The 42,927-nt window shown below is 70.0% G+C and carries 39 protein-coding genes, 1 tRNA gene and 2 riboswitches; of the genes, 5 read left to right on the top strand and 35 right to left on the bottom strand.

Annotated features, from left to right (window positions below; translation table 11 throughout):
* Window positions 1-205 precede the first annotated feature (205 nt).
* Window positions 206-1,270: an SGNH/GDSL hydrolase family protein gene (locus tag VFX14_02180; protein ID HEU5188476.1), complete on the top strand. Its 1,065-nt coding sequence runs from the start codon at window positions 206-208 to the stop codon at window positions 1,268-1,270.
* Between the two features lie 34 nt (window positions 1,271-1,304).
* Here the strand turns inward: VFX14_02180 and VFX14_02175 are convergent, their stop codons facing one another.
* A complete protein-coding gene (locus VFX14_02175) occupies window positions 1,305-2,090 on the bottom strand; it encodes a PEP-CTERM/exosortase system-associated acyltransferase (GenBank protein ID HEU5188475.1) in 786 nt (261 codons plus the stop codon).
* 125 nt (window positions 2,091-2,215) lie between these two features.
* Here VFX14_02175 and VFX14_02170 point away from each other — a divergent pair, with 125 nt between their 5' ends.
* On the top strand, window positions 2,216-4,807 hold the full coding sequence (locus tag VFX14_02170; protein ID HEU5188474.1) for a hypothetical protein: 2,592 nt from the start codon (window positions 2,216-2,218) through the stop codon (window positions 4,805-4,807).
* Window positions 4,808-4,837: 30 nt separating this feature from the next.
* On the opposite strand, the gene VFX14_02165 is transcribed toward VFX14_02170, so the two are convergent.
* From VFX14_02165 to VFX14_02135, 7 genes are all read right to left on the bottom strand, one after another.
* Window positions 4,838-6,151 (bottom strand): efflux RND transporter periplasmic adaptor subunit, encoded by a 1,314-nt coding sequence (locus VFX14_02165; GenBank protein ID HEU5188473.1) that lies wholly within the window; start codon window positions 6,149-6,151, stop codon window positions 4,838-4,840.
* Complete coding sequence (locus VFX14_02160; protein HEU5188472.1) at window positions 6,148-6,822, bottom strand: ABC transporter ATP-binding protein; 675 nt, start codon at window positions 6,820-6,822, stop codon at window positions 6,148-6,150. Before VFX14_02160 ends, VFX14_02165 begins: the two co-directional genes overlap by 4 nt.
* Window positions 6,819-7,940 (bottom strand): ABC transporter permease, encoded by a 1,122-nt coding sequence (locus VFX14_02155; protein ID HEU5188471.1) that lies wholly within the window; start codon window positions 7,938-7,940, stop codon window positions 6,819-6,821. Before VFX14_02155 ends, VFX14_02160 begins: the two co-directional genes overlap by 4 nt.
* 85 nt (window positions 7,941-8,025) lie before the next feature.
* Window positions 8,026-11,223 (bottom strand): tetratricopeptide repeat protein, encoded by a 3,198-nt coding sequence (locus VFX14_02150; GenBank protein HEU5188470.1) that lies wholly within the window; start codon window positions 11,221-11,223, stop codon window positions 8,026-8,028.
* Window positions 11,224-11,432: 209 nt separating this feature from the next.
* The gene (locus VFX14_02145; protein HEU5188469.1) at window positions 11,433-12,233 is read right to left on the bottom strand and encodes a hypothetical protein; all 801 of its coding nucleotides are present in this window, start codon (window positions 12,231-12,233) and stop codon (window positions 11,433-11,435) included.
* A 123-nt stretch (window positions 12,234-12,356) separates the two neighbouring features.
* Window positions 12,357-12,432 (bottom strand) — tRNA-Val (locus tag VFX14_02140).
* Window positions 12,433-12,496: 64 nt separating this feature from the next.
* Window positions 12,497-13,900 (bottom strand): hypothetical protein, encoded by a 1,404-nt coding sequence (locus tag VFX14_02135; GenBank protein ID HEU5188468.1) that lies wholly within the window; start codon window positions 13,898-13,900, stop codon window positions 12,497-12,499.
* A gap of 77 nt (window positions 13,901-13,977) precedes the next feature.
* On the opposite strand from VFX14_02135, the gene VFX14_02130 reads away from it, so the two are divergent.
* Together VFX14_02130 and VFX14_02125 are read left to right on the top strand one after the other, a co-directional pair.
* The gene (locus VFX14_02130; GenBank protein ID HEU5188467.1) at window positions 13,978-14,976 is read left to right on the top strand and encodes a hypothetical protein; all 999 of its coding nucleotides are present in this window, start codon (window positions 13,978-13,980) and stop codon (window positions 14,974-14,976) included.
* Between the two features lie 315 nt (window positions 14,977-15,291).
* A complete protein-coding gene (locus VFX14_02125; protein ID HEU5188466.1) occupies window positions 15,292-15,534 on the top strand; it encodes a hypothetical protein in 243 nt (80 codons plus the stop codon).
* Here the strand turns inward: VFX14_02125 and VFX14_02120 are convergent.
* From VFX14_02120 to VFX14_01995, 26 genes are all read right to left on the bottom strand, one after another.
* Entirely contained in the window at window positions 15,520-15,966 is a 447-nt protein-coding gene (locus VFX14_02120; protein ID HEU5188465.1) for a VOC family protein, read from the bottom strand. The two genes, VFX14_02125 and VFX14_02120, sit on opposite strands and share 15 nt — an antisense overlap.
* Complete coding sequence (gene radC / locus VFX14_02115) at window positions 15,963-16,655, bottom strand: DNA repair protein RadC (GenBank protein ID HEU5188464.1); 693 nt, start codon at window positions 16,653-16,655, stop codon at window positions 15,963-15,965. Before radC ends, VFX14_02120 begins: the two co-directional genes overlap by 4 nt.
* Window positions 16,656-16,687: 32 nt before the next feature.
* Window positions 16,688-18,013, bottom strand: coding sequence for a VanZ family protein (locus VFX14_02110; protein HEU5188463.1), 1,326 nt, complete (start codon window positions 18,011-18,013; stop codon window positions 16,688-16,690).
* Window positions 18,010-18,444 carry a tRNA (adenosine(37)-N6)-threonylcarbamoyltransferase complex ATPase subunit type 1 TsaE gene (tsaE, locus tag VFX14_02105; protein HEU5188462.1) on the bottom strand — a complete coding sequence of 145 codons (435 nt, stop codon included), beginning with the start codon at window positions 18,442-18,444 and terminating at the stop codon, window positions 18,010-18,012. Before tsaE ends, VFX14_02110 begins: the two co-directional genes overlap by 4 nt.
* Window positions 18,441-20,000: an NAD(P)H-hydrate dehydratase gene (locus VFX14_02100; GenBank protein ID HEU5188461.1), complete on the bottom strand. Its 1,560-nt coding sequence runs from the start codon at window positions 19,998-20,000 to the stop codon at window positions 18,441-18,443. Before VFX14_02100 ends, tsaE begins: the two co-directional genes overlap by 4 nt.
* 2 nt (window positions 20,001-20,002) lie before the next feature.
* Window positions 20,003-20,458 carry a holo-ACP synthase gene (acpS, locus tag VFX14_02095; protein ID HEU5188460.1) on the bottom strand — a complete coding sequence of 152 codons (456 nt, stop codon included), beginning with the start codon at window positions 20,456-20,458 and terminating at the stop codon, window positions 20,003-20,005.
* Window positions 20,455-21,807, bottom strand: a complete 1,353-nt coding sequence (gene glmM, locus VFX14_02090; protein ID HEU5188459.1) for a phosphoglucosamine mutase — start codon at window positions 21,805-21,807, stop codon at window positions 20,455-20,457. Before glmM ends, acpS begins: the two co-directional genes overlap by 4 nt.
* Window positions 21,804-22,193, bottom strand: coding sequence for a CdaR family protein (locus tag VFX14_02085; protein HEU5188458.1), 390 nt, complete (start codon window positions 22,191-22,193; stop codon window positions 21,804-21,806). The genes glmM and VFX14_02085 overlap by 4 nt, the downstream gene beginning before the upstream one ends.
* Window positions 22,190-23,023: a diadenylate cyclase CdaA gene (gene cdaA, locus VFX14_02080; GenBank protein HEU5188457.1), complete on the bottom strand. Its 834-nt coding sequence runs from the start codon at window positions 23,021-23,023 to the stop codon at window positions 22,190-22,192. The genes VFX14_02085 and cdaA overlap by 4 nt, the downstream gene beginning before the upstream one ends.
* Window positions 23,020-23,874 carry a dihydropteroate synthase gene (folP, locus tag VFX14_02075; GenBank protein ID HEU5188456.1) on the bottom strand — a complete coding sequence of 285 codons (855 nt, stop codon included), beginning with the start codon at window positions 23,872-23,874 and terminating at the stop codon, window positions 23,020-23,022. Before folP ends, cdaA begins: the two co-directional genes overlap by 4 nt.
* A 32-nt stretch (window positions 23,875-23,906) precedes the next feature.
* Window positions 23,907-25,721 (bottom strand): ATP-dependent zinc metalloprotease FtsH, encoded by a 1,815-nt coding sequence (gene ftsH / locus VFX14_02070; protein HEU5188455.1) that lies wholly within the window; start codon window positions 25,719-25,721, stop codon window positions 23,907-23,909.
* 102 nt (window positions 25,722-25,823) lie between these two features.
* The gene (gene hpt, locus VFX14_02065) at window positions 25,824-26,351 is read right to left on the bottom strand and encodes a hypoxanthine phosphoribosyltransferase (protein ID HEU5188454.1); all 528 of its coding nucleotides are present in this window, start codon (window positions 26,349-26,351) and stop codon (window positions 25,824-25,826) included.
* Between the two features lie 8 nt (window positions 26,352-26,359).
* On the bottom strand, window positions 26,360-27,022 hold the full coding sequence (locus VFX14_02060; GenBank protein ID HEU5188453.1) for an SPOR domain-containing protein: 663 nt from the start codon (window positions 27,020-27,022) through the stop codon (window positions 26,360-26,362).
* Window positions 27,023-27,031: 9 nt separating this feature from the next.
* Window positions 27,032-28,696, bottom strand: a complete 1,665-nt coding sequence (gene argS, locus VFX14_02055; GenBank protein ID HEU5188452.1) for an arginine--tRNA ligase — start codon at window positions 28,694-28,696, stop codon at window positions 27,032-27,034.
* Between the two features lie 97 nt (window positions 28,697-28,793).
* On the bottom strand, window positions 28,794-30,269 hold the full coding sequence (locus VFX14_02050) for a cobyric acid synthase (protein HEU5188451.1): 1,476 nt from the start codon (window positions 30,267-30,269) through the stop codon (window positions 28,794-28,796).
* Window positions 30,266-31,177, bottom strand: coding sequence for an adenosylcobinamide-phosphate synthase CbiB (gene cbiB, locus VFX14_02045; protein ID HEU5188450.1), 912 nt, complete (start codon window positions 31,175-31,177; stop codon window positions 30,266-30,268). The genes VFX14_02050 and cbiB overlap by 4 nt, the downstream gene beginning before the upstream one ends.
* Window positions 31,178-31,193: 16 nt before the next feature.
* Complete coding sequence (locus tag VFX14_02040) at window positions 31,194-31,487, bottom strand: TonB family protein (GenBank protein ID HEU5188449.1); 294 nt, start codon at window positions 31,485-31,487, stop codon at window positions 31,194-31,196.
* 710 nt (window positions 31,488-32,197) lie between these two features.
* Complete coding sequence (locus VFX14_02035; protein HEU5188448.1) at window positions 32,198-32,851, bottom strand: adenosylcobinamide amidohydrolase; 654 nt, start codon at window positions 32,849-32,851, stop codon at window positions 32,198-32,200.
* Window positions 32,851-34,734, bottom strand: a complete 1,884-nt coding sequence (locus VFX14_02030; protein ID HEU5188447.1) for a TonB-dependent receptor — start codon at window positions 34,732-34,734, stop codon at window positions 32,851-32,853. The genes VFX14_02035 and VFX14_02030 overlap by 1 nt, the downstream gene beginning before the upstream one ends.
* Before the next feature lie 23 nt (window positions 34,735-34,757).
* A riboswitch (cobalamin riboswitch) is annotated at window positions 34,758-34,963 on the bottom strand.
* A gap of 26 nt (window positions 34,964-34,989) precedes the next feature.
* Window positions 34,990-35,826 (bottom strand): ABC transporter ATP-binding protein, encoded by an 837-nt coding sequence (locus tag VFX14_02025; protein ID HEU5188446.1) that lies wholly within the window; start codon window positions 35,824-35,826, stop codon window positions 34,990-34,992.
* Window positions 35,823-36,842, bottom strand: coding sequence for an iron ABC transporter permease (locus VFX14_02020; GenBank protein HEU5188445.1), 1,020 nt, complete (start codon window positions 36,840-36,842; stop codon window positions 35,823-35,825). Before VFX14_02020 ends, VFX14_02025 begins: the two co-directional genes overlap by 4 nt.
* Entirely contained in the window at window positions 36,839-37,744 is a 906-nt protein-coding gene (locus VFX14_02015) for a cobalamin-binding protein (GenBank protein ID HEU5188444.1), read from the bottom strand. The genes VFX14_02020 and VFX14_02015 overlap by 4 nt, the downstream gene beginning before the upstream one ends.
* The gene (gene cobT, locus VFX14_02010) at window positions 37,741-38,778 is read right to left on the bottom strand and encodes a nicotinate-nucleotide--dimethylbenzimidazole phosphoribosyltransferase (protein ID HEU5188443.1); all 1,038 of its coding nucleotides are present in this window, start codon (window positions 38,776-38,778) and stop codon (window positions 37,741-37,743) included. Before cobT ends, VFX14_02015 begins: the two co-directional genes overlap by 4 nt.
* 4 nt (window positions 38,779-38,782) lie before the next feature.
* Window positions 38,783-39,358 carry a bifunctional adenosylcobinamide kinase/adenosylcobinamide-phosphate guanylyltransferase gene (cobU, locus tag VFX14_02005; GenBank protein HEU5188442.1) on the bottom strand — a complete coding sequence of 192 codons (576 nt, stop codon included), beginning with the start codon at window positions 39,356-39,358 and terminating at the stop codon, window positions 38,783-38,785.
* A gap of 61 nt (window positions 39,359-39,419) precedes the next feature.
* A riboswitch (cobalamin riboswitch) is annotated at window positions 39,420-39,614 on the bottom strand.
* A gap of 42 nt (window positions 39,615-39,656) precedes the next feature.
* Window positions 39,657-41,648, bottom strand: coding sequence for a tetratricopeptide repeat protein (locus VFX14_02000; protein HEU5188441.1), 1,992 nt, complete (start codon window positions 41,646-41,648; stop codon window positions 39,657-39,659).
* Window positions 41,645-42,010, bottom strand: coding sequence for an RNA-binding S4 domain-containing protein (locus VFX14_01995; GenBank protein ID HEU5188440.1), 366 nt, complete (start codon window positions 42,008-42,010; stop codon window positions 41,645-41,647). The genes VFX14_02000 and VFX14_01995 overlap by 4 nt, the downstream gene beginning before the upstream one ends.
* 101 nt (window positions 42,011-42,111) lie before the next feature.
* Here VFX14_01995 and VFX14_01990 point away from each other — a divergent pair, with 101 nt between their 5' ends.
* On the top strand, window positions 42,112-42,783 hold the full coding sequence (locus VFX14_01990) for a DUF3047 domain-containing protein (protein ID HEU5188439.1): 672 nt from the start codon (window positions 42,112-42,114) through the stop codon (window positions 42,781-42,783).
* Window positions 42,784-42,786: 3 nt separating this feature from the next.
* Here the strand turns inward: VFX14_01990 and VFX14_01985 are convergent.
* Window positions 42,787-42,927 (bottom strand): IS481 family transposase (locus tag VFX14_01985; protein HEU5188438.1); only part of this gene is annotated, 141 nt, incomplete at its 5' end.

Genomic DNA, 42,927 nt, shown 5'->3' with positions numbered 1-42,927 from the left:
GTCCCCTGGCCCGCGCACTATAGGAACTCTAGACGTGCCTGCTTCCAATTTTCTCCCGGGAGGCAATGATGCGTCCACCCAAAAAATAGGCTTGGGGCCCCGGTTGGCCCCAGGGGTACTCCGAGCGCAGAGCATGGGGCGTGCCATCCTGTGACGATGTAGTTTTGACGCGCTCGCCTTGCATCCTTCCCGACGACGAGCCACAATGGAGCGCCTTTCACCAAGAAACAGGGAGGACTGCGTGGCTAGACTTGCGCTTCTGGCTCTTTTGATAGGCCTGACCCTCGCTCCTACACCGGCGGGGGCAGGGCCGTTCACGTCGCTCGTCGTAATCGGCGACAGCCTCGCGGACTCGGGACGTGCGTTCGCGTTGAGCGGGGGCGTCTATCCTCCCTCGCCTCCGTACGCTCAGCGATTCTCCAACGGTCTGGTGGCGCCGGAATACCTCGCGGCGGCTCTCGGCCTGCCCCTGCTGCCTGCCAGCACGCCGGGTGGCACGAACTACGCGGTCGGGGGCGCCACAACCGGGGACAAGAACGTGAGCTGGGAGACCGACACGCCGGTGGGCCTTGGCATCCATTCCATCGCCGCGCTTCAGCACACCGGCTTGACGGCACAAATGAATGAATTCCTGACAAGCGGCCCGCCGGTCAACCTTTCCAGTACGCTATTCCTCGTGTGGGGTGGCCCCAATGATCTCGTGCTCGCGCAGCTCACCGGCGGCGACGTCGCCCAGGCGGCGGCCACCGCAGTCGGCAACCTTACGGCCATCGTGGAGACGCTCGCACTGGCCGGCGGCGAGCACTTTCTGATTCCGAACATGGTCGATATCGGAGCGACGCCGGAGTTCCGCGGTACGGGCCTGGAAGACGACCTCCGCGTGCTTGCGGAGGGCTTCAGGGCGGGGCTCTTTCAGGCGATGGGCGCGCTTGAAACGGGGCTCCAGCAGGCGGGCTTGTCGGTGGACATCGATGTCTTCGACACCTTCAGCGCCTTCAACGCGGTGCTGGCGAATCCGAGCGCCTTTGGCTTCACCAACACGACGGATCAGTGTGTCGAGAACCTGGACGCCTTGCTCGCCGGTTGCCCGGGGTATGTCTTCTTCGACTTCACGCACCCCACCACGGAGGCGCATCGCCTCCTGGGGCTGGGCCTCACCGAGACCGTCGTGCCGGGGCCTCCGACCGCCGCCCTCTTGCTGGCCGGCGTGATGCTGCTGGTCGGCCGGTGGCGTCGAGGGCGCGCCGCGCGGCGAGTCGAACGCCGGTAGGCAGTCAGACCGCCGCGACGACCCGGTCGGGCCGTCAGCTGCGGGCGTTCGTGAAGAACTGGAAGACGTCGGGGCGGCTCTGCATTACGAACTGCTCGAGCTGCCGAATGCTCGCGTAGTACGGGATCACTTCACCGTAGTAGCTCATCGGCTCGCCGACCTGGTGAAGCCCCAGCCCGAACTTCGACAGCAAGCGCTGGAGGCCTGACTCCATGGCGGCAACCCAATACTCGAGTCCCATCTGCACGCTTTCGACGTACATCTCTCTGAAAAGCCCGAACAGGATGAGGGGATACTGGCTACGTCGGTAGGTCGCCTCGGCGCGTGCTGCGGCGTCGGTCTCACCAAGCTCCTGGCCATAGAGACCGTCGTTGGCGCGGCGCCGGTAGCTCCTGGCTAGGATCAAGCGGGAGATCTCGGCTGTGGCCTTCCGAGGAAGTTTGTGATAGTCGGCCGAGAGGCTGCCCGCGTGGTGCTCGAGCGGAAACCCCAGATGAGAGTCACGCACGAGACGCAACGTCGCCACCATTTCCTGGCGCTCGTTCGTGGCGGCGAAGTGGACCGAGTGCGGATCGTACTCGTCCGTTTCTCGCCCGTCGGGGTAGCGTGAGGCATCGAGGTACTTGCATTCCACACAGTAGACTGCGTAGCGCAGCTGCTGCACGTCATCCCATAGACCGTTGCTCGGCTCGAGACGCTCAAGACGCTTGAAGTCGAAGTAGCGCGTGGGATGAACCGGCTCGGAAGACGTATCGGCACCCCCGCAAATCCGCCGAACAGGGTGAAAGACTCCGGCTTCGCGGAGAATCTTGGTCCGCAAGGGCTCGACCTGAGTCGATGGTAAGCCCCTAAGTCCTGTTCTCGCAAGGCCGTTTTCTCAGACACCGATTGACAACTACGATCCTGATTTCATTGGCGGATTTGATTTTGAATAGGGACGTGTTGATGGCAGAGTGGGCGCGCTGGCCGATCGTAAGGCCGCGCATTTATCATGCAAGCGCGCTTGCACGGAGGCTCCAAGCCATCATGATTTCATTCATTCGAGTCTTTACTCTGGGGATCGCCGCGGTCGCAACACTCGCTGCCGTCCCCGCATCGGCGCAATGGACGGAGATACCCGGCACCAGCCTCGATCAGGCGAAAGCCTCCGATGGCACCAAGCTCGTCCCCGACCTGCCGCATGGAGGGATGAGCATGGGGACGGCCGCGATGATAGGGGCCTGGAACAGCGCCGCACTCGACACGGATGCCGGGCGGCTGCTGTTCGTTCGGCACGGCGGCCACGCCGACAGCGCTCACAACGGCGTGGTGGCGTTCGACCTCTCGACGAATCGGTGGAGCCTGCTCCGAGCACCCTCGACGGCCTATGTTCCCATCCCCGGCCCGGCGGGCGCCATCTATGGCCCGACATATCTCGACGGGTCACCCGCATCCGTCCATACCTATGACTGCGAGGCCTACATCCCGGGGATCAAGCGTGTCTACTCGGGCGGAGGAATCTTCTGGTCTCCAGCGGGGCTTTCCGTGCCCCAGGTCGTGTGGTCGTGGAACACGGGCACCAAGGAGTATGAGCGGCGCAATGTCCGGCCCGGTGGCTACGGCTGTGCTTCGGTGTGGGATCCGGTGGCCAATCGGCTGATCCTGAGGTTCTCCGGCAACTGGGTGCTTTATAACCCGTCGACCGACACCTACACGACGCTCGTCTCGACCCCGGCGCGGAACGCGTTCCAATCGACGCTGTTCCTGGACTCCGCGGGGCGCAAGGTGTATCGCATCGACCGCAGCAGCACGATGGCGCCCGGCATCCAGATGCTCGACCTGACCAACCCGGGGGCGAAGGAGCGCACGTTGCTCACCGAGGGCAACACCGAGGTCGAAACGACGCCTGGAGTCGGGGGCACCTTCACATCTGGTCGACTCGTGGCGTTCGGGCCCTCGGCCGACAATCAGCGGGGAGCCATGTACTCGCTGATCCCGCACGACTGCGGGCTCACGACCCAGCCGAAATGCCGCTGGACGCGGCACGATCCCACGACGGGCTCGACGCCGCCGAAGCCGAACGCTAACGGGACCTGGAAGCGCGCGTTCGTCCACAACGAGCGCTTCTACGTGGTGACATCGGCCAAGGAGAACGTCTGGTCCTTCCCGCTTCCGTGGGGACCCATCGCGTTGCCATCCTCCAATCCGCCGACCACGGTGCCAACGCCGGTGCCGAACCCCCTGCCCAGCCCGATCCCGACTCCGACAACCTCGGGACCGATTCCCACCCCCACTCCCATCCCGACCCCCACACCGACTCCGACCCCGACTCCAACGCCGACTCCCATCCCACCGACGTCGTTCCCGTCTCCGACCGGCACGCCCTTCACGGCGAGCGTGCATGTACCCGACACCGACCTCACAGCGCGATGGGATGCCTTCCCGCTCTGGGCGAGGGGACAGGGACCGATGGCGACAGGCGGCAAGCACGCTCGAATGGTGTATGACACGAAGCGTAAGCGCCTGGTCGTCACGGGGGGCGATCGGGAGGAGTCCGACAACGGGAATCCCAGCGTCTGGGCCTTCACGGCGGGCGGTGGCGCTACGCGGCTGTCGCCAATGTGCCGTCCGTATCCCGACTGGCTCCCGTCGTTTCCCGATAACGTCACCTGGGTGTACGACACTCACCGCGACCGCATGCTCATCATGCCGGGATTCTTCATGGACTTCTTCCGCGTGAAGGCGATGTGCGGGCGGGACGACAACCGGATTCTCAAGCACCTCAAGGCAGACGGGACCTTCGCGAAGGAGGGCGGCGTCTTCAATCTCGCCACGAATTCATGGAACCCCCCCACCTGGCCCTTCCCTCCCGACGGCTACGGGGGCGATCAGGTGACGAATTTTGGACTCTATGACCCGCTGCGCGACACGGTGGTCCGGTTCTTCTGGAGTGGCGCGACCGGAAACAACCTTCAGAAGTTGAATCTCGCCACGAACACCTGGAGCCTCCGGAGGCTTGGGGATGCCTCCAGCACCGATAGCCGTCGCATCGCCAACACCTTCGCCACGCTCAGCCAGCCTGCCCTGGATGTTCAGGGGCGCTCGGTCTACGTGGTCGCGGGCTCGACAATCGGCATTCGGCAGCCCGACGGTACGATCAAGAATGTATTCGAGGCGCGTCTGCTGCGTGTGAACGTCGACACGGGGGCCGCCGAGCGGCTTCCCCTCCCGGCCGGGTATGTCTGGCCCAGCGTGGGTGATGGCGGAGTCGACAAGCTGCTCGTCTTCGACCCCATTCGCCGCATCCTGATTCATCCACGTATCCCCAACCTCGGCGGCGACATCTCGGCCGTGTACCTTTGCCACGTAGACTTGGGCCACCGGTGGACCGTGGTGCCCCGTCCAACGAATGCTCCGCCGCTCAAGGGCAACGTGGCCGGCTTCGACAGCGATCGTGGGGCTTTGGTGCTTCTCGGTGGGCACAGGGCGACGCTCTTGGATGGCACCCAGACGCCCCCGCCCACGCACTACTGGACGCTGAGGCTCATCCGCGGCTGACAGAGATTGCGGAGCGGTGACGCCCCGAGGCTAACGGCCTCGAGTCGTCACTACGATACGCTCACCTGCGCGGAGCCCGTCGAGGATCTCGACGTTTTCGTCGTCACGCGAGGCCAACCGGACCACACGCGGCTCGTCGCCGTTCCGGCCTTGGACCCGAACGGTGGCCTCACGTGCCCCGGGCGGGACCAAGCGCCTGGGGATCACCAGCACCTGATCCCTATTCGCGACGAGGATGCGAACCTCCACCGTCATGCCGAGTTTGAGATCCTCGGCGCCGTCGACGACTTCGATCTTGGTCTCCAGCACCTTCATATCCTGGATCTTGGCGGGATCTTCCGGCCGCACCTTGCGCTTCCCCACCGCCTGCCCGATCTCATAGACCAGTCCGGAAAAGACCCGCCCCGGGTATGCGTCGGCGGAGATCTCAGCCTTCTGGCCGAGGGAGAGCTTGCCCACGTCGGTCTCGTCGACCTCCGCTTTGACGATGACCTTCTGCAGGTCCCCCAGGACCATGAGCGGCATGCTGACGTCCACCGCTTCCCCGGGCTCCACGAGCTTGCGGGTGACCTTGCCATCCACCGTCGACTCCACGACGGTGGAGCCCAGCGTGGCCCGGGCCACTCCCAGCTCCGCCTGCGCCTGCTGGACCTGGCTTTCCGCGCGCCGCAGCTCGGCTTCGGCCTCCTGCACCTGGGCCCATGCTGCCGCCACCTTCTCCGCCTTGGGGCCGGCGAGGAGGAGATTCAGGTTCTCTTGAGCCACCCGCACGCGTGCGCGCCACACCTCGGCATTGGTCGCCTCGGCATCGTACTGAGCCCGCGCGACGAAGCCGCTGTCCATCAGGCGCTTCATGCGGGCCCGTTCCACCTCGGAGAACTGTTGATGCTCCTTGGCCTCGGCGAGCTCAGCGCGCGCTCGCTCGATCTCCTGGGGGCGAGCGCCGCTCTTGGCCTCGATCCATCGCGCCCGGGCGCTTTCGACGGCTCGCGCCGCTCGCCGCACATCAGCCTGTGCGGTGCGGACACGTGCCTCCGCCATCAGCACGCCAGCGGCTGGCTCCGCGTCGTCAAAGCGGATGACGACTTGGCCCCGCTTGATGAGGTCACCTTCCCGTACGAGCACCTCGCGGATGCGCCCGGGGATCTTGTTGGCGAGGGTGACCTCCGTATAGGGCTCGACGCGCCCGATGGCGGCCACCGTCTGCTGGATCTTCCCCACCCGCACCGTCACCGTCTGATCGGCCTGTCCTCGTCGCCACTCGCCGAAACCGAAGGCCCCACCCCCCACCACGATCCCCACGAGCAGGAGGAGCAGGACGAAGCGCTTGACCATGTCCATCATGCCACCAGCCTTCCGTCCTCGATACGGACGCTGCGGTCGATGTAGGGCATAACGCGGTGATCGTGGGTCACGATGATCACGGTGCGACCGTCGGACCGGGTGACGGCGTGGAGCATCTTCATCACCTGTTCTCCATTCTTCGCGTCCAAGTTGGCGGTGGGCTCGTCGGCGAGGATCAGGGGCGGATCGCCGGCGAGCGCACGCGCGATAGACACACGCTGGCGCTCACCCCCGGACATGTCGCGCGGAAGGAAGTCGGCCCGCTTGCCCAGGCCCACGAGGTCCAGGAGCCGCAGGGCCTCGGTCCGGCGCGGTCGCCGCTCGAGGCCCTTGAGCTGGAGCACCACCTCGACGTTCTCCGCCGCGGAGAGCGCGGCGAAGAGGTTGAAGCTCTGGAAGATGAAGCCCACGTAGCGCCGGCGCACCCATGGGAGCTCGGACTCGTCGAGATCCGAGACGCGCTCGCCGTGGATGGTGATGGTGCCCGAAGTCGGCCGCAGCATGCAGCCCAGCATCGACAGGAGCGTGGTCTTGCCGCTCCCCGAGGGGCCCAGGATGGCCACCACCTCGCCCGAGCGGACGGAGAGGCTCACGTCCTGGACCGCGGGGACCTCAAACGCCCCTTCCCGATAGATCTTGGTCACCATCTCGGCTTCGAGCGTCGCGCTCACGAGCGGAACACCACCAGCGGATCCACGCTCAGCGCCTTGCGGACAGACACGACCGAGGCGGCCGTACACATGGCGATCGTCAGCACGAAGACCGCAACCATGAGCTCGAAGGGGATGACCAGGATCGTCCCCGTTGTACGGAGCACGCGCACCGCGAACAGGCTCAGCGCCAGGCCCACTCCGTACCCGATGAGGGCATTGATCAGCGCTTGCTTGAGGATGATCACGTACACATCCCGGTTCGTGGCACCGATGGCCTTGAGCGTGCCGAATTCGCGCAGATGCTCGATGGTCGCGCTGTAGATGGTCTGGCTGACCACGACCACGCCCACGATGATCGCCATCAGAACCGTGATCCCGAAGCCCACCCCGATTCCCGTCTCCCACGTCCAGTACAGACGTGTCTTCCACGAGTACTGGTCCCTGGTGTAGACGTCCACATCCCGGATCTCGCGGAGACGAGTGGCGACCTCATGTGGCTCGTAGCCGGGAGCGACCCGTGCCACGATGAATGCGGTGCGCTCGCGCGCGAAGGGATCGAGGATCTGAGCGGCGCGGAACGAGGTGAAGACGTAGGGGAGGGTGGTGAACCCTCGCACGCCGCGGCTGATCCCCGCCACGCGCACCCGCTGCTCGTTGATCTCGACCTGGTCGCCGACTTGCAGGACACCAAGCTTTCCGTAGGCCGACTCATCCACGATGATGGCCTTGCTCGCCTTCATCGACTGAAGGTCTCCAGATGCGAGCCGCCACGGCCCCCCCACCCCAGTGTCGGGATTGAAGCCGATGAGGGCGATGTTCTCCTGGCCGCCGTCCTTCCGTCGCAGGTTGGCCCAGCCGAGCAGGAGATTGTCGGCCCAGACGACTCCGGGCGTCTGTCGCACCTTGTTGAGCTTCCGTTCGGCGAACGGCACGGCGAAGTCGAAGTTGGAGGAGTTCTTCGACGTCACCCAGATGTCGGCCTGCGTGTTATCGATGATGATCGAGGCGTTCTCCATGAAGCCCAGGTAGATCCCGAACTGGGAGAAGATCAGCACCACCGAGAAGGTCACCCCGACGATGGTGATGAGGAATCGTGTTCGATCGTGAAAGAGGTTCTTGCGGGCAATGTCAACCATATGTAGTCGTCAGCACCCCCATCGGGGCACAAAGACAGTATATTCAAGCCCCTGGATTAATTAAAACTTCGTGCCGACCAGGCAGCTAGCCGCCCAGCTCCTTGATGAGGTCGGCGATCCGCTGGGATTGAGCCAGCTTAGGGTCCAGTTGGGCTGCCCGTCGGAGCGAGGCCACCGCGTCGTCTTTCTTGCCCAGCTTCGTATACGTCCGGCCGAGGTGGTACTGCAGCTGGGCATTGTTGGGGGCCTGCTCGAGCGCCAGGTTGAGCACTTTTGCGGCTTCCACATAGTCTGCGCGGCGGTAGTAGACCCAGCCCAGCGTGTCCGCCACCTCGATCGAGCGGGGGGCGAGCTGCCTGGCCTTCGTCGCCAGGGGCAGCGCCTCGTCGGGCTGGTTCTTCGTCTCGAGCAGGATCCAGGCCAGGTTGTTCAACGAGATCACTTCGTTCGGGTTGAGTTGAAGCGCCTTGCGATACGACTCGATCGCGCGGTCGGTCTGACCGAGGGCCTCCATGCTCTGGGCGAGTCCTCGATGCGCCCCTGGATAGTTGGGCCCTCGGCTGATCGCGCCGGAGAACGCCTCCCCGGCCGCCTTGTAGTCCCTCTGCGCGAGCAGGACATTGCCCTTGAGAATCAGGGGTTCGGGCTGCTTGGGCCACTCCCGATCGAGCTCGTCGGCCAAGCGCTGCGCGTCGGCGTACCGTCCGATCTGGGCGTAGAGGCTTCCAACCTCGAGCTTGATGTCGGGGAGTCGTGGATTAACGCGGAGCGCCGCCTCGAGATGTCGGAGCCCTTCCTCGCGGCGCCCTTGCGCGACGAGATATCGTCCGAGTGCGGCGTTGACCTCGAGATTGTCGGGGCTCGTGCGCTGGGCCGCGCGGAGGTAAGCCACCGCATCGTCGGTCTTTCCCTGCTGAAAACGGACGTGAGCCATCAGCAGATTCGCATCGAGGTGTCCCGCGGCCTGGTCCAGAATCACCTTGAGCTGCGCTTCCGCGCCGGCGGTATCGCCGTTCGCGAGCAGCGCTCGCGCCAGCGCCTCGCGAGGGGCGACGCTCTTGGGGGTTTTTTCCACCGCCGCCCGCAGCGCGGTGATCTTCTTTTGAGTCTCCGCGGGGTCGGGCTTCTCGCCGCTGACCGCAGCCAGCTCCTCCTTGGCCGTCGTGAGCTGGGGATTGCGCTTGAGCGCCTCGCGATAAGCGGCCTGGGCCTCCGCGATCTGCCTCTGTCCGAAGTACGCGCGCCCGAGAACCACGTGCCCCCCAGCGTCCGTCGGGTTGAGATGCACGTAGCTTGTCGCGTCCTTCACGGCGGCGTCCCAGTCCCGCCGTCCCAGATGCGCGCGGGCGCGCACGAGGAGGGCCCCAGTCGCGTCCGGGTTCCGGGACAGGATCTCGGTCGTGCGCCCGACGACCGCGTCATAGCGGCCCGTGCGCAATAGCAGCTCGGCCAGCTGGACCGCGAGCGCCGTCTGCATTGGGGCTACCTTGAGCGAATTCTCGATCACGGAAATGGCCTGGTCGTATCGGCCCGCGCGCTCCAACATGCCGGCCTGCAGCAGGACCGCGGCGGGGTGGTCCGGCTGCTCCTTCAACACCTCCCGGAGCTGCTCTGATGCCTCCTCCTCCTTGCCCTGCAAGATGGCGATAGTGACCAGCCCCATCCGGGGTTCCGAAGCCCGCGGGCTTAGACGCACGGCACGCTGGTAGGCGTCCTTCGCCTTCTCGTACTGCCGGCCCTGCAGATAGACGGCGCCGAGAAGCGTCTGAAAGCCGCCCTCGTTCGGCTGGGCCTTGGCGGAGCTCTCCGCGAACTCAATCGCTTCCTTCATCTTCTTCTGGCGGATGAGGCTGCTCGCCTTGACGCGAGCCGCGCCCACCGACTTCGGGTCGGCCTTGACCGCTTCATCGAACTCCCGGGAGGCCCCCTCGAAGTCGTCCTCCGCGGCGCGCAAGCGCCCCAGCGCCACGTGTGCCGCAGCGGATGACGCGTCGACGTTCGCAGCCTTGGCGAAATAGTCCTGCGCGGCCTTCGTGTTACCCTGGCGAGCCCGGACCTGCCCCATGAGCAGGTATGGCTGAGGCAGCTCCGGATTCAGCTCGCTGGCGGTGGCGCCCGCCTTGAAGGCTTCGTCGAGACGCGCCAACACCAGCAGGACTCGGCCGCGCTCGACGTGGAACCGGGGCTCCTTGGCCATCTTCGGAGCCGCGCCGTCCAAGAGGGCGAGGGCCTCCCGGGCCCGTCCCGCCCGGGCGTAGGACTGGGCCAGGAAGAACTGGATCGTGACCTCACCCGGCAACTGCCTGCGAAGCTCCTCGAAGTGCACCGCGGCGAGCTGAGGACGATTCCCGGCCAGGTATGCGCGGGCTAGGAGATACCGAGCCGGGCGGTAGTTGGGTGCACGTTCCACTATGGCGACCAGGAGCGCGCTCGCGTTGGTCGGTTGATCCGCCCGGAGATAGAAATTCGCCAGCATGAGCACGAGCCGCGGCGTGCGCGCACGGACCTCGACTGCCTCGAGGATCTTGATGGCGGTGGCGAGCTGGTTCTTGCCCGCCGCGACCGCGGCGAGCCCCATGGCGATTTCCGGATTGGCGGGTTGAATCGCCTTGGCCTGGGTGTAGAGCTTTTCGGCCTCAGCGAACTGACCCCGTGACAGGTGGAAGCCCGCAAGACCCAGCAGGCTACGAACGTCCTTCGGATTTTCCTTCACCGCCGTACGAAGCGCTTCTTCGGCCTCGGCTGCCTTCCCGAGCTGCCGGAGGGCCTGCGCGCGCCGTGGAGCAGTCTCCCCGGGGATGCTCTGGCCTCCCTTCAGGAGGCCGTCGAGGAGCTCGAGCGCCTCCCGCGGCTTCCCTTGCCCCAGCCACGCCGCTGCGCGTATGTGGAGCGCGACTGGGTCCTGGGGGTGCTTCGCGAGAATCTTGGTGGCCTGGGCATCGGCGTCTGCGAACGCCCCCGCCTCAACGATGGCACGACCGAGGTCCTGCGCGATGGCCAGTGAATTGGGCGCAGCCTTCTCTGCCCGGCCGAACTCGCGGATGGCATCGCCCCACCAGCCCCTGGCGGCGTAGGCGCGTCCCAGGGCATGCAGGGCGGGCACGTAGTCCTGGTCGATCTGGAGCGCGTTCCGTAGCTCGATGATCGCCTCGTTCGCTTTGCCCTCCTTGAGATAGGTTTCGGCGCGCTCCACCGCCTTTTGCTTTCTGACTTCGGGGCTCTGCGTACAGGCGGTGCCCGCACCGACGACGAGCGCCAGCCCAAGCGCGGCGACGATCTTCACGAGCAACGAGTGCCGGCTGGTCACCCGCGTACGCTCGACGGGATACGAGGAGGGCACGGAGAAAACTCTAACATGAGACGGCCCCCCAGTAAGGGGGGTTGGGGCGACTCGGATCTACCTGATTCTACGGAAACCTTGCGTCCCCCCGGCCCTGCCCGAGCCTCAGCCCAGGCAGGGGCCCGTCCGGCTCGCTCCGCGTCAGTAACCTACTAGTGCCAGGGGAACTCGCTGATCGACCGCCCCCAGTAGTGGGGGGGGGTGGCGTTTCGCAGCCACTTCGCCATGTCCCGACTGAAAACAGACGTGCATCCCAGCATGCTGTACAGCGGCCGCGTGCCAAAGAAGTCGATGCGGAGGTAGCCCAGGTCGCCGAGCTGTCGCAGCGCCGGCTGATACGTCGGTATATCGGTGTTGTCGAAAATGATGAGGCCGTCGGGGGCTAGTGCCCGATGAGCGGGCTCCACGCACGACAATCGGGCGGCGCCATCGATGAGCACCACGTCGAAGGGTGACTCTTGCCGTTCGATGGTCGACACGTACGGATCACCCGGCTCCGCGTGGACGCGCGTTCCGCCGCATTCAGCGATCGTCACGTGGGCATTCGGGGGGACGGGAAAGTGCGCGACGTACTCCGCGTTGGTATCGACGCTCGAGACCGACTGGACGCGCGCCGCCATCCATACGGTCGAGCCGCCCATGCCGTACTCGAACACCCGATGCTCGGGACGGAGGACGCTATCGAGCCAGTCTATTGCCGCGTACGTGAGCCAGGGGAGTGACTTCCCGCTCCGGTCCACGGGAGCGTGCGTCCTGAGCGACTGGAACCAGCCGCGCTGCTTGTAGGCACCGAGTAGCCGGATGCCCCCCACGAAGTGGTCAGGTCTCCGAGGAAGACACCACATGAGATAGCGAAGACGCTCGAACTGGCGGGCAACCCCCCACACCGTCTGACGCCCGATTGTGCCGATCCGGGTGTCCTTGAGACGCGCCGTCTGGCTTTGGCCGCTCACACTCTGTGTCCTCACCCGGACTATCCACCGCCGTCGAGGCCGTGTCAAATGGGGACAGCGTCGAAGAGGTCACACAGACGAAACCCGGAGGGGCGTGTCACCCTCCGGGTTCATCGCGATCAGTGGTGGACGATGCTGGACTTGAACCAGCGACCCCCGGCATGTGAGGCCGGTGCTCTGCCAACTGAGCTAATCGTCCGCGTCTGGAAAGCTACAGGGTTACGCGAGGCGCGTCAACCTCCGTCGTGGTGGATGGCTCGCTCCTATGGCGCGTAGCGGTAGTGGTAACAGGGGTTGCCGGGGACGCTGTGCGCGACGCGACCGAAGATGCCCAGGGAGCCCGTTGGTGGATCCCAGAACGTGATCCCCTGCTTGACCGACTCTCCCTCGATGACCGGAATCGGACGCACCGTGAGGGCCTTTGTCGCCAAGTTCAAGATGTGCAAATGCGTCGCGTCCGACGTGAGGTTCTCGGCGCGCACGTGTAAGAGCACGTTCGACCCATCGTCGTGCACGAGCTGCGGCTCCGACTCATCCAACGTGCCCACGTAGCCGCTCACGTTGTAGGCGTGCCACGACTTGCTGGCGATGACATATTCGATAAACGCTTGGGCGCCCTTGCCGCGGTTGCTGAAGGCCCACACTGATCGATTCGCGACCACGAGCTGCGAACGGTACACATTGGGGCTTGCCGCGCCACGGCCGAAGGGAATGACTTCCCACGTATCGGTCGCACGGTGAAGAATCATCATGCCCGCCCCGCTCTTGAGCATATAGACTGAGTCGGATGGCTCGTCGTATACGGCCTGAGTCGGGCCTGCGGAATCGCTTCCGAGCCCGACCGGGCTCTCGGGCCAGGTCGGCCGCTCCCACTGGTTGCTCGCGGGGCTATACATGCAGTCGCCGTTCATGATGCCGGTGTCGCCCGCGTAGAAGTTCCGACCACAGATCGAATCGGCCCGGCCGCCGCGGATCTTCTCGATGCCCCACGCCTCCGAGACGATGGGGTTGGTGTTGGCGAAGGCGAGCCCTACCGTGGCGACGACGGCGGTGGGCGAGGTGACTTCCGTGATGGTGGCGTGCGCGATCACCGTGGAGCCGCCCGCGGCGTTATACTGCGGCACGCGCTTCCCGACCATCCACGACTCGAACGGGCGGTTGCTGCCGTCGCCCTGCGTGAGTGTGATCGTGCCCGTGGTCGCGGAGGGCGTAAGCGTGGCCTTGGGGCGCTGCCCGCTCGGCTGGTTCCAGAAGTAGAACCCGCGGAACATGAGGTACTTGTCCCGCTTCGTGTCGTGGCACCACCCGACGTTATCGGGCCAGTTCGGCATGAGACCCGGCGCCGGGATGCACGGTGGCGAGAGGATAGTGGAGAGCCCGGTGGTGGCGTCGAAGCTCCTGACGGCCGGTTGCCCGGCGTCGCTGCCGAAGGAATCGCCCGCCGTGATGACGTGCCGGCTGCGCCGCGAATCCCAGAGCACGCGCATGTGCTTGCCCGCGCGCGTGGTCGACGGTGTGCCCTCCGGCAATGCCGGGACGAGGGTCCATGTGTTCACGGGGATGGGATTGGTCCCGCCTGACGGCTTCCGCGCTTCCTGCGACTCGGCTGCGAGCGGCGCGGCGAGGAGGCCGGCGCTTACCGCACTGAGGAAGGTGCGACGGTGCATGTCCTGGAGGCTAACATACGCCGGCGACGTCTGAAATTCCTGCGAGGGGCCCCGGACTCGGGTATCCTCCCCGCGAATTGGCCGCCACCGCCCGTGTCGCCGATCGCGTGTACCGCGCGCTCTACCACGGCGTGCTCGCGCGGCTCCCCGAGCGCACGGCGATCGCCCTCGGGCAGCGCGCGCTGCGGCTGACTCCGCTCGATCGTCTCTCGCTGTTCCGCCTGGACGACCCGCGCCTCGCCATCACCCTGGGCGGGGTACGCCTGCCCAACCCCCTGATCCTGTCCTCGATGTACTACGACACGCGCATCCTTCGGCGCGCGATGGGGCTCGGCTTCGGCGCGGTCACCGCGAAAAGCATCACGGTGCGGCCGCGCCCCGGCCACCCGCCCCCGAATCTCGTGCGGCACGACTCCCCGGCGGGGCGGGGCCTCGTCAACTGCAACGGGTTTCAGAATCCGGGGCTGGCCGCGTATCAGCGCGCGCTCGCCGGGCTGCTGCACCGCGTGCCGCTCATCGTGGCCGCCGCGGGCGAGTCCGCGGAGGAGTACGTGGAGGTGGTGGCGGGCCTCGCGCCGTACGGCGACCTCGTCGAGATCAACATCTCGTCCCCCAACACCCGGCTCGTCTACGAATGGTCGCAGAAGCCATCCGAGCTGCGCCGGGTGTTCGCCGCGGTGCGGGATGCCACGCTGAAGCCCGTCATCGTGAAGCTCTCGCCGGACTTCCACGAGGAGAACCTCCGCTCGATCGTGCCGGCCGCGCTCGACGCCGGGCTCTCCATCGTGAACTACGGGAACACGCACCGCATCGAGGAGCCGCGCCTCTCGCAGCGCGCGGGGGGCCTCTCCGGCCCCGCCATCTTTCCCGCGATGCTCGAGAACGTGCGGAGCCTCCGGGCGCGCTTCGGGCGGGCGCTCGAGATCATCGCCACCGGCGGGATCCACTCGCCCGACACCGCCCGGCAGGCCCTGGCCGCCGGCGCCGACGCGTGCGGCTACTTCACGGCGTTCATCACGGAGGGCCCTCTCCTGGCCCGGCGAATCCTCGAGGCCCTGGCGGCCGACCAGAAATAGTCCCCAGGTTATCCACTTATCCACAGGCATCCACAGCCGCGAAAATAGGACGATTTGACGCCCCTTCACAAAGACGTCGCGAGAATGTGACGTTCCGGCCGTCCACCGCTACGAGGTATATGACGGAGGCCAGCATTGACGCGTGTTCCGCGTCATGCGTGCGCACGAAGGCGCATTTTCAGCGGCGAAACGAATTCTTGACACGACCGAGCACGGTTCCTAAGTTTGTGCTCTCTGCGAGCGGCTTCGACGCCGCGCACGCGTGAAGCCGGCGAGCAGCCCTGCGGTGCACTCGAAGATGAGGGGACGGGAAGTATGGAGGCGAGTCGAAAGCCGCTCGCGAAGGTCGAAGGGAAGAAGCGCATGCGCCTCAGCGGGCTCACCGTGGCGTGGCGCGGCACCCCGAGCCTGGACGACTGGGTCGCCTACATCGTGAACGGGACGAAGTCGAAGAAGCTGATCCTCGCGGACCACGCCTCCGAGCGGCGCGTGAAGGGTCTGCTTGCGCGAATCCCGTCGATGACCAAGAAGGAAGTCGAGCGCCTAGCCAAGGGCTAGCGGGCGCGACTGCGCCACCGCGGCCGGGTTCGCCGCCCAGATCGCCGGGTCGGCGTCCACGAAGAGCTCCACCATGTTGCCGTCGGGATCGTCGAGGTAGATCGACTGGCTCACCTCGTGGTCCCGTACCTGGCGAATGGCTAACCCGTGCCGGTCCAGCGCGGCCTTGGCCTCGCGCAGCTCCTCGAGGCTGTCGCCCACCTTGAGGGCGACGTGGTAGAGCCCGACCGCGTCCGGCGGCGGCGCGGGCGCGTCGGCGCCCACCGCGAGGCAGGCGAGGTCGTGGTGATTGCGGCCGGTGGCGGAGAAGAAGACCATCCGGTCGCCGAGGCGGCCCACCTCCTTGAGCCCGAGCACGCCCGTGTAGAATGCCGCCGACCGGTCGAGGTCCCGCACCTTCAAGACGACGTGTCCCACGCCGTGCACGTTCATAGCTCCCCCCGCTCGGCCAGGCTCGCGAAGCGCCCGCGCCCGATCACCACGTGGTCGTGGATGTGCAGCTCCAGCAGTCGGGAGCATTCTACCAGTTGCCGGGTGAGGCGCAGGTCCTCGCGGCTCGGCGTGGGATCGCCGCTGGGATGGTTGTGGAGCAGGATCAGCGAGGCGGCGGACTCGACGATGGCCGGCTTGAAGACCTCGCGGGGGTGGACGAGGCTCGCGGACAGCGTGCCCTCTGACACCACCACGTCGCGCAGGAGCCCGTTCTGCGCGTCGAGCAAGGCGATGCGGAACACCTCCTTGTCGAGGTCCTCCATCAGCGGACCGTAGCGCGCGTAGACCTCGGCCGGGCTCGACAGCAGGGCACGTCCCGCCCCGTGGCCGTTTCGCGAGCGGAGCCGGCGCGAGAGCTCGAATGCCGCGGCCAGCCGCACCGCCTTGGCCCGGCCCAGCCCCGGCCGGCCGGCCAGCTCGGCGACCCCGCGCGTCGCGAGCGCGGACAGCGAGCCGTAGCTCACGAGGAGATCGCGGGCCAGCTCCACCACGTTCCGCCCGCGCGTGCCCGCGCCGAGCTGGATGGCGAGCAGCTCGGCGTCGGCGAGGGCGGCCGGGCCCTGATGGTAGAGGCGCTCGCGCGGGCGCTCTTCGAGGGGCCATTCCTCGATCCGCGTCCCGCCGGGCATGCTGCGACTGTGCGCCGCGGCGCCACCGCCGGTCAATGTCCTGCGATGGATACATCCGGGCGCCAGCGCCGGACGCCGTCGAGCAGACGCGCGCCGAGCGCGGCTCCCGCGCCGAACGCGAGGACATCGCCCACCGCGGGTACGTGCGAGACCTGGACGACCTGCAGGCTCTCGAGGACCAGGCCGAGGGCCAGCGTCCAGGCCCACGGCCTGTGGGCGCCGGCGGCGCGCAGCGAGGCGCCGAAGGCGCCGCTCCACACGAGCTTGGTGAAGAGATCGAAGAGCGCGCTCTGGGGATCCGCGTAGAAGTAGGAGGCCAGCGGGATCCACTCGATGCGCCCCGACTTGGCGGCGGCATGGGCGCGCGTGAGCACCCAGTCGAACGGCGCCAGCTCGCGGTAGACGAGCGCCGCCCCGGTGAGCCCGACGACGGCCCGCGCCCCACGGCCGGCCGCCCTCGTCGATCCCGCCCATGTCGCGAACGCCACGAGCCCAAGGAGGACACCCAGGGCGGCCACGAGCACGTTGTCCACGCTCGGCGCCCGTCCCACGATCAAGAGCTTGCCGCCCTCGAGGGCCGCCGCCCAGAGGAGGAGCGCGAGCGCCACGGCGGTCCCGCTCCCCGGCCGGGGGGACGCCGACGGCGCCGCAAGGGCCCAGCGAGCGGCAAAGGCCATCCCGGCATAGGGCAGCAGTCGATCGACCAGCAGAGGGCCCCAGGGACGCCCGGAGAGGGTCGCCAGCGGCTGCCACTGGGCCCGGCGGAGGTTGCCCCAGGCCGTCGAGACGTCGAGAGTGACGGCGTAGGGATAGAGGGCGTCGGCGGCGACGAGGCCAGCGAGGACGGCCACCACCACGAGGGCGGGGCGCTCGCGCAGCCGCGTCGCGAGCCAGGCCTCCAGCCTGCGCGCCGCCGCGGTGCCGGTGCCGTGCGCGCCCAGGGCGCCGGCGACCGCCCCCGCCGATTGCGCGAGGACGTCGAGCGCCGAGGCGGTGCGGGTCGGCGCGAGAATCTGCCCGACCTCGACCGTCCCGGCGAACAGCGCCTCGACCACCAGCGCGCCGGCCCCGCGCGTCACGATCCCGCGTCCGACGAGGCCCCCCAGCAACAGGAGTGCGCCCACGGGCACCCCCAGCAGCACGTTGCTGACGAGATCGGCGATCGAGAAGAGCCGCCGCCCCCGCGCGTCGAACAACGCGAGCGTGGACCAGAAGCCCGCGAGGTCCCGCTGCACCTCGACCGGATCCACGCGGAACGAGAACGGAAAGAAGGAGCCGTACACGACGAACGCGGCGAAGACCAGGAGGACGAGGCGCGCCCGCCGGGCCGCGCCCGCGTCTCCCGGCTCCGGCGTCACGCCTCGGCTCCCGGCTCCTCCACCTCGATGCGCCGGGGCTCGTCGCCCAGGCCGGTGATGCGGACCACGATGGCGCGCGCCGGTAGCAGCGGCCGTACCTTGTCCGCCCACTCGATCAAGGTCACGCCGTCGCCGTCCAGCATCTCCTCGAGGCCGAGGTCCACGACCTCGAGCAGGCTCTCGGTGCGATAGGCATCCAAGTGATAGACGGGCATCCGCCCGCGATAGACGTTGACCAGCACGAAGGTCGGGCTGGTGACGTCGGTTGTCACGCCGAGACCACGGGCGACGCCCTGGAGAAAGCACGTCTTCCCTGCCCCCAGCTCACCCACGCACGCCACCACCGCGCCCGGCCCCAGCCGCGCGCCGAGCGCCTCGCCCACGGCCTGCGTCTCCTCGACGCTGCGCGCGACGCGCTCGCGCCCGCTCATCCGCGCGCCGGCGTCAGGGCCCGCGGAATGGCCTCCACGATGTCGCCGGCGATCATGCCCTCCTCGCCCACGAGATCGCAGGCGAGGTCGCCCGCCATGCCGTGCAGGTACACGGCGGCGCGGAGCGCGGCCAGTGGCTCGAGACCGCGCGCGAGGAAGGCCCCGGTCATCCCGGTGAGCACATCGCCCGAGCCTCCCTTGGCCATCCCGGGATTCCCCGTGGGATTGATCCAGACGGTGCCGTCGGGCCCGGCGACCACGGTGCCCGCGCCCTTGAGGGCGAGCCAGACGTGGTGCGAGGCGGCGAAGTCGCGAGCGCGCTCGAGGCGGTCGGTCTGAATATCCCCGACCGTTACGCCGAGCATCCGCGCCATCTCGCCGGGATGCGGGGTCAGCACCCGCGGGCCCGCCGCGTCCTTGAGCAGGGCGAGATGGCCCGCGAGGGCTGAGAGCGCGTCGGCATCCACCACCATCGGGCGGGGCAGCGAGGCGATCAGCTCGCGCGCGAGGGCCTGCGCCTCGTCCGCGAGCGAGAGCCCCGGTCCCAGCGCGACCGCATCCATGGTCTCGGCGAGCTCGCGCACGCGGGCCGCCGCGGCCCGGCCCAGGAACCCGTGGGGATGCTCGGCCAGCGCCTCGGTCATGTACTCGGCGCCCAGCATCGCCACGACCGGCTGCTGCGACGCCGGGACCGCGGCGGTGACGAGACCGGCGCCGGCGCGCAGGGCCGCGCGGGACGCGAGGGCCGCCGCGCCGGTCTTTCCGAGCGAGCCCGCCACCACGAGGAGATGGCCGTAGGTGCCCTTGTGGGCGTCGGGCGGGCGCGGGCCGAAGGGCGCGCGCGCGTCCGCCTCCTCGCCCGCGAAGGTGCGGATCCCACGCCCCACCTCGGGCTCGGGGATGCCGATCGGAACCACCACGACCTCGCCGGCTCGGGCGGCGGCGGGATAGAGCAGCAGCGAGCGCTTGAGGCCGGCAAACGTCGTGGTCAGGTCGGCGCGCACGGTCGGGCCGGGGAGCGCGCCGTGATCCGACGGGAGGCCCGAGGGCAGATCCAGCGCGGCCACGCGCGGCGCGCGGCGCCCCGCGGGCCGTGGCGTCTCGAGGCGCGCGATCATGTCGCCCATCAGGCCGCGCGCGGGTCCCTCGACGCCGGTGCCCAGCAGCGCGTCCACGACGATGTCCGCGCGCCCCGCAGCCTCGGTCGCCGCCGTCACGCCCGCGGAGCTGGCGACCTCCTCCACGCGGCCCCTCCAGCGACGAAGGGCGAGCGCGGCGTCGCCGCGCACCTCCGCGCGGCGGGCAAAGAGGAAGACGCGCACGCGCGCTCCCGCCGCGCGCAGCCGGCGCGCCACCACGAAGCCGTCGCCGCCGTTGTTGCCCTTGCCGCAGAGGATCACCACGTCACGGCGCCGCAGGGGGCCCCAGCGACGCGCGATGACGCGCGCCGCTCCCGTGCCGGCGTTTTCCATGAGCCGCGGGCCGGGGATGCCGAGGCTCGCGATGGCGCGGGCGTCCAGCGCCCGCATCTCCGCCGCGGTGAAGACCGGTCGCACCGTCAGGCTCCGGCGGCGCGCGGCGCAGGTGCGGGACCGCCGCGACCCGGCGCGGGGCCCTCGCCGACCAGCATCACCTGGGCGAACGCGTAGTCGCCGTCGTGGGTCAGCGAGACGAGGACGCGGGTGGCTCCGCGCGATTGCGCGATGGCGGCCGAACGGCCGGAGAGCGCCATGGTCGGGGCCTGCCCTCGCTCGCGCCGCACCTCGAGCTCCCGCCAGCTCACGCCCATGGAAAGCCCGGTGCCGAGCGCCTTCAGCGCCGCTTCCTTGGCGGCGAAGCGTGCGGCGAAGTGCGGCACGGGATCGCGATGCCGCTGGCAGTAGGCGATCTCGCCGTCGGTGAACACGCGGCGGATGAAGCGCTCGTCCCACCGCGCCACGATGCGACGAAACCGGTCGATCTTCGCCAGGTCCACGCCGATGCCGCGGATCGACTCCCCCGCGGGCGCGCTCACGGGCCGATGGCGCGGTGGATGATGCCGGCGAGCTCCTGGGCGATGCTCTCGATCTGGGTCTGCTCCTGCCCCTCGACCATGACGCGCGCCAAGAGCTCGGTGCCCGAGTAGCGCAGCAGGATGCGACCGGCGCCGTTCATCTCGCCCTCGAGCCTCTGCATGCGCGGATGCAGTCCCTCGATGGAATCGAGCGGCGGCTTGGCGCGCACGGGCACGTTGACGAGCACCTGGGGGAACTTCGTGAGGCAGCGGGCCAGCGCGGACAGCGGCTGACCGGTCTCCCGCATCACGGCGAGCACCTGGAGCGCGGAGACGATGCCGTCTCCGGTGGTCGCGTGGTCGAGGAAGAGCAGGTGGCCGGACTGCTCGCCGCCCAGCACCGCGCCGATGCGCACCATCTCCTCCAGGACGTAGCGGTCGCCCACCTGGGTCTTGACCACGCGGATGCCCGATTCGCGCAGCGAGTGCTCGAGCCCCAGGTTGGCCATGACCGTGCTCACGACGACCCGCTCGGTCAGACGCCCCTGCGCGGCCAGGTGCCGGCCGCAGATCGCCAACACGAAGTCCCCGTCGCGCGCCGCGCCCGTCTCGTCCACGCAGATGAGCCGGTCGCCGTCGCCGTCGAAGGCCACGCCGAGGTCGGCGCCCAATCCGCGGACGCGGGCCTGCAGGCTCTCCGGGTGCAGCGCCCCCACCCCACGGTTGATGTTCTGCCCGTCGGGTTCCGCCCCCAGCACCGTCACCTTGGCGCCGAGCGACTCGAAGACGCGCGGCGCCACCCGGTAGGTCGCGCCGTGCGCGCAGTCGAGCACCAGGTGGAGGCCGCGGAGGTCGAACGGGAAGGTGCCTTCGGCGTGCGCGGCGTAGTCCGCCTCCGCTTCGTGCCGGTACGGAATGAGCCGCCCCACGTCGGCGCGCGTGGGCTTGGGGGCGTGGTCGGGCCCGCGCAGGCGGCTCTCGATCTCGTCTTCCCACGCGTCGGGGAACTTCGCGCCTTCCGAGGAGAAGATCTTGATCCCGTTGTCCTCGTACGGATTGTGGGAGGCCGAGATCACGACGCCGCCGTGCGCCTCGAGATAGCGCGTGAGATACGCAATGCCCGGGGTCGGCAGCACGCCCACCGCGAACACGTCCGCGCCCGCCGACATCGCGCCCGCCACCAGCGCGCCCTCCAGCATGGGCCCGGATTGCCGCGTGTCCCGCCCCACGACCAGGCGCACCTTCAACACGCGGTGGTGCTCGATCAGGGTCGCGGTGAGCTGGCGACCCAGGCGAAAGGCCAGCTCGGTGGTGAGGGGCTCGGCGTTGGCGAGCCCGCGGATTCCGTCGGTGCCGAAAAGGCGACTCATGGACGGACCTCCGCGCGCCGCCTCTCGAGCACCACGCGCACGCGGGAGGGGCTCACGCGCAGCACTGTCACCCCGGTGGGCGCGGAGATCTGGTCGGGCACGAGGCGGACCACCACCTCGCCCGCCCGCGCCCCGGCCAGGCTCACGTGCGCCCGCACCTGTTCGGGACCCACGCGGGCGAGGACGGCGCGGAGACCATGGAGCTGCACGTCCACGCTGTCCGGCCGGTCGCCCACGACCTCCAGGCCCTGCGGGATGGCGTCGAGCTCCACGGGAGCCGCCATGACCACCTCGGCCTTCTCGGACGTCATGACGAAGACCCAAAGCGCGAAGGAGAGGACCAGCGCCGCCAGCTTGAGCTCCCAGTGCCGGAGGAGGCGCCTCACTTGCGCAGCCACTCCCACGCGGGGAGGCGGAAACCGGTGCGGCGGGGCGTGGGCGCGCCGGCGAGAGCGAAGAGATCGCCGAGCCGCTGCCGCAGCGCTTCGCGGTCCAGCGGGCTCTCCATGTGGCCGCCCACGGCGAGCGAGATGCGACCGCTCTCCTCGGACACCACGAGCACCACGGCATCGGTTTCCTCGGATAGCCCGACCGCGGCGCGATGGCGCGTCCCGAGCGCGCGACCCAGCTGCGTGTTGCGGGACAGCGGCAGGAAGCAGCCCGCCGCCGCCACGCGATTGTCGCGGATGAACACGGCGCCGTCGTGAAGCGGCGAGTACGGGAGGAACAGGCTCACGAGGAGGTCGGAGGAAACGAGCGCGTCCAGCGGCACCCCGAGCTCGGCGTAGTTGCGGAGTCCGGTGGAGCGCTCGAGGACGATGAGCGCCCCCATGCGCTTGGCCGCGAGCGACTCCGCCGCCTTCACCACATCGTCGATCACATGCCCCTGCTGCTCGCCGCGGGCGCCCAGCAGCGCCTGCAGCAGCGGGCTCTGGCCGATCTGCGCCAGGGCCCGGCGGAACTCGGGCTGGAACAGCACCACGAGGGCGAGCACCCACACCGACCAGAAGTTCTCCAGGATCCAGCTCGTGCTGAAGAGGTCGAGCCGGCGGGCGAGGAAGGAGGCGATCATGAGGCCCCCCAGCCCCGCCAGCATTTGCACGGCGCGGGTGCCGCGGAACATCACGAGCACGCGGTAGATCACCACCGCCACGAGGATGATGTCCACCGCGTCGCGCAGCCGGAACGACTGGATGACGGCCAGCACGGCGCTCATGCGCAGCCACCCGTGCGGCCGATGGCCTGGGCGACCCGCACCGCCTGGACGGTGGCGGCCACGTCGTGAGTGCGGATCAGGTGCGCACCGCCGAGCACGGCGGCGGCGGTGGCGGCGAGCGAGCCGGGCAGCCGGTCCGCCGGCTCGATTGCGCGCAGGTCGAGGGCGCCGATGAAGGACTTGCGGGAGACCCCCACGCAGAGGGGCCGGCCCAGCGCGCGCAGCGCGCCGAGGTCGCCGAGGATGCGGCAGTCCCACTCGTACCAGGGCATGCCCCGGCGACGGAAGAAGCCGATGCCGGGATCGACGACGATGTGCTCGGCGGGTATGCCGGCCTGCGCGGCCAGGGTGAGGCTTTCCGCCAGAAGCTCGGTCACCGTGTCGATCGGGGCCATGCCCTCGTGGCCCCCGCGCTCCGAGGCCATCACGATGAGCCCAACCCCCGCCTCCGCCACTGCCCGCGCTAAGCCCGGGTCGGCGCTGAGGCCGCGCACGTCGTTGATGATCCGGGCGCCCGCCTGGAGCGCCGCGCGCGCCGGCTCGGCCCGGCTCGTGTCCGCGGACACGGGCACGCCGAGCTTGCCCACGAGGAGCTGCAGGGCGTCGCCCAGGCGGTCGGCCTCCTGCGCCGGCTCGATCTCGCCAGCGAGATAGGGCGCGGTCGACATGGCGCCGACGTCGAGGATGGCCGCGCCCTGGCTGACCATCGAGTCGGCGGCGGCGAGCAGGGCGTCCCGGGAGGTCATGACCGAGCCCGCGTAGAACGAGTCAGGGCTCAGATTGAGGGCGCCCATCACCGCCACGTCGCGCCCGTCCCCCAGCATCAGCCCCGCCAGGGACGCGCGATTCATCGCTCTGGCCGAGGATCCACGCCGCTCCAGCGCTAGGCCGGGGCCGGCGCCTCCTGGAAGGGTCGCGTGATGAGAATACGGTTGATCTCCTCGCCGTCGAGGGTCTCGCGCTCGAGGAGGGCGCGGGCGAGGGCATGGAGCTTCTCCAGGTTGGTCTCGAGGAGCTGCCGGGCGCGGGTGGCGCAGTCGGTGACGATGCGCTTGATCTCGGAGTCGATCAGGACCGCGGTGTCCTCGCTGTAGTCCTTGGGACGCGAGACTTCTCGTCCAAGGAAAATGTGCTCTTCCCCCTTGCCGAAGGTGAGCGGGCCCATCTTGTCCGACATGCCCCACTCGCAGACCATCTTGCGCGCCATCTCGGTGGCCTTCTCGAGGTCGTTGCCGGCGCCGGTGGTCTGCTGCTGGAACACCAGCTCCTCGGCGGCGCGGCCACCCAGGAGGATCGTGATCTGGTTGATCAGGTACTCGCGCGAGTAGCTGTAGCGGTCGTCGGTGGGCAGCTGCATGGTGAGGCCGAGGGCCCGCCCGCGCGGGATGATCGTGACCTTGTGCAGCGGATCGGCGCCGGGAAGCAGATACGCCACCAGCGCGTGCCCGCCCTCGTGATAGGCGGTGGTGCGCTTCTCAGACTCGGGGATGATCATGGAGCGGCGCTCGACGCCCATCAGCACCTTGTCCTTGGCGTTCTCGAAGTCGATCATCTCCACGACCTTCTTGTCCTGCCGCGCCGCGAGCAGCGCCGCCTCGTTGACGAGGTTGGCGAGGTCCGCGCCCGAGAAGCCGGAGGTGCCGCGGGCCAGCACGGTGAGCTCGACCTTCGGCGCGAGCGGGATCCGGCGCGAGTGCACCTTGAGGATCTCCTCGCGGCCCTTCACGTCGGGACGGGCCACCACGACCTGCCGGTCGAAGCGTCCCGGCCGCAGCAGCGCGGGATCGAGCACGTCGGGCCGGTTGGTGGCGGCGATGAGGATCACGCCCTCGTTGGTCTCGAAGCCGTCCATCTCGACGAGGAGCTGATTGAGCGTCTGCTCGCGCTCGTCGTGGCCGCCGCCCAGGCCCGCGCCGCGATGCCGGCCGACCGCGTCGATCTCGTCCATGAAGATGATGCAGGGGGCGTGCTTCTTGCCCTGCTCGAACAGGTCGCGCACACGCGAGGCGCCCACGCCCACGAACATCTCCACGAAGTCGGAGCCGGAGATCGAGAAGAAGGGCACATTGGCCTCGCCCGCGATGGCCTTGGCGAGGAGGGTCTTGCCGGTGCCGGGAGGACCCACGAGGAGCACGCCCTTGGGGATCTTGCCGCCGAGCTTCTGGAAGCGGGGCGGGTCCTTGAGGAACTCGATGATCTCGCGCAGCTCTTCCTTGGCCTCATCCACCCCGGCCACGTCCTGGAACGTGACCTTGTTCTGCTTCTCGGAGATGAGCCGCGCGCGCGCCTTGCCGAAGGACAGGGCCTTGGCGCCCCCGCCCTGCATCTGGCGCATGAAGAAGATCCAGACCCCGATGAAGAGGAGCATCGGCACCCATTGCAGGAAGATCGCGAAGTAGGAGGGGTTGCCGTCTATCGGCTTCACGATGATGCGCACGCCACGATCCTTCAGCGCCTTGACGAGGTCCGGATAATCTGCGGTCATCGTTCGAAAGGACTCGCCGTTGGCGAGCTTCCCGCTCACCGAATTGCCCCTCAGCGTCACCTCGCGCACCTCGCCTGTCTCGACCTTCTTGAGGAAGTCCGAGAAGACGATCTCGTCTCGCGGTGACTCCTTGGCCTGGAACAGGTTGAAGAGGACGATGACGATGAGGCCGATCACCATCCAGAGGGCAAGGTTCTTGTAGAAGGGATTCATGGCGAAAAAAGTATAACACACGCCCCGATAGACATACCCGGGACCTCCCCCACGAATCGACGCCCCGGGGCTCCGGGCCCGGGACGCGGGGGCCTGACCGGGCTAGGGTTCGAGTATGTGGATGTCCGGGAGACCCCGGTAGGTGCCCCCCACGTCGAACCCGTACCCCACCACGAAGTGGTCGGGGATCACGAAGCCCACGTAGTCCACCGCCACGTCCACCACGCGGCGCTCGATCTTGTCCAGGAGGGCGCACACGCCGACGCTGCGCGGCCGGCGGGTGGCGAAGTTGCGCCGGAGATAGTCGAGCGTCCGGCCGGAGTCGACCACGTCCTCGACGATCAGCACGTCGCGGCCCTCGATCGAGACCGAAAGGTCCGACGTCAGCCGCACGATGCCGGAGGATTTCACCTGGCTGCCGTAGGAGCTCACGCCCATGAAGTCGATGGCGATGGGCACGGGGATGGCGCGGACCAGATCCGAGAGGAAGATGGCGGCGCCCTTGAGGACGCCCACGAGCAGCGGGTTGCGTCCCGCGTACTCACGGCCGATGGCGCGGCCGAGCTCGCTCACACGCTCGGCGATCTCCTCTCGGGCGATCAGTACTTTTCCGGGCCGGCCCTCCGGCATGGCTGCCGCTAGTTGGCGGTGACGAGCGCGGTGAGAGGAAGCCGCGCGCGCACCTGCTGCGCGAGCAGCTCGGCCTCGCCCCGCGAGCGAGCGCCGCCCACGCGGACCCGGTAGCGCGACTGGCCGTCGTCGAGCGTGACCGGGGACAGCACCGCGGGGAAGCCCGCCTCGGTGAGCCGCCTCTGGACCTCGTCGGCCTGCTGTCGGCTCTTGAACGCCCCGACCTGCACGGTCCAGGCGGCCGCGCTGGCGGACGGCGCTGCGGGGAGGCTCGCGCTCGGCGCGGCGGGAAGCGCGGGCGCCCCGGCGCCGCTCGCCACGGGCGCGGCGCTCGGGGCCAGGCTGGGCGCCGGCGCGGGGCTCTTGCCCTTGTCCTCGGTGCGCGCGCGGTTGGACTGGCCGATCGGGCCCACGGGCGCGGTGAGGGTTTGATAGAAGGTCAGCTTCTCCTGGAGCTCACGCGGGCGCGCGCCCTCGGATTCCGCGAGTCCGCGGCGCGTGAGGGCCTGCGCCTTCCGCGGGCTCTCGGCGGCGTCCGAGGCGGCGCGCCCGCCCCATTGCCGGCCCACCAGCACGCCGAGCGTGAAGGTCAGGGTGAGGATGATCACCGCGGCGAGCGCCAGACCGATTCGCTGGAACGCGCCGCCGCTGCTGCTCCGCCCACGCTTCATGGACTCCTCCTACATGCTCTCGGGTGCCGAGACGCCGAGGAGTCCCAGGCCGTTCCGGACGACCTGCCCCACCGCGGCGGCCAGCCCGAGGCGCGCAAGGGTGCTCGCGCGGTCCTCGGTGATGATCCGGTGCGCCTTGTAGTAGGGATGGAACTCTCCCGCCAGCTCGGTCAAGTAGTAGGCGAGGCGATGCGGCTCGCGCGCGCGCGCGGCCGCGGTGACCACCTCGGAGAACTGGATTACGCGCTTGATGAGAGCCTGCTCCTCCGGCAGCTCGAGCGAGGAGAAGTCCACCCCGGGCCAGTCGGGTATCGCGATCCCCTGCTGGGCCGCGGTGCGGAACAGGCTCGCCACGCGCGCGTGCGCGTATTGCACGTAGAAGACCGGGTTGTCCGCGCTCTGCCGCGTCGCCACCGCGAGGTCGAACTCGAGCGGGCTGTCGTGCCGCCGCGTGAGGAACGTGAAGCGGGCGGCGTCGCGGCCCACCTCTTCCAGGAGCTCCTCCATGAGCACGAACTCGCCCCGGCGCTTGGACATGCGCACCGGCTGGCCGTCCCGCAGCAGCGTCACGAGCTGGACGATGAGGATGTCGAAGGCCTCGTCGGGGTGGCCGAGGGCCCGCATCGCCGCGCGCAGACGCCCGATGTAGCCGTGGTGGTCGGGGCCCAGGAAGTCGATCACGTGATCGGTGGACGAGAACTTGACGAAGTGGTGGAAGCCGATGTCGACGGCGAAGTATGTGAGCTCGCCATCCGACTTCCGGAGCACGCGGTCCTTGTCGTCGCCGAGCGCGGTCGAGCGGAACCAGAGTGCCCCATCCTGCTCGTAGGTGTGCCCGCCCGCAGTGAGCAGCGCGATCGCGCGCTCGGGGAGACCCGTCGCGCGCACGTCCGCCGCCTCGTGCACCCAACGATCCACCTCGGTGCCGTAGGCCCCGAGCACGCTGCGATGGCCGGCGACCATCGCCGCCACCGCGTCGCGGCCGAGGCGCTCGCGGCGCTCGGCCTCCGGCCGGGCGAGCAGGGCGCGGAGCCCCTCAGCGTCGCGCGCCAGCCAGGACTCCGCCAGCTCCACCAGGTACTCGCCCGGGTAGCCGCCCTCGGGAATCTCGGCCGGCTCGCCGAGGGCCTGGCGCAGCCGCGCCTCCACCGAGGCCGCCAGGGCCTGGAACTGATTGCCGGCGTCATTGACGTAGTATTCGGACTCCACGTCCGCGCCCTGCGAGCGGAGGATGCGGGCGAGCGCGTCGCCCACCGCCGCCGCGCGCGCGTTGACGATCACCAGGGGGCCGGTGGGATTGGCCGATACAAACTCGAGCCGGTAGCGCCGTCCCGATGAGGCCCGGCTCGCGCCATAGTGGGCGCCGCCCGCGAGCACGCCGCGCAGCTGCGCCGAGACGGAGTCGCGCGCGAGCAGCACGTTGATGAAGCCGGGGCCCGCGACCTCGGCGGTCGCGACCTCGGCGAGCGCCTCGAGCTCCGCGGCGATCGACTCGGCGACCGCGGCCGTTTCCAGCCCATGCTCCTTCGCATAGGCCATGGCCGAGGGCGTGGCGTAGTTGAACGTGGCCTGACCGCCGCGCGGCACCTGCCAGATGACGGACTTCGGCTCGGGCAGCCCCTTGCGGGCGAGCGCCCGGCGAAACGCGTCCGTCAGCACGTCGGTGATGGCCACCCTGGACTCCTCCGTGAGAGACAAAAAACGCCGCGCGTGGCGGCGATGGAAAATGATACCTCCCGCCGGGAATCCCCACGAAGCTATTTCAGGTGAATCAGTGTCCGAGGAGGCGCCGGATTACCGTCGATCCCACGGAGGCTTCGAGCGCGTCCGCCAGCCGATCATAGGCCGCCTCACGGACGACCCGGTGATCGCCGGTCCCGCGCCGCGCCGCCGGGGCGCCAGCCCAGGCCAGGACATGGCGGCGTGAAGCTGCCGAGTCGAACAGGCCGTGCACGTAGAGGCCCCAGACGCGGCCCTCCGGCGCGGCGGCCCCGACGGGCCGCCCGTCCACCTCGGCCAGCGCGCGCGCTGCCGGCTTCGCCACGGTCGCGCCGGCGTGGATCTCGTAGCCGTCGAACACGGGACCATCGGGAAGCCAGCGCGCCTGCACGCGCCGCGTGGTCTTGGGCTTGCGGAGTCGAGTCGTCACCGGGAGCAGCCCGAGCCCGGGGGCGGCGCCGCCGCGCTCGACGTGATCCGGGTCCTCCACGCGCTCGCCCAGCATCTGATAGCCGCCGCAGATACCGAGCACGGGGCGGCCCGCCGCGGCGTGCTCGCGGATGCTCGGCACGAAGCCGCCCGCCACGAGATGGGCGAGATCGGCGAGCGTGTCCTTCGAGCCGGGTAGCACGAGGAGATCGGCCTCCGCGAGATCAGCCGGCCGTTCCGCGTAGGACAGCGTCACGCCGGGCTCCGCCTCGAGGGGGGTCAGATCGGTGGCATTCGCGATCGCGGGCAGACGGAGCACCACGATGCGCAGGTCGGCCGGGGCTGCCCGCGTGATCCGGGGGCGCTCCAGGCCGAGCGAATCCTCCTCCGGCAGCCCGAGGCCGGACAGGAGCGGAATCACACCGAGCACGGGCTTCCCCGTGCGGCGGCGGAGGTCGTGGGCTGCTCGACCGAGAAGTGAAGGATCACCTCGGAACTTGTTGAGAATGAAGCCCGAGACGAGTCGGCGTTCGGAGGCCGGCAAGAGCGCCATCGTCCCGGCGAGGCTCGCGAATACCCCGCCCCGGTCGATGTCGCCAACGATGAGCACGCGGGCGCGCGCCAGCCGGGCCACTCGCATGTTGGCCAGGTCCCGCCGCATGAGGTTCGGCTCAGCCGGGCTTCCCGCGCCCTCGATCACGAGCACGTCCGCGGCGCGCGCGAGCCGCGCGTAGCTCGTGGCGATCGCCGGCCAGAGCCGGGGGCCGAGCCGCGCGTACTCGCGGGCCGCTACCGTCGCGAGCGGGCGGCCGAGGCGAATGACCTGGCAGCGCTGGTCCGATTCCGGCTTGAGCAGCACCGGATTCATGTCCACCACCGGCGCGACGCCCGCCGCCTCCGCCTGCATGGCCTGCGCCCACCCCATCTCCCCGCCCTCGTCGGTGACCCAGGCGTTGTTGGACATGTTCTGGGCCTTGAACGGCAGCACGCGCAGCCCTGCGCGCACGAGGAGCCGGCAGAGCCCGGCCGCGAGCACGGTCTTGCCGGCATGCGAGCCCGTCCCCTGGAGCATGATCGCGGGCGTTGCACGGCCCGTCATCGGAGCACCCGGAGCAGCGCGAGGGCCAGGACGATCACGATCCCGAGCGCCGCGGCCGCCACGCGACAGGCGCGGCCGATCGTCGCGGGGTCGGGCGCCGCTCCCTCGCCCAGCGCGTAGTACCCGGGCTTGGTCAACGTCACGCCGAGCGCGCCTGCCATGGCCGCCATGGTGAGGCCCGCGTTGGGGCTCGCGGTGCGGCCGCCGTCGCGGCGCAGCGTGCGCCAGGCGCCCGCGGGCGAGCCGCCCCCGAGGGCCGCGCCCGCCACGATCGCCAGCGCGCCAAGCCGCGCGGGCATCCAGTTCAGCACGTCGTCCAGTCGCGCCGCCGCCTTGCCGAGATACTCGAGCTCGCCGTCGCGATAGCCGATCATCGCGTCCGCCGTGTTGACCACTCGATAGGCCCACGCGGCCGCCACCCCGCCCATCGCGAAGAAGAGCAGCGGCGCGATCAGGCTGTCGGTGAGGTTCTCGGCGAGTGACTCGACCGCCGCGGAGCCCGCAAGCTCCGCGGAGAGATCAGCCGTCGGACGGCTGACGAGGTCCGCGCCCAGGGACGCGCGGGCTCCCACGAGATCGCCGCGTGTGAGCGCCGCGCGCACGCGCCGCACCGCCTCGAAGAGGGCGCGCAGGGAGAGCGCCGCCTTGAGCAGGCACGCGTCCACGGCGATGCGCGCCAGCGGCCACGGCTCGAGGAGGCGCTCCATCAGCAGCACGGCGCCGGCCGCGAGCGCGGCGACGACCATCACGACGAGGGCGCCCCCCAGCAGCAGCACGGGACGGGTGGCGCTGCCCAGGGCGCGGCGGCCCGCGCCGAGCGCTTCCCCCACCCAGGCCACCGGGTGCCAGCGATTCGGCGGCTCCCCCAGCGCCAGGTCCAGGGCCAGGGCGAGCAGAAGCACCGTCACGCGCAAACCCTCCCGCTCAGCGCAGCTGGAACACGAGCGGAATGCGCACGAGCAGCGGGCGGCGCGGGAGTCCCACGGGGAACGGGATCGCCTCCACCGTCTTTACCGCGTCGACCGCGGCGTCGTCGAGCGCGGCGCTGGCGGACGAGGTCACGACGTCGACGCGCGTGACGCGGCCGCTCGGCTCGAGCAGCACGTCCAGCTCCACGCGGCCGCCGCGGCCCTGGCGCCGCGCGGCCAGCGGGTACACGAGCGCCTCCTCCACCCGCTGGCGGAAGCGCGCCAGGTACGCCCCGTATTCGGGCGGCACGCTGCCGCCAGCTCCCGGGCCCGCGCCTGGCCGCGCCAGCGCCAGCGATGAGCCGCCGGGGCCGGAAACCCCGCCGCTCCCGTCACCGGGCGCATCGGTGCGCGTCCCGCGGCCGGCGTCGCGCGGGCCGCCCGGCGCGGGCCGATCGGCGTCGCCGGCGAGCGGCAGCGCCTGGTCGAGCCCTGACTCCCTCGTTGCTGCGGCTGGAGGCGTGGCAAGGGGCGGGCGCGCGGGTGGCGTCTCGACGCTGGGCGTGGGGATGACAGCGGGCGGAGGGCTCGGGGCGGGCGCGGGCGCGACGACGGGCGGCGGGATTGGCGCCTGCGCGAGCGCAACGGAAGGCGGAGCGATGGACGTGGGCGCAGGAGCAGAAGTGGGCGGAGAGCTGGGCGCGGGCGTGCGTAGCGACGCGAGGGCACGCGGCGCCTCCACCGGCGGCGGCTCGGCCCTTCGAGCCCTCGCGGCGGGGGTGGGGCGTCGAGCGTGTGCCGTCGCGTCGTCGTTGCGACCGGCCGCGCCCCCCGGGCCGACCTCGGCGCCCGCGCCCCCCTCGCCCCCGGGCCCGGTGGCAGCCTGATCGAGCGTCGTGAGATCCACGAATAGCGGCGTGGGCGGCGCCGCGGGGAATATCGCGGGCAGCGCGGCGAGGGCGGCGACGTGTAGCCCGAGCGACCCGGCCAGCAGCGCCACGCCTCGCATCCACGCGGGCCTCACGGGTTGCGAACCTTCCACGCGACGATCCCGCGCTCGAGCGCGTGCAGCACCGCGCGCCCGATCGCCGCGCCCATCTCGCTGGCGGGCCCACCGAAGCGCGCGGCGGGCCCGCGGCCCGTCGCCGCGACGACGACGGCGTCGGTGGACGTCCCGGTGGCCGGATGCCCGTCGGCGCTCCGCACGCCGGCCTCCGCGAGGGCCAGCGTCTTGGCCTCGGTGACGGTCACGACGGCGTTCACCAGCGCCGCCGCCTCCGGTTGCCCGTCCACGATCACGATGGTGTTGATGGTCGACGGCTGCCAGCGCGCGGCAGCCGCGCGTCCCGCCGTGGTCCGGTTCGACAGGCCCACCGTCGCCACCGCCGTGACCGCGAAGCCGCCCGCCGTCACATGAGCCACCTCGGCGTGCTCGGTCCACGCCGCGGTGAGCAGCCCGACGCACGGCTCGGGGAGCCTGCGCTCCGCGATGAAGTCGGCCAGCGGTCGCTCAAGGTCGTCCGAGGGATGATGCGTGTCGACGTGGAGATTCAGGATCGTGCGGGCCTCGCCGAGGCCTCCGCGCCGCACCGCCGAGGACAGCACGTGGAGCGGCCGTTCGGCCGTCACGACCACCGCCCGCTCGTCGATCGCCACGCGGAGGCCCCGGATCATCAGAAGCCGACCCGCGCCCCCAAGAGGAACGCGGTGCCGAGCGCCGGGAACCCCCGGACCTCGGCATAGCCTTCGTTGAGAATGTTGTTGACCCTCGCCGTGAGGTCGAGGAACTGGAGCACGCCGTACTTGTCAAGAAGACGGTAGCTCCCGCCCACGTCGATCCGCGTGTGGCCGCTGTTGAAGCCCGCCTCCTCGGACTCGAACTGCCGGGTCACGACGTGGATCTGGGTGAAGAGCTGTAGACGCCGGATGGGCTCCCAGGTGACCCCGATGTTCCAGCGGTGCTGGGGCTCGCGGGGAAGCCATCGGTCGGTGCTGAGGTCCTCGGAGTCGGTGTAGGTGTAGTTCACCGAGGCGACCAGGTTCTTCAGGAGATCCGCCTCGCCGTTGAACTCCACGCCCGACGCCCGCGCCCGCGCCACGTTGACGGCGGCCACGAAGGGGAACGTGTCGGTGGGGACGAAGCGGATCAGATTGTCGAACTTGTTGTAGAAGACGGTGAGCCCGAGGCGGATGCGCTCCCGCCAGAACGTCTGGTCCACCCCGACGTCCCACGAGAAGCTGGTCTCCGGCTGGAGATCGGGATTCGAGAAGCCTGGGAAGAAGAGCTCGTTCAAGGTCGGCGCTCGGAAGCCCGATCCCGCGCTGCCGCGGATCCGAGTCCCCGTCTCCTTGATCACGAAAGCCGCCGAGCCGCGCGGCGAGGTGTGGGTGCCGAAGGCGCTGTTGTCGTCGATGCGCACCCCACCGGTGAGGAAGATGCGGTCGAAGAAGCGGAATTGCTGCTCGAAGAAGAACGACTTGGTGTGGGTGGCATCCTTGAAGACGCCCTTGTTATCGCCCTCCTCGTGGCGATACTCGAGCCCCACCGTGCTCGTGCTCCATGGCCCGACGAAGAACGAGTTGATCCACTCCGCCTCCCGCCGCTCCACGTTGATCTGGGACTTCTGGGCGATGTCGAAGTCGTAGCCCGGATCGATGGGGTCCTGGAAGCCCTGCGCGTTCTGGTAGCGAGAGATGCGGGCCCGGCTCTCCCACCACGGCACCGGCCGCGTCTTGCCTTCCAGGCTCAGGATCAGCGTCTCGGACTGCTGCTGGGCGTTCCGGTCGATGAGGGGCTCGATGGGCAGGAGCCCGCAGCAGACGAACTTCACCGGCAGATCGGTATCCGTGCGATTCCAGCGTGCCACGAACGCCAGCGACGAATCGTAGGGCAAGGTGAGGCCAATTCGCCCGCTCAGCGCCTTCTGGTCGGCGTTGTCGTTCTTGAACTGGCCGTTCGACTCGATGTACGACCCGGCGAACGAGTAGTCGAGGATGTTCCACTGCCCGTAGCCGGTGCCGCGGCTCACCCAGGTCCCGTAATTGCCGACCTGCTCCTCGATGCTGCCCTGCACGACTTTCCCCTGCCCCTTCTTGGTGATGATGTTGATGACTCCGCCCATGGCGTCGGCGCCGTAGAGTGTGGACTGGGGGCCCCGCACGACCTCGATGCGCTCGATGAGGTCGGGCGCGATGTCGACCAGCTCGGCCTCGCCCAGCGTGGGGCTCTTCACCCGCACGCCGTCCACGAGCACCTGCACCTGACTCGGGTTGGCGCCGCGGATGCTGACCGACGTGGTCTTGCCGAACGAGCCGGACTGCAGAACCTGCACGCCGGGGACGGTGCGCAAGGCGTCGCCGATGGACGTGTACTGATAGGTCTGGAAGTCACTGCCGGGAATCACCGTGACCGCGGCGCCCGTCTGGCTCACGGGCGTCTCCACCTTGGTGGCGGTGATGACCACGGGATCCACCTTCTTCGCTTCGGGCGTACTGGCGTCCTGCGCCCGGACGAGCCCGGGCAGCAAAACCAGCATCACGACGAGGACGAGACGCATGACCGCTCCTTTTGCCTCGAAAGGGGGTGCCAACGCCCCGGGGCAGGTCTCCTGGCTCGTGGCTCGTCGCGCAGGTCCCCGGCCTTCCCGGGATCGCTCCCAGTGGCCTCGCGCGGATGCGCCGCGCGAAACGAACGGACCTGGCTCCCCACTCACAGTGGCGGGACCGCGCCGGATTCGGCCCGCAGGCCTCACCGGCTTCCCTGGAACCCGGGACGACGTCAATAACGGGCCGTGCCGGCGGCTCTCACCTCCTCATTCCGGCCGTCGCGCGCTCTCGGGCCACACGACCCGGACGCTCGGCCGGCCGGTGCGCGGATGCTTGTCCACGGACACCGGACATCCGTACACCGCTTCCAGGATCGACTCCTCCAGCACATCCTCCGGCGCGCCGAGGCGCACCGCTTGGCCTCCGGCGAGCAGCAGCAGGCGATGACACACGTGCGCGGCGAGGTCGAGGTCGTGCGTGACGAGCACCACCGCGAGCCCGCCTCCCGGGTCGCGTCCCTCGTTGAGGTCGCGCAGCAGCCCCACGCACTCGGCCTGATAACGGAGGTCGAGATGCGAGGTCGGCTCGTCGAGCACGAGCAGGCGCGGCCGCTGGGCGAGCGCGCGCGCCAGCATGACACGCTGCCGCTCCCCGCCCGAGAGCCGGTCGCAGGGCGCCGCGCGGAGGGCCTCCACGCCAGTGGCGCGCATGGCCTCACGGGCGATCGCGCGGTCCTCGTCCGACTCGAAGAAGCGTCCGGGCGCGTGGGGAAAGCGGCCCATGAGGACCAGCTCCTCGACCGAGTAGGGAAAGTCCGCCGGCACCGTCTGGGGGACCACGCCGACCCGCGTAGCGACCTCGGCGCGCGAGAGGCTGGCGACGGCCTGTCCGTCGAGGTGGATCTCGCCGCGATCGGGGACCAGCAGACGCGAGAGCAGGCGGATCAGGGTGGTCTTGCCGGAGGCGTTGGGGCCAATGACCCCGAGGATCTCCCCCGGCGCCACGGCGAAGCTGATCTCGCGCAGAGTGAAGGGCGGACGCGTGGGGCGGCGGGCCGCTGGATACGTGAACCCCACCTCCCGGACCTCCAGCACGCCGCTCATGAGAGGACTCTCGGGCCGCGGGCCCTCAGCAGGAACACGAAGAAGGGCGCCCCGCAGAACGCGGTAAGCACGCCGACGGAGAGCTCCGCCGGCGCGACGATGCTGCGGGCGAGCGTGTCCCCGACGAGGAGGAAGATGGCGCCGCCCAGCGCCGCCGCGGGCACCAGCACGCGGTTGTCCGGCCCCAGCAGCATCCGGAGCGCATGCGGCACGATCAGCCCCACGAAGCCGATGGGCCCCGCGAAGGCCACCACCGCGGAGACCAGGAGCGCCGCGCCGCCGAACACCGCACGCTTGAGCCCGAGGGCGTCCACCCCCAGCTCCCGCGCGGCGTCTTCACCCAGGGCAAAGAGATTGAGCCGGCGCGCGCTCGCGAGCACCAACACGAAGCCCGCGGCGGAGACGAGGGCGAAGACGGCGAGCGCGGCGGCGGGGATTGGCGCGACGTTCCCGAGCAGCCACTGGATGACGGCGCCCAGGCGATTCGTATCGACGATCGAGATCAGCACGGCGATGGCCGAAGAGAAGAAGATACCGACGATGACCCCGGCGAGCAGCAGTGTCTGCACCGCGAGCCCGCCTGCCCCCGCCGCGATGACGTAGACGATTCCCCCCGCCACCGCGGAGCCGGCGAACGCGAAGGCGGTGAGCCCGAACGCCTCGAAGAGGCCCGTGCCGACGCCGAAGAGCTGTGCGCTCACCACGCCGAACGCGGCGCCGCTCGAGATGCCGAGGACGGACGGCTCGGCCAAAGGATTGCGGGTGAGGGCTTGAAAGCCCACGCCCGCCACGGCGAGCGCCCCGCCGGCCAGCGCGGCGGCGAGGATGCGCGGCAGCCGGAGGTCCAGGACGACCAGGCGGGTGACCGGCTCGGGATCGGCGCGGCCGAGCAGCGCGGCGACCACCGAGCCCGGAGCCACACCGGCGCTTCCCACGAAGAGGGCGGCCCCCATCGTGACGACCAGCACCACGCCCAGCGTGATCAGCACGGCGGCGAGACGGCGGGGCGCGCTCACCGGAGGCTCGCCCCCGTGAACGCCTCGGGATGCAGGAGGCGGGCGAGAATCTCGAGCGCGTCCACCACGCGCGGCCCAAAGCGATGGAAGAGATCGCCGTCGACCGCGTGCAGCCGACCCGCACGGATGGCGGGCAGGTCGGCGAAGCGCTCCCACTTCTCCCGCGCGTAGGGCGCGGTGCCGGCCCCGTGGCGGGCAAGAATGATCACTTCGGGCCCGCGCGCCACCGCGGCCTCCACGCTGTAGCGCGGATACCCCTCGGGCCCGTCGGCGGACACCGATTCGCCGCCCGCCAGCTCGATCAGCTCCGTGACGGCGGCGCCGCGCCCCGGCACGATGAGGGGCTCGGGCCACACCACGTAGAGGACTCGCGGCCGCGGGAGGGCGGCCACGCGCACCGCCACCGTCCGGACGCGTCGCTCGAGGCCGGCCACGACCTCGGCTGCCCGGCCCTCGCGCTCGGTGAGCGCGCCCAGCCGCATCATCGTGCGGAACACGTCCGAGAGCCCGTGCGGATCGACGAGGTAGAGCGGCACCCGCAGACGCTCGAGCTGCCGGCGGGTCTCGTCGCTGTTCCCCGCGCTGGTGGCGACCACGAGGTCGGGCTTGAGCGAGACCAGCACCTCCAGGCTCGGCGACACCGTGCCACCCACGCTGGGCTTGCTCCGCGCCGCCGGCGGGTAGTCGCAGAAGTCGGTGCGCCCGACGAGCCGGTCCTCGGCGCCGATCGCGTAGAGCATCTCCGTCACGCCGGGCACGAGCGAGACGATGCGCCGTGGCAGCGCCGGCAGGGTGAGCGTGCGTCCGGTGCCGTCGGTCACCTGCACCGCCGCCCCGACGGACGCGGAGGTGGTCAGCACGGCGACGAGGATCACCGCCGACACCATGGACACGGCACTCATGCCGCGGGCTCGTCGCCGCCGGAGACGCCGGCGGACTTGAACGTGGCCATGTCACGCAGAATCGCTCCCGCGGCCCGCGCCAGCCCGATGCCGAGCGCCGCGCCGGTCCCCTCCCCCAGCCGCATGTCGAGCTCGAGATACGGCGTGAGCCCGAGCGTCTCCAGAACGTGCCGGTGCCCCGGCTCGGCCGAGCGATGCGCGGCGATGAGGGAGTGGCTTGCGGCGGGCGCGATGCGCACCGCGGCCAGCGCCGCGGCGCCCGCGATGAAGCCGTCCAGGATGACGGGGATGCGATGGGCCGCGCCGGCGAGAATCACTCCCGCCAGCCCCGCGATCTCGTAGCCGCCGACCTTCGCGAGCACGTCGAGCCCATCGTGCGGATCGGGGCGATGCAGCGCGAGGGCCCGCTCGACCGCGTGCGTCTTGCGCTGCCACGCGGCATCGTCCACGCCCGTCCCGCGCCCGGTGACCTCGCGCGCGGCGATTCCGGTGATTGCCGCGGTGATCGCGCTGGCCGACGTGGTATTGCCGATTCCCATCTCGCCCGTCCCGATGAGATCGAGGCCGTCCCGGCGCGCCTCCTCGACGAGCGCGATCCCCGCATCGACCGCGCGCTCGGCCTGCTCGCGGCTCATGGCCGGGGCCCGGGTGAAATTCGCGGTGCCCTCTCCGATGCGGAGGCTCTTGAGCCCCGCCGCATGCGCCAGCGGCGTGGCCACGCCGAGGTCCGCCACCACGACCCTGGCGCTCATCTGGCGCGCGAGCACGTTGACCGCCGCGCCGCCGCGGAGGAAGTTCTCCACCATCTGGCCGGTGACGATCTGGGGATACGCGCTGACGCGCTCCTCCACCACGCCGTGATCGCCGGCCAGGGTGAAGATGACCGCGTGATGGGTGGGCGGCGGGCACTGGCCCGAGATGCGACAGAGCGTCCGGGCCAGCTCCTCGAGCCGCCCAAGGCTTCCCGGCGGCTTCGTCAGGGCGTCGAGCCGCCGCTGCGCGGCCTCGGCCGCGTCGGCCGTCGGCGCGACCACGCGGTCACGGAGCCTGCGTAGACTCACGGAGGTGGCTCCACGGGGCCCGCACGGGCGCGGCGTCGGCCTTGATAGAGACGGGAATGCCCGCGACCATCAGCGTCACCTGATCGGCGGCGGCGGCCACGCGCTGATTGACCTGTCCCAGGAGGTCGCGATAGCGGAGCCCGTCGGCGGTCGGGGGATGCACGCCCTCCCCGACCTCGTTGCTGACCAGGATGAGGGCGGCATGCCGCGCGTCGAGGAAGCGGGCGAGGTCGTCGGCCCCCGCGAGGATCGCCGCGTCCCCATCGCCGCCCAGCAGGCAGTTGGCGACCCACAGCGTGAGGCAATCGACGACGACGAGATCCGCCGCGCGGGCGGCCGCGGCGCACGCCGCCACGAGCGCCCGCGGCTCCTCCACTGTGGTCCAGCCGGCCGGGCGCTCGGCGCGGTGGCGCGCGATGCGGGCGGCGAGATCGGCATCACGCGGCTCGGCCGTGGCCACGAAGGCGACGCGGCCGGCCCACGCGCGCGCCAGCGCCAAGGCATGGCGACTCTTCCCGCTGCGGGCCCCACCGAGGATGAACTGGGAGCGCAATGGAGAAGGCGCGCCCGGAGCGAAGACTGCGGTCAACCGGACCCTCCCTCGAAGACCGGTATGGGACTACCGGAGGTCGGGTCGGTCTCCTGGCTCTCGGATCATCCTACTCCCCACGCCTTCCCGGCCGGCGGCCTCGCCGGCCAGTGGCTTTCCGTGGGTTTCGTCCCCGATCACAGTGACGGGGTCGCGGCGGATTCGCACCGCCTTCCCGGTGGGCCCTCACGTGAGGGCTCCCCGAACTCCCTGTTGCGGCGACCGTAACACCGGCCCGGGGGCAACGCAAGCAAGGGGCGGATCAGCGTGCGCTGGCGGGAATCTCCGTGGCGACGCGGGCGGCCAGCGCGGGGTCGAGCGTGGTCAGCGCGGCCATGGCGTCGGCGGCCCGCTCTCGGGCGCCGGCCAGCGCGTAGGCCCGGGTCAGCCAGGCGCGTGCATGGGTGTGGCGCGGATTCATCTGGACGGCGCGCTCGAGCGGGGCGATGGCCTCGGCGGCCCGGCCCTGATCGATCCGCGCGCGGCCGAGATTGATGTAGAGATCCTGCTCGTCGCCGAGATCGAGCGCCTCGCGGAACAAGGCTTCCGCCTCCGCCGGCCGTCCCGCCGCGGCGAGGACGCCCCCCTGGTTCTTGAGCGACACGCGCAGGCTCGCCACCACCTCCGGCGTGTCGGGCCGCATGGCGTTGGCGCGCCGCAAGAGCGGAATCGCGTCGGTATAGCGCCCCTCCACGGCGTAGAGGCGCCCGAGATTCGACACCGCATCGCGGAAGCCGCCGTCGGAGAGCTCGACCGCCTTCGCGTAGGGGCCTTCCGCCTCGCGATAGCGCTGCTGCAGCGCGAGCGCGGTGCCGAGATTGTTCCAGGGGCCGGGACGGTCGGGGCGCAGCGAGATCGCCTTGGCGAAGAGCCGCTGCGCGTCCGCGTGGGCGCCGCGGGCGAGGAGCGCGTGTCCCAGATTGTTCCAGCACAGCATACACTCCGGATCCACCGCGATGGCGTTGACCCAGAGGCTCTCCGAGTCGTGCCACACGCGGCTCTGCTGCCAGGTACTCGCGGTCAATCCCAGCACCGCGGCGCAGGCGGCGCCGACCACGGCGGCGGCGACCGGCGCGCCCATGCGCCCCCGTGCGCGCAGGCCCAGCGCCCACGCGAGCCCACCGCCCACGAGGAGCGCCAGGCCCAGCCCCGAGAGATACGCGTAGCGATCGTGCGCCAGCTGGTAGCCGGTGTGCACGATCCCGCTCACCGGGAGCAGGACGATGATCGACTGCGTCCAGGCGGCGAGTCCGGCCGGCCAGCGGCGACGCGCCGCGAGCAGGACGAGCGTGATGCCGATCACGGCGATGATCGGCCCGAGGAAGCGCGGGGCCAGCGGATCCACGTGCGGGGGCAGCTCGTAGAGCGGCGACAGGCTCGACGGCCAGACGAACTTCCACGGATAGAACCAGAAGCTGTAGGCCGCCATGGCCAGACGCGCGGGGATTCCGTAGGCCTCGAAGCCCGTCCACGTCGCCCCGCGGCTCTGCGAGAGCACCGCGCCCACCGCGGCGAGCCCTCCGAGAAGGGCGAACGGGGCCTTTTCCCACAGGAGCCGCCTCGCGCCGAACCGGACGCGGCGCAGGGGGTAGACGTCGAGCAGGAGCAGGCTCGCGGGCAAGGTCATCGCCATCGACTTCGAGAGCAGCGCCGCGGCGAAGGCGGCGAGCGCGCGCGCGCGCCAGCGACCGGCCAGCAGCCGTTCGCCCTCCACTCCCCGCAGATAGGCCAGCACGGTCAGCATGTAGAAGAGCGCGCACAGGACGTCGCGCCGCTCCGTGATCCACGCCACCGACTCCACCCGCAGCGGGTGCGCGCCGAACACCAGTGCCGCGAGCGCGGCGCCCAGGTCGATCGCGACGGGGGGCCCGGCGAGCACGGCGGCCAGCAGTCGGCGGGCGACGAGGAAGAACGCGCCCGCCGCGGCGGCGTGCACGAGGACGTTCACGAGGTGATAGCCCCACGGATCCATGCCGCCCACTGCATAGTTGGCCCCGAGGGTGAGCCACGTGAGCGGGATCCAGTGGCCCAGCAGCGTGGTGGTGAACATCCAGCGCAGCTGCGCGGGCCCCAGGCCGCGGAAGCCCAGGTTGGTGGTGAAGTTGACGTCGTCGTCCCAGTTCACGAAGCCCGCGCCCAGAGTCGGCAGAAACGCCACGGCGCTGACCGCGACGACGAGGGTCACGAGGAGGACGAGACGGAGGGTGGAGGAAATCCGGGCCGAAGGCGCGCCGGCGTAAGGGGACTCTGTCACCGGCGCGTGATCCGCTCCATCAGGCGCCGCTCGCGCTTCGTGGGACGACCGGCGCCCGGCGCTCGGTACATCGGAGGCCCGGTGCGCTCGGCGCGCGGCGGCGGAGGTGGCGTGAGGTCTTCGTAGAGAAGCGCCGCCGTCGCGCCCGGGCCCCGGCGCTCCGCGAGGGCCAGGATCCGCACGATCCGTCGCGACTGCCGCTGGGTGATGTGGAGGAGATCGCCCGGCCGCACCGCTCGAGCGGGCTTGGCCGCCTGCTCGTTGACGTCGACCTTCCCGCCGTCGCACGCCGCCGCAGCCTGGGTGCGGCTCTTGAAGAAGCGCGCCGCCCAGAGCCACTTATCGAGGCGCTCGGCGCTCATCATTTCCTACCCTAGCACACGCTTGCGCCTGTTCCGCCTAGGCCGGAGGCCGCGTGAAAGGGGAACATCGCGTCCCTCCCCTGGGTTATCCTTGGCGAGCCATGCGGTCCACCACCGTCGCGATCGCCGTCACGGTGCTCACCGCCGGCGCCGTCTTCGCCCAGCCCGCCACGCTGCCCGTGGAGGACTGGAAGAAGGACCCCGTGGGCCGGAAGGGTCTCCCCAGCGGCTGGCAGTCCCAGACGTGGGGCAGCCCCAAGTACGACTTCTCGATCGAGGCCGACGGCGACGGCCGGGTCCTGCACATGAAGAGCCAGAATGACGGCTCGACCATGAGCAAGGAGATCAAGTTCGACATCCGGCAGTTTCCGATTCTCCAGTGGCGGTGGAAGGCGGTGGTCCTGCCCAAGGGCGCCGACTCGCGGAAGAAGGCCACCGACGATCAGGCGTGCCAGGTCTACGTCACCTTCCCGCGGACGCCCCAGGCCATCCGCTCTCGCAACATCGGTTACGTGTGGGATACGACGGCCCCCGCCGGCACCATCGCGCCCAGCGAGAAGACGGGCACGGTGACCTACGTGATCGTGCGCTCGGGCACGGGCGACCTGAACCAGTGGGTGACGGAGACCCGGAACGTGTTCGAAGACTACAAGAAGATCTACAACCAGGATCCCGGCGAGAACGTGGGCGCGGTGTCGGTGGCCATCGACTCCAACGACACGCAGTCCACGGCCGAGTGCTTCGTGGGCGAGATCTTCTTCAAGAAGCCCTGATCCCTAGCTGTGAACTGCCACGAGATTGTCCGGGGCCACCAGGCGGCTGATGGGTGGTCGTCCCTGATGCGCGCCGTGTCCGCGCGCCCAGTTGTAGTAGTGGAGCCAGGCGGGCAAGGCGTCGGTCCGCTGTCGCGAGCTGGG

It is taken from the genome of Candidatus Methylomirabilota bacterium, assembly GCA_035764725.1.
Classification (GTDB): Bacteria; Methylomirabilota; Methylomirabilia; order Rokubacteriales; family CSP1-6; genus DASRWT01.
This window is presented reverse-complemented; position numbering and strand designations above follow the sequence as displayed.

Bases quoted from the DNA above. Each gene is read 5' to 3' on its own strand.
- VFX14_02180 (HEU5188476.1), top strand. From the start codon at position 206: ATGGAGCGCCTTTCACCAAGAAACAGGGAGGACTGCGTGGCTAGACTT.
- VFX14_02170 (HEU5188474.1), top strand. From the start codon at position 2,216: ATGGCAGAGTGGGCGCGCTGGCCGATCGTAAGGCCGCGCATTTATCAT.
- VFX14_02165 (HEU5188473.1), bottom strand. From the start codon at position 6,151: ATGATGGACATGGTCAAGCGCTTCGTCCTGCTCCTCCTGCTCGTGGGG.
- VFX14_02155 (HEU5188471.1), bottom strand. From the start codon at position 7,940: ATGGTTGACATTGCCCGCAAGAACCTCTTTCACGATCGAACACGATTC.
- VFX14_02135 (HEU5188468.1), bottom strand. From the start codon at position 13,900: ATGCACCGTCGCACCTTCCTCAGTGCGGTAAGCGCCGGCCTCCTCGCC.
- VFX14_02125 (HEU5188466.1), top strand. From the start codon at position 15,292: ATGGAGGCGAGTCGAAAGCCGCTCGCGAAGGTCGAAGGGAAGAAGCGC.
- VFX14_02120 (HEU5188465.1), bottom strand. From the start codon at position 15,966: ATGAACGTGCACGGCGTGGGACACGTCGTCTTGAAGGTGCGGGACCTC.
- radC (HEU5188464.1), bottom strand. From the start codon at position 16,655: ATGCCCGGCGGGACGCGGATCGAGGAATGGCCCCTCGAAGAGCGCCCG.
- tsaE (HEU5188462.1), bottom strand. From the start codon at position 18,444: ATGAGCGGGCGCGAGCGCGTCGCGCGCAGCGTCGAGGAGACGCAGGCC.
- glmM (HEU5188459.1), bottom strand. From the start codon at position 21,807: ATGAGTCGCCTTTTCGGCACCGACGGAATCCGCGGGCTCGCCAACGCC.
- cdaA (HEU5188457.1), bottom strand. From the start codon at position 23,023: ATGAGCGCCGTGCTGGCCGTCATCCAGTCGTTCCGGCTGCGCGACGCG.
- folP (HEU5188456.1), bottom strand. From the start codon at position 23,874: ATGAATCGCGCGTCCCTGGCGGGGCTGATGCTGGGGGACGGGCGCGAC.
- ftsH (HEU5188455.1), bottom strand. From the start codon at position 25,721: ATGAATCCCTTCTACAAGAACCTTGCCCTCTGGATGGTGATCGGCCTC.
- hpt (HEU5188454.1), bottom strand. From the start codon at position 26,351: ATGCCGGAGGGCCGGCCCGGAAAAGTACTGATCGCCCGAGAGGAGATC.
- VFX14_02060 (HEU5188453.1), bottom strand. From the start codon at position 27,022: ATGAAGCGTGGGCGGAGCAGCAGCGGCGGCGCGTTCCAGCGAATCGGT.
- VFX14_02050 (HEU5188451.1), bottom strand. From the start codon at position 30,269: ATGACGGGCCGTGCAACGCCCGCGATCATGCTCCAGGGGACGGGCTCG.
- VFX14_02035 (HEU5188448.1), bottom strand. From the start codon at position 32,851: ATGATCCGGGGCCTCCGCGTGGCGATCGACGAGCGGGCGGTGGTCGTG.
- VFX14_02030 (HEU5188447.1), bottom strand. From the start codon at position 34,734: ATGCGTCTCGTCCTCGTCGTGATGCTGGTTTTGCTGCCCGGGCTCGTC.
- VFX14_02025 (HEU5188446.1), bottom strand. From the start codon at position 35,826: ATGAGCGGCGTGCTGGAGGTCCGGGAGGTGGGGTTCACGTATCCAGCG.
- VFX14_02015 (HEU5188444.1), bottom strand. From the start codon at position 37,744: ATGAGTGCCGTGTCCATGGTGTCGGCGGTGATCCTCGTCGCCGTGCTG.
- VFX14_01995 (HEU5188440.1), bottom strand. From the start codon at position 42,010: ATGAGCGCCGAGCGCCTCGATAAGTGGCTCTGGGCGGCGCGCTTCTTC.
- VFX14_01990 (HEU5188439.1), top strand. From the start codon at position 42,112: ATGCGGTCCACCACCGTCGCGATCGCCGTCACGGTGCTCACCGCCGGC.